The organism is Promicromonospora sp. NPDC090134, from assembly GCF_044746965.1.
Lineage (GTDB): Bacteria > Actinomycetota > Actinomycetes > Actinomycetales > Cellulomonadaceae > Promicromonospora.
Map to the genome: position 1 here is coordinate 1 of NZ_JBIVCZ010000011.1, position 57,671 is coordinate 57,671.

At 73.0% G+C, this 57,671-nt stretch carries 45 protein-coding genes and 1 pseudogene (1 of these 46 running past the window's edge); 23 read left to right on the forward strand and 23 right to left on the reverse strand.

What is annotated here, in order from left to right:
* A pseudogene (gene manB / locus ACIPN7_RS24670) lies at positions 1-155 on the forward strand (phosphomannomutase/phosphoglucomutase); the annotation flags it as partial.
* Entirely contained in the window at positions 152-352 is a 201-nt protein-coding gene (locus ACIPN7_RS24675; RefSeq protein ID WP_377227869.1) for a Trm112 family protein, read from the forward strand. The pseudogene manB and the gene ACIPN7_RS24675, both read left to right, overlap by 4 nt.
* Positions 353-366: 14 nt before the next feature.
* Here the strand turns inward: ACIPN7_RS24675 and ACIPN7_RS24680 are convergent, their stop codons facing one another.
* A complete protein-coding gene (locus ACIPN7_RS24680; protein WP_400548766.1) occupies positions 367-1,743 on the reverse strand; it encodes a SpoIID/LytB domain-containing protein in 1,377 nt (458 codons plus the stop codon).
* A gap of 145 nt (positions 1,744-1,888) precedes the next feature.
* Between ACIPN7_RS24680 and ACIPN7_RS24685 the strand changes: the two genes are divergently transcribed.
* The 5 genes from ACIPN7_RS24685 (at position 1,889) to ACIPN7_RS24705 (ending at position 8,791) form a co-directional block, all read left to right on the forward strand.
* Positions 1,889-3,853, forward strand: a complete 1,965-nt coding sequence (locus ACIPN7_RS24685) for an N-acetylmuramoyl-L-alanine amidase (protein ID WP_400548769.1) — start codon at positions 1,889-1,891, stop codon at positions 3,851-3,853.
* 83 nt (positions 3,854-3,936) lie between these two features.
* Positions 3,937-4,872, forward strand: coding sequence for a hypothetical protein (locus ACIPN7_RS24690; RefSeq protein WP_400548772.1), 936 nt, complete (start codon positions 3,937-3,939; stop codon positions 4,870-4,872).
* A 111-nt stretch (positions 4,873-4,983) separates the two neighbouring features.
* Complete coding sequence (locus tag ACIPN7_RS24695; RefSeq protein ID WP_400548775.1) at positions 4,984-6,321, forward strand: polysaccharide pyruvyl transferase family protein; 1,338 nt, start codon at positions 4,984-4,986, stop codon at positions 6,319-6,321.
* 105 nt (positions 6,322-6,426) lie between these two features.
* Positions 6,427-7,326 (forward strand): hypothetical protein, encoded by a 900-nt coding sequence (locus ACIPN7_RS24700; protein WP_400548778.1) that lies wholly within the window; start codon positions 6,427-6,429, stop codon positions 7,324-7,326.
* Positions 7,327-7,408: 82 nt separating this feature from the next.
* Positions 7,409-8,791, forward strand: a complete 1,383-nt coding sequence (locus ACIPN7_RS24705; protein WP_400548780.1) for a polysaccharide pyruvyl transferase family protein — start codon at positions 7,409-7,411, stop codon at positions 8,789-8,791.
* A gap of 165 nt (positions 8,792-8,956) precedes the next feature.
* Here the strand turns inward: ACIPN7_RS24705 and ACIPN7_RS24710 are convergent, their stop codons facing one another.
* On the reverse strand, positions 8,957-10,867 hold the full coding sequence (locus tag ACIPN7_RS24710; protein WP_400548783.1) for a glycosyltransferase: 1,911 nt from the start codon (positions 10,865-10,867) through the stop codon (positions 8,957-8,959).
* 66 nt (positions 10,868-10,933) lie between these two features.
* Complete coding sequence (locus tag ACIPN7_RS24715) at positions 10,934-12,955, reverse strand: polysaccharide pyruvyl transferase family protein (RefSeq protein ID WP_400548786.1); 2,022 nt, start codon at positions 12,953-12,955, stop codon at positions 10,934-10,936.
* A gap of 324 nt (positions 12,956-13,279) precedes the next feature.
* Between ACIPN7_RS24715 and ACIPN7_RS24720 the strand changes: the two genes are divergently transcribed.
* The 3 genes from ACIPN7_RS24720 (at position 13,280) to ACIPN7_RS24730 (ending at position 16,667) form a co-directional block, all read left to right on the forward strand.
* Complete coding sequence (locus tag ACIPN7_RS24720) at positions 13,280-14,524, forward strand: cytidylyltransferase domain-containing protein (protein ID WP_400548789.1); 1,245 nt, start codon at positions 13,280-13,282, stop codon at positions 14,522-14,524.
* A gap of 57 nt (positions 14,525-14,581) precedes the next feature.
* Positions 14,582-15,475, forward strand: a complete 894-nt coding sequence (locus ACIPN7_RS24725; RefSeq protein ID WP_036959513.1) for an N-acetylneuraminate synthase family protein — start codon at positions 14,582-14,584, stop codon at positions 15,473-15,475.
* Between the two features lie 148 nt (positions 15,476-15,623).
* The gene (locus ACIPN7_RS24730; protein ID WP_400548792.1) at positions 15,624-16,667 is read left to right on the forward strand and encodes a glycosyltransferase family 2 protein; all 1,044 of its coding nucleotides are present in this window, start codon (positions 15,624-15,626) and stop codon (positions 16,665-16,667) included.
* A gap of 102 nt (positions 16,668-16,769) precedes the next feature.
* Here the strand turns inward: ACIPN7_RS24730 and ACIPN7_RS24735 are convergent, their stop codons facing one another.
* Positions 16,770-17,993 carry a DUF6716 putative glycosyltransferase gene (locus ACIPN7_RS24735; protein WP_400548795.1) on the reverse strand — a complete coding sequence of 408 codons (1,224 nt, stop codon included), beginning with the start codon at positions 17,991-17,993 and terminating at the stop codon, positions 16,770-16,772.
* A complete protein-coding gene (locus tag ACIPN7_RS24740) occupies positions 17,990-19,063 on the reverse strand; it encodes a hypothetical protein (RefSeq protein WP_400548798.1) in 1,074 nt (357 codons plus the stop codon). The genes ACIPN7_RS24735 and ACIPN7_RS24740 overlap by 4 nt, the downstream gene beginning before the upstream one ends.
* 164 nt (positions 19,064-19,227) lie before the next feature.
* On the opposite strand from ACIPN7_RS24740, the gene ACIPN7_RS24745 reads away from it, so the two are divergent.
* On the forward strand, positions 19,228-20,223 hold the full coding sequence (locus ACIPN7_RS24745) for an ABC transporter permease (protein ID WP_400548801.1): 996 nt from the start codon (positions 19,228-19,230) through the stop codon (positions 20,221-20,223).
* A complete protein-coding gene (locus tag ACIPN7_RS24750) occupies positions 20,216-21,223 on the forward strand; it encodes an ABC transporter ATP-binding protein (RefSeq protein WP_400548804.1) in 1,008 nt (335 codons plus the stop codon). The genes ACIPN7_RS24745 and ACIPN7_RS24750 overlap by 8 nt, the downstream gene beginning before the upstream one ends.
* Positions 21,224-21,326: 103 nt before the next feature.
* Here the strand turns inward: ACIPN7_RS24750 and cysC are convergent, their stop codons facing one another.
* Both cysC and ACIPN7_RS24760 read right to left on the reverse strand, forming a co-directional pair.
* Positions 21,327-22,664, reverse strand: coding sequence for an adenylyl-sulfate kinase (gene cysC, locus ACIPN7_RS24755; protein ID WP_400548807.1), 1,338 nt, complete (start codon positions 22,662-22,664; stop codon positions 21,327-21,329).
* Entirely contained in the window at positions 22,661-23,710 is a 1,050-nt protein-coding gene (locus ACIPN7_RS24760; protein WP_400548810.1) for a sulfite exporter TauE/SafE family protein, read from the reverse strand. Before ACIPN7_RS24760 ends, cysC begins: the two co-directional genes overlap by 4 nt.
* A 240-nt stretch (positions 23,711-23,950) precedes the next feature.
* Here ACIPN7_RS24760 and ACIPN7_RS24765 point away from each other — a divergent pair, with 240 nt between their 5' ends.
* From ACIPN7_RS24765 to ACIPN7_RS24780, 4 genes are all read left to right on the forward strand, one after another.
* On the forward strand, positions 23,951-24,826 hold the full coding sequence (locus ACIPN7_RS24765; protein WP_400548813.1) for a 3'(2'),5'-bisphosphate nucleotidase CysQ: 876 nt from the start codon (positions 23,951-23,953) through the stop codon (positions 24,824-24,826).
* Positions 24,827-24,829: 3 nt separating this feature from the next.
* Entirely contained in the window at positions 24,830-25,732 is a 903-nt protein-coding gene (gene cysD, locus ACIPN7_RS24770) for a sulfate adenylyltransferase subunit CysD (protein WP_400548815.1), read from the forward strand.
* A complete protein-coding gene (gene cysN / locus ACIPN7_RS24775; RefSeq protein WP_400548818.1) occupies positions 25,732-27,063 on the forward strand; it encodes a sulfate adenylyltransferase subunit CysN in 1,332 nt (443 codons plus the stop codon). Before cysD ends, cysN begins: the two co-directional genes overlap by 1 nt.
* 190 nt (positions 27,064-27,253) lie before the next feature.
* Positions 27,254-29,416: an acyltransferase family protein gene (locus ACIPN7_RS24780; RefSeq protein WP_400548821.1), complete on the forward strand. Its 2,163-nt coding sequence runs from the start codon at positions 27,254-27,256 to the stop codon at positions 29,414-29,416.
* Positions 29,417-29,484: 68 nt separating this feature from the next.
* On the opposite strand, the gene ACIPN7_RS24785 is transcribed toward ACIPN7_RS24780, so the two are convergent.
* Positions 29,485-30,984 carry a S8 family peptidase gene (locus ACIPN7_RS24785; RefSeq protein ID WP_400548824.1) on the reverse strand — a complete coding sequence of 500 codons (1,500 nt, stop codon included), beginning with the start codon at positions 30,982-30,984 and terminating at the stop codon, positions 29,485-29,487.
* A 191-nt stretch (positions 30,985-31,175) separates the two neighbouring features.
* Here ACIPN7_RS24785 and ACIPN7_RS24790 point away from each other — a divergent pair, with 191 nt between their 5' ends.
* Positions 31,176-33,287: an acyltransferase family protein gene (locus tag ACIPN7_RS24790; protein ID WP_400548827.1), complete on the forward strand. Its 2,112-nt coding sequence runs from the start codon at positions 31,176-31,178 to the stop codon at positions 33,285-33,287.
* Positions 33,288-33,357: 70 nt separating this feature from the next.
* Complete coding sequence (locus tag ACIPN7_RS24795) at positions 33,358-34,704, forward strand: hypothetical protein (protein ID WP_400548830.1); 1,347 nt, start codon at positions 33,358-33,360, stop codon at positions 34,702-34,704.
* Here the strand turns inward: ACIPN7_RS24795 and ACIPN7_RS24800 are convergent, their stop codons facing one another.
* The 8 genes from ACIPN7_RS24800 to ACIPN7_RS24835 all read right to left on the reverse strand — a co-directional run bounded on the left by ACIPN7_RS24800 (position 34,705) and on the right by ACIPN7_RS24835 (position 45,232).
* Complete coding sequence (locus ACIPN7_RS24800) at positions 34,705-35,688, reverse strand: acyltransferase family protein (RefSeq protein ID WP_400548833.1); 984 nt, start codon at positions 35,686-35,688, stop codon at positions 34,705-34,707.
* Between the two features lie 11 nt (positions 35,689-35,699).
* Positions 35,700-37,988: an acyltransferase family protein gene (locus tag ACIPN7_RS24805; protein ID WP_400548836.1), complete on the reverse strand. Its 2,289-nt coding sequence runs from the start codon at positions 37,986-37,988 to the stop codon at positions 35,700-35,702.
* A 90-nt stretch (positions 37,989-38,078) separates the two neighbouring features.
* Positions 38,079-39,782: a dipeptide ABC transporter ATP-binding protein gene (locus ACIPN7_RS24810; protein ID WP_400548839.1), complete on the reverse strand. Its 1,704-nt coding sequence runs from the start codon at positions 39,780-39,782 to the stop codon at positions 38,079-38,081.
* A complete protein-coding gene (locus ACIPN7_RS24815) occupies positions 39,779-40,363 on the reverse strand; it encodes a GbsR/MarR family transcriptional regulator (protein ID WP_400548842.1) in 585 nt (194 codons plus the stop codon). The genes ACIPN7_RS24810 and ACIPN7_RS24815 overlap by 4 nt, the downstream gene beginning before the upstream one ends.
* A gap of 22 nt (positions 40,364-40,385) precedes the next feature.
* Positions 40,386-41,309, reverse strand: coding sequence for an ABC transporter permease (locus tag ACIPN7_RS24820; RefSeq protein ID WP_400548845.1), 924 nt, complete (start codon positions 41,307-41,309; stop codon positions 40,386-40,388).
* Entirely contained in the window at positions 41,302-42,228 is a 927-nt protein-coding gene (locus ACIPN7_RS24825; RefSeq protein WP_400548847.1) for an ABC transporter permease, read from the reverse strand. Before ACIPN7_RS24825 ends, ACIPN7_RS24820 begins: the two co-directional genes overlap by 8 nt.
* Positions 42,225-43,613 (reverse strand): M14 family zinc carboxypeptidase, encoded by a 1,389-nt coding sequence (locus ACIPN7_RS24830; RefSeq protein ID WP_400548850.1) that lies wholly within the window; start codon positions 43,611-43,613, stop codon positions 42,225-42,227. Before ACIPN7_RS24830 ends, ACIPN7_RS24825 begins: the two co-directional genes overlap by 4 nt.
* The gene (locus ACIPN7_RS24835) at positions 43,610-45,232 is read right to left on the reverse strand and encodes an ABC transporter substrate-binding protein (protein ID WP_400548853.1); all 1,623 of its coding nucleotides are present in this window, start codon (positions 45,230-45,232) and stop codon (positions 43,610-43,612) included. Before ACIPN7_RS24835 ends, ACIPN7_RS24830 begins: the two co-directional genes overlap by 4 nt.
* 173 nt (positions 45,233-45,405) lie before the next feature.
* Here ACIPN7_RS24835 and ACIPN7_RS24840 point away from each other — a divergent pair, with 173 nt between their 5' ends.
* The 4 genes from ACIPN7_RS24840 (at position 45,406) to ACIPN7_RS24855 (ending at position 48,315) form a co-directional block, all read left to right on the forward strand.
* Entirely contained in the window at positions 45,406-46,050 is a 645-nt protein-coding gene (locus ACIPN7_RS24840) for an FMN-binding negative transcriptional regulator (protein ID WP_400548856.1), read from the forward strand.
* Positions 46,047-47,672 carry an amidohydrolase gene (locus ACIPN7_RS24845; RefSeq protein WP_400548859.1) on the forward strand — a complete coding sequence of 542 codons (1,626 nt, stop codon included), beginning with the start codon at positions 46,047-46,049 and terminating at the stop codon, positions 47,670-47,672. The genes ACIPN7_RS24840 and ACIPN7_RS24845 overlap by 4 nt, the downstream gene beginning before the upstream one ends.
* Positions 47,673-47,800: 128 nt before the next feature.
* Positions 47,801-48,064, forward strand: a complete 264-nt coding sequence (locus tag ACIPN7_RS24850; protein ID WP_400548862.1) for a ribbon-helix-helix domain-containing protein — start codon at positions 47,801-47,803, stop codon at positions 48,062-48,064.
* 56 nt (positions 48,065-48,120) lie between these two features.
* Positions 48,121-48,315, forward strand: coding sequence for a toxin (locus ACIPN7_RS24855; RefSeq protein WP_400548864.1), 195 nt, complete (start codon positions 48,121-48,123; stop codon positions 48,313-48,315).
* A 127-nt stretch (positions 48,316-48,442) separates the two neighbouring features.
* Here the strand turns inward: ACIPN7_RS24855 and ACIPN7_RS24860 are convergent, their stop codons facing one another.
* From ACIPN7_RS24860 to ACIPN7_RS24890, 7 genes are read right to left on the reverse strand one after another with little or no spacing between them, the layout of a single operon-like run.
* Positions 48,443-49,501 (reverse strand): formylglycine-generating enzyme family protein, encoded by a 1,059-nt coding sequence (locus ACIPN7_RS24860; protein ID WP_400548867.1) that lies wholly within the window; start codon positions 49,499-49,501, stop codon positions 48,443-48,445.
* Positions 49,498-50,292 carry a GntR family transcriptional regulator gene (locus ACIPN7_RS24865; protein ID WP_400548869.1) on the reverse strand — a complete coding sequence of 265 codons (795 nt, stop codon included), beginning with the start codon at positions 50,290-50,292 and terminating at the stop codon, positions 49,498-49,500. The genes ACIPN7_RS24860 and ACIPN7_RS24865 overlap by 4 nt, the downstream gene beginning before the upstream one ends.
* On the reverse strand, positions 50,273-51,916 hold the full coding sequence (locus ACIPN7_RS24870; protein WP_400548872.1) for a dipeptide ABC transporter ATP-binding protein: 1,644 nt from the start codon (positions 51,914-51,916) through the stop codon (positions 50,273-50,275). The genes ACIPN7_RS24865 and ACIPN7_RS24870 overlap by 20 nt, the downstream gene beginning before the upstream one ends.
* Positions 51,900-53,828, reverse strand: coding sequence for a gamma-glutamyltransferase family protein (locus ACIPN7_RS24875; protein WP_400548875.1), 1,929 nt, complete (start codon positions 53,826-53,828; stop codon positions 51,900-51,902). The genes ACIPN7_RS24870 and ACIPN7_RS24875 overlap by 17 nt, the downstream gene beginning before the upstream one ends.
* A 5-nt stretch (positions 53,829-53,833) precedes the next feature.
* Positions 53,834-54,721, reverse strand: coding sequence for an ABC transporter permease (locus ACIPN7_RS24880; protein WP_400548878.1), 888 nt, complete (start codon positions 54,719-54,721; stop codon positions 53,834-53,836).
* Positions 54,718-55,671: an ABC transporter permease gene (locus ACIPN7_RS24885; protein ID WP_285108271.1), complete on the reverse strand. Its 954-nt coding sequence runs from the start codon at positions 55,669-55,671 to the stop codon at positions 54,718-54,720. The genes ACIPN7_RS24880 and ACIPN7_RS24885 overlap by 4 nt, the downstream gene beginning before the upstream one ends.
* 11 nt (positions 55,672-55,682) lie before the next feature.
* Entirely contained in the window at positions 55,683-57,335 is a 1,653-nt protein-coding gene (locus tag ACIPN7_RS24890) for an ABC transporter substrate-binding protein (RefSeq protein WP_400548881.1), read from the reverse strand.
* Positions 57,336-57,497: 162 nt separating this feature from the next.
* Here ACIPN7_RS24890 and ACIPN7_RS24895 point away from each other — a divergent pair, with 162 nt between their 5' ends.
* Positions 57,498-57,671: the 5' end (the start) of an Nramp family divalent metal transporter gene (locus tag ACIPN7_RS24895; protein ID WP_400548884.1), read on the forward strand. 1,188 nt of this gene lie beyond the right edge of the window; the window shows 174 of its 1,362 coding nt (coding positions 1-174); it begins with the start codon at positions 57,498-57,500; its stop codon lies beyond the right edge, outside the window.

Sequence of the window (57,671 nt, forward strand, 5' to 3'; positions counted from 1 at the left end):
GGTGGTTCAACCTGCGGGCGTCCAACACCGAGCCGCTGCTGCGGCTGAACGTCGAGGCCGCCGACCAGGACATCATGGAGAAGGTGCGCGACGACGTCCTGTCGCTCGTGCGTGATCCGGCCGACGAGCCGGCCGAGGGAGAAGAGGCACCGTGAGCACTGCCAAGACCGAGGCGCTGGAGCCGTGGGTGCGCGAGATCCTGCGCTGCCCCGTGACCGGGGCGACCCTGACGGACGGCGTCGGGCCCGGCGGCGAGCCGGAGCTGCACTCGACCGATCCCGAGCGGCCGCTGGCCTACCCGGTGCGCGACGGCATCCCGGTGCTGCTGGAGTCGGACGCCCGCCCGCTCTGAGCGGACGGGCGGGCTCAGCCCGGCTGGATGCTCGTGAACCAGGACGACGGGACGTTGCCCGCCGAGGTCTTCGCGCCCACGCGTGACCGGATCTGGTCGGCCTTGCCCGCGATGCTCCGGGTGGCGCCGCTCGGCGACGTGGCCACGAGCCGCTTGACCTGGCCGCTCGAGTACCGGTCCGTCACCTTGATCGACCTGACCCGGTCGAGGCCGAAGAGCTGCTGCGCCCTGGCCTGGCTGAGCGTCCGCTCCCAGCGCACCATGCCGTTGCCGGGCGCGGCCTTCGAGTACGGGTCCGACTCGGACCGCTCGTAGGGCACGGCCGACGACCACACGTCCTCGGACCGAGCGCTCCGCCAGCCGTACCGGGAGCTCCCGCCGCTCGACGAGTAGTAGTGGGCGGCCACGGGCCTGCCGCCGTAGGTCAGCACGCTCGCCCGGCTGAGCGTGCGGGCAGTGGAGCTGACGGCCTTGCGCCAGTACACGCTGCCCTCGCCCGAGGCCTTCTTCCACCCGGAGAACTGCTGGTCCCGGATGTCGTCCACGACGTGGCAGCGGCAGACCGCCTTGCGCTGCGCCGTCTCCAGCACCGCGTACGACCGGGCGACGACGGCCTGCGCGCGCAGCGCCTGCTGACCCCCGGCGGAGCCCCACGAGGAGGGCATCTCGGCCACGCCGTACAGGTAGTCGGTGTTCAGCCGCAGCCGGTTGACGACGTTCGGCACCCCCTGCGAGGCACTGAGCAGGAGCCGCCCGGACCGGTACGAGCCGTGCGCGCCCTTGACGCTCGCCGTCGCGGGGCTCGCGCCGGGCCTGTAGGAGGGCGTCCCGGCCCACTGGAGCGTGAGCTCGTCGTGCCGGTGCAGCCTGCCGTCCGGGGTGCGCACCAGCACGTCGCCCTTGGCCGTCGACACGTTCAGCGTGCCCGCCGGGCCGAAGGCCACGGTCCGCTCGCCCACGCGCAGCCGCCATCCGCCGCCGCGCACCGTGACCTTGGTCGGGCCCGAGTCGCCGTAGCTCGCGTACGAGTACGGGTCTGGCCCGTAGACCTGGACGTCGATCAGGGTCTTGGTGTTGACCCGCTTGGCCGCCGTGCCCTGGTAGTAGTGCGCGAGGATGCCGGCGGCGGAGTGCCCGCGCCGGGACATCTCGTAGGCGCCGTACTGCGCCATCCCCACACCGTGGCCGAAGCCCGAGCCCTCGATGACGAACCGGTCGGGCACCGCCGCGCTCGCGGTGCCCGGGGCCGCGACGAGCGACGCCGCCGCGAGGACGAGGGGGAGCAGGAGGTGGCGCCAGCGGTGCGGGCGGGGCCGCCCGGGCTGGCGTTCGCGTCCGCCGCGCGGGGCGGGGGAGGGGACGGGTCGTTCGGCGCCGGCTCGTGTGCTCATGGTGATCTCTCCTCACTGCACTCTGCATCACGGCCCGCCGCTCGGCACCCGGGGTCACCCGGAGGTCACCCGCTCCCTCACCCGAAACGGGTGATTAATACCAACATGGGTGCGGTGTCGCCCACCGGTGCCTACGGTCGGGGCCATGAAGCCACTCGTGCGGCGAACGACCACGACATCCCTGGTACTCGTGCTCTCCGCCGGTGGCGTGCTGCTGCCGGCCGTCGAGCTGCCCCTCCCGGAGGCCTCGGCCGTGACACCCGAGCTCGACGAGGTCCGCCTGCCCGGCGTCGACCCCGCGGCGCGGCGCGACCCGAGCGCCCTGCGCGCGGCGCAGGGGCACGACGAGGCCCACGCGGACGCCCCCGCGGACACGAAGGCCGACGGCGGGGCGGGCACACCGGACGGTACGCGGTCCGCCGACGCGCAGGCGGCGCCCGGCCGGCTCGCAGCGCTGAGCCCCCGCACCGAGACCCTGGAGTTCCTCGTCGCCGGCGTCACCTGGGACGCCGGCACGGACGAGGAGGTGACCGAGGTCGCCCTGCGCGTCCGGGAGGACGACGCCTGGGGCGCCTGGCAGTCGGTCGGCGTCGAGGAGGTCGGCGCCGACGGCGCGGGGGTCCCCGGCGGCCGGGCCGGGACCGAGCCGTTCCTCTCCGCCGGCGCCGACGCCGTGCAGGCCCGCGTACGGACGGTGAGCGGGCGGACGCCGTCCGGCCTGCGCGTCGACGTCGTGGACCCGGGTGCGACGGCCGCCGACGCGAACGCGGGGGCGACGGCGCAGCCGGCGGGCTCGGCGAACGCTGCGACCGGAGACGAGATCCGGCCGGCGCTGGTGCCGCGCGGCGGCTGGGGCGCCGACGAGTCGCTGGGCGAGGTGTGGCCCGAGGTGTCGGGCCGCCTGGACGCGATGTACGTGCACCACACGGCGGGCACCAACTCCTACAGCCGGAGCCAGTCGGCGGCGATCGTCCGCGGCATCTACGCCTACCACACGCAGTCCCGGGACTGGCCGGACATCGGTTACCAGTTCCTCGTCGACCGGTACGGGACGGTCTTCGTCGGGCGCCGGGAGGCGGCGACGGACAACCCGATCGGCGCGCAGGCCGGGGGCTTCAACACCGGCACCATCGGCATCTCGGCGATGGGCAGCTTCGACTCGGTGTCGCCGACGTCGTCCCTGCTGCGCAGCCTGGAGCGCCTGCTCGCGTGGAAGGCGTACCGCTACCACATGCCCGTGACCGGGACCGTGGGCCTGCCGAACGGCGGGAGCTCGGGGTCCGGCACGCGCAGCGACCCGGGCGACGTGGTGCGGGTGCCCCGCATCCTCGGCCACCGCACCACGAACTGGACCGCGTGCCCCGGTACCCACCTGGCCGAACGGCTCCCGGCGATCCGCCGGGCGGTGAACGCGATGAAGAACGCCGCGCTCGACCGGTACGGCACCGTGCGCTTCACGACCGGCACGATCACGGCCCGGGCCGCGAAGGGGAACCAGTACCCGATCCAGTGGCCGGCCCGCACGCGGTTCCGCTGGGCCGCCGAACCGGGGGCGGTGCGCTACCAGGTGCTGGAGCGGTACGCGAGCTACCGGTCGCCCATGCCGAACGAGCGCTACTGGCGCCGGATCGTCACGGTGTCGGGCACCTCGGCCAACCTGTACGCCGCCGAGGGGCTGTCGGTGCAGTACGCCGTGCGGGCGGTCGACCGCAACGGCCGGCTCGGCCCGATCTCGCACCTCGTGCGGACCACCCGCCCCGTGGCGTTCGCCTCGATGGCCCGCACCACGGGCACCTGGGCCCTGGTGCGCAACGGCGCCTACTTCCGGGACCGGGCCTGGTCCACCGTGCACGCCGACAGCCGGCTCGTGGTGTCCGACGTCGAGCGCGTGACGCAGGTGCGGGTCATGACCGCGACGGCGCCGGGGCGCGGGCGGGTGGCCGTGTACGTGGGGTCGACCCGCGTGGGCGTGCTCGACACCGACCGGCCGAGCGCGGCGCAGCGGGTCCTCACCGTCCGCCTCCCGCGGACGATGTCGGGGCGGGTGACGCTGCGCACGCTCGACGACGCCCGGGTGCGGGTCAGCGGGGTGGCGTTCGTGCGGTGGTGAGCCTCCCCCGAAGCACTTCACGGAGGGGGTAGGGACCGCCTGTATCCTCGTGGGCGTTCATCCGCCCCGAAAGGTTGGTTCCCGTGAAGCACCTCGTCCTGCACGTCGGCGCGCACAAGACCGGCACGACGCTCGTGCAGAAGGCCCTCCGTGCGAACCGTGAGGCCTTCGCGGCGCGTGGTTACGACGTACTCATCCGCAACGAGTACGAGAACCTCACCGAGGGTTACCACTCCCGGTGGCGCCGGCAGGGCGGCAGCCTCCGCAACGTGACCCGGGCCTTCGAGATGGTCCGGAACGCGGCGACGCAGGACAGCCTGATCATCTCGCACGAGGACCTCCTGGCCTCGGTGCACTCGTTCCGGACCGGCCCGCTGTACGCGCCCGCCGGCGACGTGCTGGGGATCGCCCAGGAGGTGCTGCGACCGGAGCGCACCACGGTGCTGCTGTACGTGCGCCGCCAGGACCGGTTCGTCGAGAGCTCCTACCTCCAGACCGTGCGTGTGGGCTCGACCCAGTCGTTCGAGGAGTTCATGAAGCCCGTGACCTCGGACAACCTGCGGTGGGACACCCTGGTCGAGACGATCAAGGGGGCCGTCCCCGCGGACGCCGAGGTGCGGGTCAACTACTTCGAGGGCATCAAGGAGCTGCACTCGCGGCCGTTCGTCCGCGAGTTCTACCAGCAGACCGGTGCGGGGGTGACGCCCTCGTTCTCCTTCAACACGGAGGCCGTCAACCGCGGGTACTCTGACGCGGCACTGAAGCTCGCGCTCGTCGGCAACGGCGAGCTCGACGCGGAGGACCGCCGTAAGCTCCGCCTGTTCCTCGACGCCAACTTCTCCAACGTGACGCACCCGTCGCCGCTGCTCCTGACGCCGGAGCAGCGCGAGCAGATGCTGACCGAGCTCGCGCCGTCCAACAAGGCGCTGCACGAGATGGTGACACCCGGTATCTCACAGGCCGCGGCGGACCTCGCGGTGAACAAGGGCGAGTCGCCGTACCTCCGCGGCGGGAAGTGACCCGAACCGCGACATGACGTTCCGTCGCCCAGGGGGGCGGCGGGCTTGGCAGATCTGACCACAGTGATCAAGGATGGTTCCCGTGCATTCCAAGACCCGGCGCGTGACACGATGAAGCGACTTCGACTGTTCCATTTCGACATCAAGACGTACGGCAACTACGGGGACACCCTGCTGTTCGAGACCGTGCGCGAGCTCTTCGAGGGCTTCGCGGGCGGGGACGCCTTCGAGATCGTCCAGAGCCGACAGCTGCGCGACCCCGTGACCCCGCGTCTGGTCGACTTCATCAACGAGAACGTCGACGCCGTCGTCGTCGGCGGTGGTGGCCTGTTCCTCAGCGACACGAACCCGAACCAGCGCTCCGGCTGGCAGTGGAACATCTCGCTGGACCTGCTGCGCCGCATCGAGAAGCCGCTCATCATCTTCGCGGTGGGCAACAACCGCTTCATCGACCAGCCGGACTTCGAGGACCCGTTCCGCGAGCACGTCAACCTGACGCTCGAGAAGTCGGTGTTCTTCGGTCTGCGCAACCACGGCTCGGTGGAGACCATCAAGCCCTACATCAAGGAGTCGAACCGGGACCGGGTCACGTACCAGCCGTGCCCGACGACGCTCTCGTCGTTCCTGTACCCGGACCTGTTCCGCGACGAGATCCCGCACGAGCGCCGCATCTCGGCCGAGTCGATCGTGGGCAAGCGCCAGGCGCGCGCCGGGTTCGACGCCGACAAGATCTACGCCGACCAGGTGGACGTGCTGGCCAAGCTCTCCGGCGAGGGCTGGCGCATCGAGAGCGTGCCGCACGCTCGTGCCGACATGGGCTTCCACGACCGGCTCACCGAGCGCGGCATCGTGGACAGCGAGCACGTGCTGTGGGGCAACCGGGACGTGCTGTACCAGGGCATCGAGTACTTCGCCGGCCTGCCGATGATCCTGGGTACGCGCGGCCACGCGCAGATGGTGCCGTTCGGCATGGGCGCGATCCCGCTGTCCCTGTACGTGCACCACAAGATCCGCTACTTCGCGACCGACATCGGCCACGCGGACTGGGCGATCGACCCGCGCGCGGACGGCTTCCAGGACACCCTGTACCGCACCATCAACGAGGCCTACGAGCGTCAGCCGGAGCTGCGCAAGGAGCTGGCGGACGTCCGCCAGGGCTTCTTCGACACGTCGATGGACAACCTCTCGACGATCTACAGGAACCTCACGGGCGAGACGGTCACGCCGTCGTTCCGCGCGCTGACGCCGCAGGAGCGCCGCACCGCGGCCCGGGCGTACGACTCGTCCATGCGGTTCGACAAGCTCGAGCAGGACAACGGCCGGCTCAAGCGCGAGCTGAACAAGGCCCGCAAGGACCTCGAGGCCGTGGGCGGTCCCCGCAAGCAGCTCGTCCCGGACGGGCTGCGCCGGCGCCTGCGCCCGCTGCGCAAGCGCCTCATGGGCGGCTGACCGGCCGATCCGACCGGCGACGCCGGGGTGGTCCTGGACCACCCCGGCGTTTTCGCTGTCCGGAGCCGGATGGCGCCGCGGCCGCCCGCGCGTAGTCTCGGTGCGATGAAGCACCTCGTGCTCCACGCGGGCGCCGCCAAGACCGGCAGCACGCTCGTGCAGAAGGCCCTCAACGCCAACCGGGAGAAGCTCGGGGCGAAGGGTTACGCGGTCCTGGTCCGGCACGACTACGAGACCGCCACCGGCGGGGCGCACGCGCGGTGGCGCCGCAGGGGCGCCGGGATCGAGAACGTCGCCCTCGGCTTCGCGCGGCTGCGGGACCAGCTCGAGCACGAGAGCCTCGTGCTCTCGCACGAGGACCTGTTCGCGACGGTGCAGTCCTTCCGCAGGGGGCCGGTCTACCGGTCCGCGGGCGACGTGCTCCGCCTCGCCGTCAAGGAGCTGCGCCCCGAGCGGATCACGGTCCTGTTCTACGTCCGCCGGCAGGACCGGTTCGTGGAGAGCGCCTACCTGCAGACCGTCCGCATGGGCTCCACCCTCACGTTCGAGGAGTTCATGGAGCCGGTCGCCGACGAGTACCTGCGCTGGGACGTGCTCGTCGACCAGATGCGGGCGGCGCTGCCCGACGGCGCGGACCTGCGGGTCAAGTACTTCGAGACCATCAAGACCCTGGGGTCGCGCGGCTTCGTGCGGGACTTCTTCGCGGCGACCGGCGCGGGCGTGCCGCCGACGTTCTCGTTCAACACCGAGAGCGTCAACCGGGGCTACTCGGACGTGGCGCTGCAGATCGCGCTCCTCGGCAACGGCCTGCTGGAGAAGCAGGACACGCAGGAGCTCCGCCACTTCCTGGACGCGCACTTCTCCAACCTCACGCACCCACCGCCCCGGCTCCTGACCCCGGAGCGACGGGCCGGGCTGCTCGCCACGCTCGCGCGGTCGAACGAGGCCCTGCACCGGGGGATCGGCGCGGACGGCACGTCGCCGTACCTGCCCGGCGCCTCGTGACGCCGTCGCGGTCCCCGCGCAGGTCGGGCGGCCCACGGTTATATTCCCCTCAGAGGGGGCAGCCGCGCGATGTGAGGGGACCATGCGACGTCTACGCCTTCTGCACCTCGATCTCAAGACCGTCTACAGCTACGGCGACCAGCTGCTCTTCGAGCTCGTCCGCCAGACCTTCAACTCCTGGGGCGGCGGTGAGCAGTTCGAGCTCACGAGCAGCAGCCCGTTCCGCGAGCGGGCGACCACCGCGTTCGTGGACGACATCAACGAGCACTTCGACGGCGTGGTCATCGGCGGCGGGGGCATCTTCCCGCGGCGCACCAACGCCACACCCGCCTCGGGCTGGCAGTGGGACATCACCACGGAGCTCCTGGCGCGGCTGAGGAAGCCGATCATCGTGTTCGGCGCGGGCAACCCGGCCCCGTTCGACCCGGAGCGGTACAACGAGGTGTTCCGCAGGCACGTCAACCGGACGATGGCGCAGAGCGTCTTCTTCGGGCTGCGCTCGACCGGCGCCGTCGAGGACATGCGCGACTGGCTGGAGGCGCCGGAGGACGCCCCGCAGCTCACCCTGCAGCCGTGCCCGACGACGATCGCGCGCGTGCTGCTGCCGCGCATCGCGAGCGAGCCCCCCGACGACGACGTGCGGCGGATCGGCATCCAGGTGGGCCTCGAGGCGGCGCACGTGAACTCGGGTCTCGAGCCCGACGCGATCTTCCCGCGGCTGCGCGACCTCGTCCTGGCGCTCCAGGAGGACGGCTGGTCCGTCGAGTTCCTGGGCCACAAGCGCGCGGACATGAAGTTCTTCCAGGAGTACGGCGCCGAGCTCGGGCTGGTGGGGCACCGGCTGTTCGGGAGCACCCGCGTGCTGTTCGAGGGCGTTCGCACCTACGCGCACCTGCCGGTGGTGCTCGGGGCGCGCGGTCACTCGCAGATGATCCCGTTCGGCCTGAACAACATCCCGCTCTCGCTGAGCACCAACAACAAGATCAAGTACTTCGCCCACGAGATCGGCCACCCCGAGTTCCTGGTCGACCCGTGGCGGAGCGACTTCGCGACCGACGCGTTCGCGCGCATCGACGAGGCCGACCGGAAGCGCGCGGTGCTGCGCGCGGAGCTCGCGGCCACCCAGCAGCGGTTCGTCGACACGACCCGGCACAACCTGTCGGTCATCTACGAGCGCCTCACCGGGGAGCGGGTCGACGCCGACCTCGTGCCCTATCGCGAGCGGGAGCTCAGCCTCGCGCAGGCCTGCTACGACGCCGACTTCGAGCGGCGTCGGCTGGCGGAGGCCGCCCGCGACGCGCAGGCCGGGGCGCAGGAGCAGGTGGGCGGCGCGGCCGCCGCGCGCACCGCGAAGCCCGCCCGCGCGGCGGCACAGGTGGTCCCGGGCAAGACCGGGTCGCTGGCCACCGTCCGGCGGATCGTGCGGGCCGGACGCCGCAGGGTCCGGCGCGTGCTCAGCCGGTAGCAGGAAACCCGTAGCACGAAGCCCGTGGGGCGGGAACCGTCCGGTTCCCGCCCCACGGGCTGTGTGGTGCTCGGGTCAGGCTCTGTTTGTCGTCGCCTGAGCCTGCGGCTCCGCTCCGGGCGAGTGCCTCGTTCCTCGGCTCTCACCCTGCGCTGCGCCTCCGGCTCAGGCGAGCTTCTTCTTGATGGAGCGCGCCTGCGCCAGCATCATGTCCTTCATCACGCTGCGGCGCGGGTCGAGGGCGTACGCCTGCTTGAGCACGCGCGCGCAGTCGTCGTGCCGGCCCAGCCGGCGGTACGCCTTGGCCAGCTCGCGCAGCTCGCCCGACGTCGGCTGACGCTCCGCGATGACGCCCTCGAGCAGGCGCACCGCCTCGTTCGCCTTGTTGGTCCGGTTGGCGAGCTGGGCCTGCCGGAACGGGCTGCTGCTGCCGGCCTCCGGCGGCTTGCCGCCGGCCGCGGTGTGGCGCAGCTCGCGCACCAGCTCGTTCTTCTCCCAGTCGGAGAGGTAGTCGAGCCAGGCGTAGTCGAGCTGGTCGTACCGCTCGCCCTTCGACGTCGGCTCCCACGGCTTGCGGCCCACGTAGTGGAGAACCTTGACGTCCTCCTCGTTGAACACCTGCGGGTGGTGGGAGTAGATGCGCTTGGTGGTGTTGTACTCCAGCGGCAGCTTGCGCCAGTCCGAGAAGAACTGGTTGAGGAAGCCCTGGTCGCCACCGTCGTACGACGTCGTGTGGCTGAGCTGCGACATCATCTTCTCGAACATGCCGTGCGACGGGTTCACGGCGAAGACGCCCGAGTTGAACACGTTGCCGTCGGGCAGGTCCAGGCCGGCGTCGGGCACGGCGGCGAAGTCGTCGCCCTCGAACAGCTCGTCCAGGCTGCCCTTCACGACGGTGTCGCTGTCGAGGTAGACGACGCGGTCGAAGAAGTCGAGCCGGAACACGTGCAGCTTCGTGTACGTCATCGCGAAGCGCGCCTGGATCTTGTTGCCGCCCGAGTTCATCGGGTTGCGGATGCCCGGGACCTGGATGGTCCGGATGTCGCTCGCGGCCAGCGCGCTGCGGTCGGCGTCGGGCGTGACGAGCGCGATGAGCGGGACGTCCGAGTGCTCGCGCAGCGAGTTCGCGAGGGCCCGCGCGCCGTGGTGGTACGAGCCGGAGACCACGGTGACGTACGCGCACTTGCGACCGTCGATCTCCTTCCACAGCGGACCGCCGACGGCGGGGACGATCACGGAGGTGTCCTCGCCGACCTCGGGGAGCTCGAGGTCCACCGTGTCCTTGGACACGGCGAGCGACGGCACCGCCTCGGGGGTCAGGTGCGGGCGCTCCGTCAGTTCGTCGGCCGGGGGCACGAACAGGTGCAGCGTGTCCGACTGGCTCACCGAACGGATGGTCGCGTCCGGGAACTCGGCGAGGCAGGAGCGCAGGAACGCGAGGTCGGAGTCCAGGCCGTGGGCCGACTCGTAGCCCGGGGTGAGGTCCTTGTCCTTGAGCGCGGACTCCGCCGCCTGCGTGACCGTGTAGCCGTAGCGGCTGTCCTTGGACTCGTAGAGGTCGACGCCCGCGAGGTAGATCTCGCGGAAGCCGACGCCGAGGCCGAACGCCAGGGCCTGCATGCCCGTGGTGGGCAGGCCCGGCCGGCTCATGAAGGCGCGGGCGAGGCGGGGGTGCCGCGCCGGCATGGACCAGGAGTCGAGCTCCTCGACGCCGGCGAGCGGGTCCAGGCCGTACTTGTCTCCGTCGCGGTTCGCGGCGTGGCGCATCGGGCTGAGGATCCGGCGGACGTCGTAGCGTCCCGAGCGGACCTCGTCCTGCAGCAGCTTCTCCAGCTTCTCGTTCGGGATGGCGCTGAAGTACGCGTCGACCCGGTCACCGAAGTGGTAGTTGCTCTCCAGGAAGAACCAGTTCATCCGGAAGACGACCACGTCCGCCGGGATCCGGTGATAGGGAGGCATGGCCGACGACGGCCCGTTGCCGACGATCAGCAGGGGCCTGTCGATCAGGTCGGCGAACGATGCGATCTCCGCGTCGCCCGGTTCACGGCCGAGCGGCACGCTCCGCATGGTGGGCATCGAGATAACTCCCTTTCGGTGTACTGAGACCGGTTGAGTCTAACGGCGATGTGGTGACACGAGAGGTCAAGCCTTGGCGACGTCCGCGGCCGCGGCGCGGACGTGCGGGAGCAGCACCTGCTGGCGGTCGGCGACGTCGGCCCGGTACTCGTCCTCCCGGGCCAGCACGTCGAGGGTCCGCTCCGCGAGCCGGGCACCGAGGTCGGCGTCGGCCACGTCGTAGCCCCAGTCCGGGCGCTCGACGTCTTCCAGGAAGTACCGCATCTTCGGGTGCGACACGATGCTCAGGACGGGGGTGCCCAGGCCGAACGGGATCATCGTCGCGTGGCCGCGCATGCCGATCACGAGCGACGCCTGCCGGTAGACGGCGAGCGCGTCCGCCTGGTCCATGTAGTGCAGCTCGTCCACGGGCAGCACCAGGTCGTGCGCCGCCTCCAGGTCCTTCGCCAGCTTCAGGTCGCCGCGGGTGTGCGCGGCGATCCGGACCTCCGCGCCGCCCTTGCCCGCCTTCTCCGCGAGCTCGACGATCTGCTCGAGGAAGTCCCCGTACCCGGCGCCGAAGCGCCGCTCGCTGCGGTCGAAGGCCGCGTTGACCAAGACCGTGCCGGAGCCGGAGCGCCCGGCGGGCAGGTCGGGGCGGATGTGCTCGAGCACGGTGGTCGGGCAGGGCACGAAGCGCACCTTGTCGTGCAGCTCGGCGGGCAGCAGGTCGCGCACGCGCTCCATCGAGCCGGTGTTGCGCAGGCCCAGGAACTCGGCCTTGCGCGTGAACTCGATCAGGCTGCGGCGGAACAGGTCGCCCTTGAACCGCTGCCCGGTGAAGAGGTTGAAGCCGACGGCGAAGGCGTAGACGGGCACCGTCAGCGCGTCGAGCGAGGCGGGCGGCACGTTCCACTGCCAGCCGCTGTTCGAGTTGGGCGAGGTGTCCGGGAGGAAGAGGCCGCCGCCGCCCACGACGAGCGCGCGCTGGGCGTTCGCGATCCGGACGAACTCGTCGTCGAACACCTGGTGCGCGTGGAACGACGTCCACTCGGTGGGGCCGGCGGGCTCCGTGACCGCGTCCCGGACGGCGTCCGGCAGCACGATGTCGCCGAAGTTCTCCCCGCGGTCCACGTAGAACGCGACGTGGCCCATGCCGCCCGTGGGGGCGTCCGCCTCCGCCGGGGTCACCGGGTTCTCGGACCGGGCGAGCACGGTCCGCACCGACGAGCGCGGCATGTCGTGGCGGATCGCCTTGCGGGCCAGGGTGTGCGCCGACTCGTCGTCGTGCATGATCCAGGCCACCTGCGCCGCGCGGGCCGAGCCGAGGCCGGGGCTGGCGATCCGGAAGGCCCGGCGCGCCGCGTCGTACCGGCTGAGCGCCGACAGCGTGGTGCCCAGGGCGACGAGGTACCGCTCGGTGACCATGCCGTACTGGCGGAACGTGCCCTGCAGCAGGTGCAGCGCGCCGGCGTGGTCGCCGTCGGCCGCGATGTACTCGGCGTTCTCGACGGCGACGTCGAGCAGGTCGGGCCGCGCCTCCAGCACCGTCATGCGGCCGGCGTCGGCGAACGCGTCCAGGAGGTCGCCCAGCGGTCCCTCGACGCCGTGGGTCAGGCACGCGACGAGGTAGCGGCCGAAGGCGGCGTCGGCGGCCCTGCGGTTCGCGAGGGAGACCGACGCCGCGAGCTCGCGCAGGTCGGCGAGGTCCGCCGGGCCGTCGTCGGTGCGCATCCCCGCCCGGAAGTCCACGAACTGCTGCATGTCCTCGACGGCGCGCTTCGCGTTGGCGTGGCGCCGGGCCACCGAGCCGGTGCCCTTGGAGGCGTCGTAGAAGTGCTGCTCCGCGGACTCGGCGTCGCCGCCGAGGAGGGAGACGATGCCCGCGAGGCGGAGGGTCTCGGCGTCGGGCGCACCGGTCCGCAGCAGCCGGGTCAGCGTGGCCGCGGCGGGCAGGTCCCCGCGGTCGATCGCCTTGCTCGCGCCGGCGAGCAGCGCCGCGTGCACCTCGGGGACGTGCTTCCAGGCGATCACGCCCCGCGCGAGCGCGCGCGTGGTGGCCGCGTCGAGCTTCGGCCGGGAGCCCGTGGCCCGCTGCAGAGCGCGCATCACCTCGGCGGTACGCTGCGCGTTCTCACGCCGCTTGGTCCGGGAAACGGCTCGAGGCACGTCGCCGTCGTGCGGGGAGTTCGCCATGCGACCTTCGGTTCCGGGCACTCGAGCTGTCTCCGTTCTCGGCACGGTCGCGCCGGCTTCTGGGGCGCCGCATACCGTTTCGTGGGGATTCTTCTGGGGGACCGGCGGCTGTCGCCGCGCAACGGCAGGATCCCACATCCTGCCCGGCGCCGGGGGCGGGCCCGTGTGCGTCGGACGGCGCGGGTCACGCTACTGTGGACGGCGTACCCGTCCAGTCCCGATCCGAGAGTGCCACGTATGTCAGTACCCGGTGAAACCCCGTCCGCCGTAGTCGTCATCCCGGCCCGGGGAGGTTCGCAGGGTGTACCCCTGAAGAACCTCGCGCGGGTGGACGGGATCACGCTCGTCGGACGTGCCGTCCAGGCGTCCCTCGCCGCCCCCTCGGTGGCCGAGGTCATCGTCTCGACCGACCACGACGAGATCGCCGCCGAGGCACGGCTGCACGGCGCGCGCGTGGTGGTCCGCCCCGCCGAGATCGCCGGCAGCACGGCGTCGTCCGAGTCGGCCCTGCTGCACGTGCTCGACCGCGTCGAGGCCGGGGACGGCGGCCTGCCCGCCCAGGAGATCCCGCCCGTCACCGTCCTGGTGCAGTGCACCTCGCCGTTCATCGACCCCGAGGACCTGGACACTGCCATCCGCCGCGTCACGCGCGGGGAGAAGGACGTCGTGGTCGCGGTCTCCGAGACGCACGACTTCCAGTGGCGCATCGACGACGGCGTCGCGACGCCCGTGGGCCACACCACCGACTTCCGCCCGCGCCGGCAGGACCGCGCCCCGCACTTCCGCGAGACCGGTGCGTTCTACGTGATGCGCACGGACGGGTTCCGTGAAAGCGGCCGCCGCTTCTTCGGCGACGTCGGCATCCAGCCGCTGGCGCCCGAGTGGTCCATCGAGATCGACGAGCCCCGCGACCTCTGGCTCGCTCGCCAGCTCGTCGACCAGGAGAGCGACGCCGCGCCGGTGCCGCTCGACGTCGACGCGCTCGTCACCGACTTCGACGGCGTGCACACCGACGACCACGCCTACGTGGACCAGGACGGCACCGAGCAGGTGCGCGTGAGCCGCGGCGACGGCATGGGCGTGTCCCGCCTCCGCCGGACCGGCCTGCCGTTCCTCATCCTCTCGACCGAGACCAACAAGGTGGTCGCGTCCCGCGCCGACAAGCTGAAGGTGCAGGTCATGCACGGTGTCGAGGACAAGGCCACCGCCCTGCGGGCGTGGATCGCCGAGCAGGACCTCGACCCGGCACGGGTCGCGTACGTCGGGAACGACGTGAACGACCTGGCCGCCATGGCCGTCGTCGGGTGGCCCGTCGCGGTCGCCGACGCGCGTCCCGAGGTCAAGGCGCAGGCCCGGCTGGTGCTGTCCCGCGAGGGCGGGAACGGTGCGATCCGTGAGATCTGTGACCGTATACTCGCTGCGCGTCCGGGTGAAGTCACCGCCGGTTCGGCAGCCACCCAGACCCCCGTCGTCACCGGTTAGTCCCGACGACACGTAACAGCACTACCCTGTGCTCGACCCTTTCGGAAGGACCTTCTTATGAGCGCGACGAACGCGCAGCCCGCGCCGGTCACTATCGGCGACCTGCAGGTCGGCGCCGACCAGCCCGTGTACGTGATCGGTGAGATCGGCATCAACCACAACGGTGACGTCGAGATCGCCAAGAAGCTGATCGATGTCGCGGTCGAGGCCGGATGCCAGGCCGTGAAGTTCCAGAAGCGCACTCCGGAGATCAGCACGCCGAAGGACCAGCGTGACAAGATCCGTCAGACGCCCTGGGGCGAGATGACGTACCTCGAGTACAAGTACAAGGTCGAGTTCGAGGAGCCCGAGTACACGGAGATCGACGCGTACGCCAAGGAGAAGGGCGTCCAGTGGTTCGCCTCTCCGTGGGACGCCCCCTCGGTGGACTTCCTGGAGAAGATGGGCGTGCCGACCCACAAGGTCGCCTCCGCCTCGGTCACCGACCACGAGATGCTTCGCGCGCTCGCCGCGACCGGCAAGCCGATCATCCTGTCGACCGGCATGTCGACGCTGGAGCAGATCGACGCCGCCGTGGAGATCCTGGACACGAGCAAGCTCGTGATCCTGCACGCCACGTCGACCTACCCGCTTCCCCCCGAGGAGGCGAACCTGCGCACCATCACGACGCTGCAGGAGCGCTACGGCGTGCCCGTCGGCTACTCGGGCCACGAGACCGGCCTGCAGATCTCCCTCGCCGCCGTGGCGCTGGGCGCCGTGGCCGTCGAGCGCCACATCACGCTCGACCGCGCCATGTGGGGCTCGGACCACGCCTCCTCGCTCGAGCCCAAGGGCCTCGAGAACCTGGTGCGCGACATCCGCATCCTCGAGAAGGCGCTCGGCGACGGCCAGAAGCGCGTCATGCCCGGCGAGTTCTCGCCGATGTCGCGCCTGCGTCGCGTCGACGCCTGACGTCTGACGCCGCAGACCGCACCACTGCTTGAGTCGTCGGAGGCGGGCACCGCACGCGCGGCGCCCGCCTCCGATGTTTCCGATTACTGACAGAACACGAGATCGTGGACCCATGGGTCCCGCCAGCGCGTCAACGAGAGGAGGCCTCGTGCCCGAGCGGGTAGAGGCGGCGAGCATGCCGTTGGTGACGGTGGTCGCCGTCGTACGTGACGAGGAGCCCTACCTCGAGGCGATGGTGCGCTCGATCCTGGGCCAGGACTACCCGCACCCGCTGCACATGGTGCTCGCGGTGGGGCCGTCCAAGGACCGGACCCGCGAGATCGCGGACAAGCTCGCCGTCGAGACCGGACGCGTCACCGTGGTGGACAACCCGACGGGCTCCAAGCCGCTCGGCCTGAACGCAGGCCTGGAGCGCATGCCCGAGGGACACTCGATCTTCGTGCGGGTGGACGGCCACACGGTGGCCGAGCCCACGTACGTGCGCCGCGCCGTGGAGGCCCTCCAGGCCGCCGGTGCGGACGGCGTCGGCGGGCGGATGCTTCCCGTCGGCGACACCCCGGTGCAGAAGGCCGTCGCACGCGCGATGAGCCACCCGGCGGGCCTGGGCGCCGCGTCCTTCCACACGGGCGGCGTCGCCGGCCCGGCCGAGACGGTCTACCTGGGCACGTTCCGGCGCGAGGCGCTGGAGCGCGTGGGCGGGTACTCGCCCGTGTACGTGCGGGCCCAGGACTGGGAGCTGTGCCTGCGCCTGCGGACCAGCGGCAGCCTGCTGTGGTTCGACCCGTCGCTCGTGGTCGAGTACAAGCCGCGCCGCAGCCTGGGCGCCGTCGCCACGCAGTTCTGGCGCACCGGCATGTGGCGCCGCGAGGTGGTGCGCCGCAACCCCGGCACCGCGAACCTGCGCTACCTCGCCCCGCCGACCGCCCTCGTCGTGATGGGCGTGTCCCTGCTGGTGGCGATCGGTGGCGCCGTCGCGGGCTCGCTGCCCGTGACGCTGGTGGGCCTCGTGCCGCCGGCCGCCTACCTCCTGGGCGTGCTGGGGGCTTCCGTGCACGCGGCGACGCGCCGCCCGCGGCTGGACCTGCGCTCGGCGCTGGCCCTGCCGGCGACCCTCGTGACCATGCACATGGCGTGGGGCGCCGGGTTCCTGCGCGGGCTCACGGAGCGCGTGCGGGTCGACGACGGCGTCTGACGCCGCGAGGTAGAACCCGGGCGAAGTGGAACCAGGGCGAAGTAGAACCGCAGGTGTGCTGCAGTTCTACCTCGCCCCGGTTCTACCTCGGCGAAGTGGGGGTCAGGCCTTCTTGTCCAGGAACAGCAGCCGCACCGGACGGGTCGTCAGCCGGATCGTGTCGTAGACGAACTTGGGCAGGTACATCTGCAGGGCCATCCGCAGGTAGCGGGCGCGCAGCCACGGCTTGACCTCGGCCAGCTCGGTGAGCGTCCCGGCCTCGCGGCGCGCGGCCAGCTCCCGGACCGTCGCCGGCAGCTCCGAGTCGGTGGCGTGCAGGTAGTTGTCCTCGAGCCACGCGGTGTCGGGCTGCGGCCCGCCGGCGCGGAACGCCTCGGCGGCGTCGGCCACCGGCATGACGCAGCCGCTGCCGGCGAACGGCGCGTTGAGCAGCTCGGGGGTCACGCCGAAGTCGTCGATGATGACGGTCGACAGGCCGAGGGCCAGCGACTCCATCGCGGCGGTCGAGCTGACGGTCATCAGCGCGGAGCCGGCCTGCAGCCACTCCGCCATCGGGCCGTCGACGAACCGCAGCGCGTCGCTGCGGTGCCCGAGGCGCTCGTGCTCGGTGTCCCACAGCTCGTCGTAGGGGAACGCCTCGTTGTGCGTCTGCCGCTCGCCCTTGCGGGCGCGCAGCTTCACGATGACCTCGAAGTCGTCCTCGGCGAGCTTCGCCAGGCGGTCCAGGAGGGTGACGCGGTCGGGCCGGTTGTCCGGCACCTTGGCCTGCGCGGCGAACACGACGCGCTTGACCGGCTCGGCACCCAGGCCCGTGGTCATGTGCTCGAGGAACGGCAGGTGGGCCAGCGGCACCTCGGGCGTGACCCCGTGCGCGGCGAAGGCCTCGTGGTAGGCGTCGACCTCGAGGCGGCTGTGCACCACGAACGCGTCGCACCAGCGACGCCAGCCCGTGCCCTCGGGCGTGGCGGGCAGCGCCATGCCGGGCAGGCCGGTGATCAGGGCGGGGCGGCGCTTGCCCGCCGCGGCGACGACGGCGCGCGCCACGACCTCGGCGACGGGTCCGGTGGCGGCGATGAGCACGACGTCGGGGGTGTTGTCCCGGATCTGCGCGGCGAGGTCCCGGACGGGCAGGACGGCGGGCCGGACCACCGAGGACCCGGCGACGGCGGCGGCGATCTGACTGGTGGTCGGTGCGATCGGCGTCTTGACGATCACGGCCGAGCGGTCGAGCCCGCTCTCGTCGGCCGGGCCGAGCCTGTCGAGCGTCGCGCATGCCCACTTCAGATACGAGTCGCTGTCCGCGACCGCGAGCACGCGGATGGTCATTCGTTCGCCTCCGGGGAGTCGGTTTCCGAAGCGTCGTCGGCTGCGGCCCGGGCTTGCCGGGCGAGCTCGACGACGCTGGTCAGGTGTGCTCGTTGTTCGGCCGTGGCGCGCGCGGTCCACCAGTCGGCGGGCACGTCGAGCGCGGTGACGGGTACACCGAGCGGTGAAATGATAGTGGTCAACAGGATGGTCGATGTCGACGGCAGGCTCAGCACGCGCTGGCCCGCCCGCAGGCCCCGCAGCCGGATCTCGACGGGGGCCCCGGGCACGTCGACGGTCACGCCGTCGATCTCGGCCAGGGTGGCGAGCAGCTCCGGCGTCTGGCGGCGGTGCGGCACGTAGCGCAGCGCGCTCTCCTTGGCCAGCGACCGGATCCAGTCGACGTACCGGTGCGGGTCGATCAGCTTGTCCGCGGCCATCGCCGACCCGACGACGATCGTGGGCTCCGGCATGGCGTCGTCGGCGGGCTGCGCGGTGAGCCAGCCGAACTGGTTGTGCCGCACGTCGAAGCCCTGGGCCCGCAGGCCCGCGGACAGCTCGGGGGTGAGCGGCATGGCGGTGAAGATCGTGACGCGTCCGTCGGCGGCGAGCGACCGCAGGCGGCCGGCGGCGACAGCGCCGAGCCGGCGTCGAGGGGCCCGCGCGGGCCGGCCGATCCGGACCAGCGGGTCGCGGCGCACCAGGAGGCGGCACAGCTCGAGGGTCGCCAGGCCGTCGTCGACCAGGACCATCCGCTCCGGGCGCCGCAGCGGCGCGGTGGCCTGGAACAGGCCGGAGAAGGCGTCGCCCACGAGCCAGACGGGCTCCCGCGCGGTCAGGGCGCTGCGGCGGCCCGCCAGGTCGAAGGTCAGTCCGCCGGGGAGGCTGAGCTCGCGCACCGCGGACAGGGCGTCGCCGAGGGCGGGGACGTCGTCGCGCACGTGCACGTGCGTCTCGGTACCGCCGTACCCGGCGGCGTGCGCTTCGACCGTGCAGAGCAGCTGCAGCGGCGACTCGACCAGGGCGCCGGCGACACGCGGGAACGCGGTGCCCGGGTCGGTCGTTCGAGGAGCGGGACGGGGGTGCTGCACGCGTGGCAGTCTCTCACGGGACGCGTCCGCCGAGGTCCGGCGGGCGTGGTTCCGTGCGGTCCTCCGTTAATCCCGACCACACTGCTAGGGTTCGTGACCCGCTAGGATCGAACGGCCGGATCGTCACCGGCAGTGCCCCCGACCAGACAGGTATTTCCCAGACCGTGAGCACACCTACTACCGACGCGGCAGCGCCAGCAAAGCCTGCCGCCAGCGGTGATGCTAAGAAGCCACCGCCGCCGCTCGTCCCCGGCACGACGTCTGCCGAGCGGCTCGCTCTCGCGAAGAAGTACGGGCTGCGCCCCCTGAACGTCCGCCCGCCGCTGGGCGAGTACATCCGCGACCTGACCGGACGCTGGGCCTTCATCCGCGTCCTGGCCACGTCGACGGCGTACGCCAAGAACCAGAACAACTACCTGGGCCAGCTCTGGGCAGTGCTCAACCCCATCCTCAACGCGACCGTGTACGTGCTGATCTTCGGCATCCTGCTCGGGCTCAACCGCGGGGTGGACAACTCGATCGCCTTCATCGTGATCGGCGTCTTCATGTACCGCTTCATCGAGTCGTCGGTGACCGGTGGGGCCAAGTCGATCAGCGGCAAGACCCAGCTGTTGCGCTCCCTGCACTTCCCGCGGGCGGTGCTGCCGATGTCGACGGTGCTGTCGCTGCTCACCACCCTGCTGCCGGCGATCGTGGTCATGTGCATCGTGACGCTGCTCAGCGGGCTGCTGCCCGGCTACGAGATGATCTACGTGACCTGGTGGTGGCTCCTGCTGCCCGCCGCCATCGCGCTGATGTGGATCTTCAACACCGGGCTGGCGTTCTTCATGGCCCGCTATGTGGCCACGACGCCGGACATCGAGAACGTCCTGCCGTTCGTCATGCGCGTGGTGATGTACGCCTCCGGCGTCATCTTCCCGCTCGCCGACTACGTCGCGCGGATGGAGATCCCCGAGACGTCCAAGGCGATCGTCGGCGGCATCCTGGAGTACCAGCCGGTCGCGGTGTACCTGTACCTGGTGCGCTCCGTGCTGATGCAGGAGGAGCAGTTCCCGCCCAGCGGCCTCATGTGGGCGCTCGGCGGCGTGTGGGCCGTCGTGTTCTTCGTGGCCGGTTTCATCGTGTTCTGGCGCGGCGAGGAGAGGTACGGACGTGACTGAGGCCGACGAGCACATGGACTTCGACCTCGAGGTCGAGCCCGAGGACGCCGGGCAGGAGGCGCTGGAGACCGACCTGGGCGACCCGTGCCTCGTGGTGGACGACCTGCACGTCGTGTACCGCGTCATCGGCGGCCGGGCCCGCAAGGAGGCCGAGAAGGGCGGGGCCGAGATCCGCGAGATCAAGGTCAAGGTGCCCTTCCACAAGCGGCTGCTCCAGGCCGGACGCCGGCACGTCGGCGCGGTGAGCGAGGTGCACGCCGTGCGCGGGGTCTCCTTCACGGTGCGGCACGGCGAGTCCGTCGGGATCGTCGGCGTCAACGGCTCGGGCAAGAGCACGATGCTCCGGGCGATCGCCGGCCTCATGCCTCCCAAGAAGGGCAGCGTGCACGTCTCCGGCGAGCCGTCGCTGCTCGGCGTGAACGCGGCGCTCATGCCGCAGCTCTCGGGCGAGCGGAACATCATGATCGGCGGCCTCGCGCTCGGGCTCACGCCCAAGCAGGTCGACGAGAAGTTCGACGAGGTGGTGGAGTTCGCCGGCATCGGCGACTTCGTCTACCTGCCGATGCGGACCTACTCGTCCGGCATGGGCGCGCGCCTGCGGTTCGCGATCTCGTCGGCCGCGTCGCCGGACATCCTGATGATCGACGAGGCCCTCGCCACCGGCGACGCGGCCTTCAAGGAGCGCAGCAAGTCGCGCATCGAGGAGGTCCGCGCCAACGCGGGCACCGTCTTCCTGGTGAGCCACTCGATCTCGACGATCGAGGCCATGTGCACGCGCGTGCTGTGGATGCACCAGGGGCAGCTCGTCATGGACGGTCCCGTGCACGAGGTTGCCGAGGCGTACAAGAACTTCGTGCGCGCGCAGCGTCCCGGCATGGGTCCGGCGCGCCGGCGGGCGCTGCAGCGCAAGCGCGCGGCGGAAGAGGCCGCGCGGAAGAAGGCGGAAGAGGCCGAGCTGAAGAAGGTCGAGGCCAAGAAGGCCGCGGAGGCCACGGCCTGACGCGTCGGCCGGGCCCGGTGGGCCCTGGCGCGTGATCGGTAGAAGGTCAGGTGATCGGCAGCTCGGGCTGCCGATCACCTGACCTTTTGCCGACCACCCCGGGTCAGCGGGGGGTCTCCAGCACCGCCAGCAGGTGGCGGCGGACCTGCTCCACAGCCTCCGGGACCGGGACGTCGGTCGTGTCGACGACGAGGTCGGCGTCGCCGGGCTCCTCGTAGGGCGACGAGATGCCCGTGAACTCGGCGATCTCGCCGGCGCGGGCCCGGGCGTAGAAGCCCTTGCGGTCGCGGGCCTCGCACACCTCCAGCGGCGTGCTCACGTGCACCAGGACGAAGTGCGCCCCGGCCTCCTCGGCCATGGCCCGCACCCGCGCCCGTCCGGCGGCGAAGGGCGCGATCGGCGCGGCGACGGCGATGCCGCCGTGCCGGGCCACGAGCGCCGCCACGTACCCGATGCGCTCCACGTTGGTCTCGCGGGACGCGCGGTCGAACCCGAGCCCCTTCGACAGGTGCTGGCGCACCTCGTCGCCGTCGAGCAGCGTGGTGCCCAGGCCGTCGTCCTCCAGCTCGGCCGCCAGGGCGCGCGCCACCGTCGACTTGCCCGAACCCGACAGGCCCGTGAAGAACACGACGGCGCCGCGGCGGTGGGCCCCGCTCGCGGCGCGGGTCAGCTCGGCCGCCGAGGCCGGCGGGTACAGCACGCGGACCGCCTCGTCCCGGACGCCGGGCAGGGCCGCCACGCGCTCGGCCGTGGCCGGCGAGCGGTGCGCGGCCAGCCGCTCGACGCGGGCCGCGCCGTAGGCGGCGGCGACGTCGTCCAGCGACGCGTCGCCCCGCCCGGACCACGGCACGACGACGGTGGCCACCCGCGCGCCGGTGCGCTCGGCCAGGGTGCCGGCCAGGCCCTGGGCCGCCCGCACGAGTCCCGGGGCGCCGACGACGCCGGGCCCGGGGGAGCGCCGCGCGACCGGCACGAGCAGCAGCACGGAGCCGGAGGGGGTGCCGGTGCCGCCGCCGGAGGCGAGCGCCACCGCGGCGTCGGACTCCTCGCGGGTCGGCACCTCGGTGATGAGCAGGCCGAGGGCGGCGCCCGGGCCGTCGCCGAGTCCCGCCCGCACCTCGCGGGCCGGACGGCGCACGGCGGCGTCCCACTGCGGCCCGATCGCCGCGGCGAGGGGCTTGAGCGGCTCGACCGCCGGCCCCTCGCCGGGCCGGGCCGTGAGGCGGGCCAGCGGCGTGTTCTCGGCGTCGGTCAGCAGGGTGTCGGCCGGCAGGGTGCCCGCCGGCAGGGTGCCCGCCGGGACGTCGCCGTCCGGCGCGTCGTCCGCCGGGTCGGGCCGCAAGGCCGCCACGAGGGCCGACGGCGGGAGCGCGCCGCCGAGGGTGAGCTCGAGGACGTCCAGCTCGTCGTCGGACAGGACGCGGGCGGGGGAGTCGGTCATCGGTGCGGGCTCGTCTCTGCCGGGTCTTCGGCGGTCTCGGGTTCGGGTTCGGGGCCGGCCGGGGACCCGGCGGCAGGTTCGGCTGCTTCCGCCGGCGGACCGACCGGGTCCTGGTCCCGGGCCTCGTCCGTCGAGTCTGCTACGGACGCGGGCTGGGTGGCGCCGAACCGGCGCCTGACCCAGAACCACACCAGGTTGCCGACCACGAGCGCCGCCCCGGCCGCGCCCAGCACCACCGGCAGGCTCGCGCCGAGCAGCTTGAGCGCGGACGCGAGCAGCAGGATCGCCAGGGCGCGGCGGATGATGCCGCCGGGTGCGCGGGACGACACGTGGGCGCCGAACCAGGCCCCGGGGATCGCCCCGATGAGCAGGGACGTGGTCAGCCCGAGCGAGAAGTCGCCGTACAGGACGTGGCCCAGCGACGCCGCGGCCACGAGCGGCACGGCCTGGACCAGGTCGGTGCCCACGAGCTGGGACGCCTTGAGTGCCGGGTAGAGCAGCAGGAGCACCACGATGACCACGGAGCCGGCGCCGACCGACGTCATGCCCACGAGGAGCCCGGCGACGGCGCCGAGGATCACGGTGGGCACGGGCCGGACCACGAGCTCGCGCGGCGCGGACGCCGGCGTCGGACCCTCGCCGAGCGCCGAGCGGCTGCGCACCATCTGCAGCACGGCGCGCACCACGAGACCGCCGGACGCGATGAGCAGGGCGACCCCGAGCACGGTCTGGAGCGCGGTGTCGAGGGAGTCGCCGAACGGGATCGCCTTGATGAGCAGGGCGCCGGAGAACGCGGCCGGCACCGAGCCGACGCACAGCCACAGCACGAGCCGCAGGTGCACCGTCCGGCGCCGCAGGTGCACGATCGCGCCCGCGGGCTTCATGAAGAGGCTGGCGACCACGTCGCTGGAGACCGCCACGAGCGGGTCGACGCGGAAGACGAAGATCAGCATCGGCGTCATGAGGGCGCCGCCGCCCATCCCGGTCAGGCCGACGACGAAGCCGACGGCGAGGCCGCCCAGGACCAGGGGAAGGTCGACGCTCATCCGGCGCGGACCTCGGGCTGGGCGACGATCGTCAGTTTCCCGATCAAACTCATCGGAATAGTAGTCATTAGCGCTCCCTGCTGCCGGTAGTGATGCTTACTGGTCCACTGGCACTGGATCGCATGCCGGAATGGTAGCCTCGGCGCGTCCGCCGGACTGCACCTGTGGCACCTTGGCCCCCCTGTCGAGCGTCGCGTCAGGACGGCCGGATCTGCCGGAAGCCGTCCACCCTGGAGACCGATGAACGCGCCGTCCCCCACGCTCCCTCCGGCGTCGCTCGACGACGACGCCCTCGCCCGCGCACTTGCCTCGGGAGCGGCGGAGGTGCTGCTCGCGCTCCGCGCCGAGGTCGACGCCGCCGGCGGCTCCTTCGTCGCCAAGGAGCTGAAGGACGCGGGTGACGCCGCGGCCCAGGCCTGGCTCGCGGCCGCATTGTCCGAGGCCCGGCCCGCCGACGCCGTCCTCTCGGAGGAGGCCAAGGACGACGCCGTTCGCACCGGCGCCGACCGGGTGTGGATCATCGACCCGCTCGACGGCACCCGCGAGTTCGCCGAGCGGCACGCCGACGGCCCCCTGGCCGGGCAGTGGCGGGACGACTTCGCCGTCCACGTCGCGCTCTGGGAGCGGGGCCCGGGCCTCACCTCCGGCGCCGTCGCCCTGCCCGCCCGCGGGCAGGTCCTGACCACCGCGGACGGCGCCGTGCGCGACGACGACTCGGCCGCGGTGCTGGCCGGGGACCGGCCGCTGCGGATCGCCGCGAGCCGGAGCCGCCCGCCCGCCTTCGTGGCGGCGCTGGCCGAGCGCGCCGACGTCGAGCTGGTGCCCATGGGCTCCGCCGGGGTCAAGGTACTGGCGGTCGCCGACGCTACAGTTGACGCTTATGTCCACGGCGGTGGGCAGTACGAGTGGGACTCCGCGGCGCCGGTCGCCGTGGCCGGGTCCCGCGGTCTCGTCTGCACCCGCCTCGACGGATCCGAGCTCCAGTACAACCGGGAGAACCCCTGGCTCCCCGACCTGTTCGTATGCCCCCCGGCCCTGGCTCCGCGCCTGCGTGAGCTGCTCGACTCCGTAGGTGTCGAGTCCGTGGTCGGGGCAGATAGCAAAGAAGGTGCTTGAGGAGTGAAGAGCCACGTCCTGAGCCAGCTGCGCAGCCTGGAGGCCGAGAGCGTCCACATCATGCGCGAGGTGGTCGCCGAGATGCAGCGGCCCTGTCTGCTGTTCTCCGGCGGCAAGGACTCCATCGTCATGCTGCACCTCGCGGTCAAGGCGTTCGCCCCGGCGCGCGTCCCGTTCCCGATCATGCACGTCGACACGGGCCTGAACTTCCAGACCGTGCTCGACTGCCGGGACCGCTGGGTGGAGCGCACGGGCGTGCAGCTCGTCGTCGCCTCCGTCCAGGAGGGGATCGACCGCGGCCTCGTGCAGGAGGAGCCGAACGGCTCGCGCAACCGGATCCAGACGCCGGTGCTGCTGGAGGCGGCCGAGAAGCACGGCTTCGACGCCCTGTTCGGCGGCGGCCGCCGCGACGAGGAGAAGGCCCGCGCCAAGGAGCGCGTGTTCTCCTTCCGTGACGACTTCGGCCAGTGGGACCCGAAGAACCAGCGTCCCGAGATCTGGAACCTCTACAACGGCCGCGTGCACCAGGGTGAGTCGATCCGGGTGTTCCCCCTGTCCAACTGGACCGAGCTGGACATCTGGTCCTACATCGAGGCCGAGGACATCGACCTGCCCGACCTCTACCTCGCCAAGGAGCGCGAGGTCGTGGAGCGCAGCGGCATGTTCTACGAGGTCAACGACTTCACCCCGCTCAAGGACGGCGAGAGCGCCCAGGTCCTGTCCACGCGGTACCGCACGGTCGGCGACGCGAACCTCACCGCCTGCGTCGAGTCCACCGCGGCCACGCTGCGCGACGTCGTCGAGGAGGTGGCCGCCGTCCGGCTCACCGAGCGCGGCGCCACGCGTGGCGACGACAAGGTGAGCGAGGCCGCCATGGAGGACCGCAAGAAGGAAGGCTACTTCTGATGACGATTGCTCTTTCACAGGGCGAGTCCGACGCCGGTGAGGCCGAGGCGCACCACGAGGTCGCCAGCGGCGACCTCCTGCGGTTCGCCACGGCCGGCTCGGTCGACGACGGCAAGTCCACCCTGATCGGCCGGCTGCTGTTCGACAGCAAGTCGATCTTCGCCGACCAGCTCGAGTCGGTGGAGCAGGTCAGCCGGGACCGCGGCAACGACTACGCGGACCTGTCGCTCCTGACGGACGGGCTGCGCGCCGAGCGCGAGCAGGGCATCACCATCGACGTGGCGTACCGCTACTTCGCGACGCCCAAGCGCAAGTTCATCATCGCGGACACCCCCGGCCACATCCAGTACACGCGGAACATGGTCACGGGCGCCTCGACGGCGGACGTGGCCCTCATCCTCGTGGACGCGCGCAAGGGCGTGGTGGAGCAGTCGCGCCGCCACACGTTCCTGGCCACGCTCCTGGGCGTGCCGCACGTGGTGGTCTGCGTGAACAAGATGGACCTCGTGGACTACGACGAGCAGGTCTTCGAGCGGATCCGCGCGGAGTTCACCGAGTTCGCCTCCCGCCTGCGCGTGCCCGACCTGACGTTCATCCCGGTGTCCGCCCTGGCGGGCGACAACGTGGTGACGCGGTCCGAGAACATGCCGTGGTTCGACGGCTCGCCGCTGCTCAGCCACCTCGAGCGGCTGCACGTGGCCTCCGACCGCAACCTGGTCGACGTCCGGTTCCCGGTGCAGTACGTGATCCGGCCCCAGCAGAACGACACGCGCGACTACCGCGGGTACGCGGGCACGGTCGCGTCCGGCGTCATGAAGCCGGGCGACCGGGTGCTGGCCCTGCCCGCGGGGCTGGAGACCACCATCGCGTCCATCGACACGGCCGACGGGCCCGTCGAGGAGGCGTACCCGCCCATGTCGGTGACGGTGCGCCTGGCCGACGAGATCGACATCTCGCGCGGCGACATGATCTGCCGCCCGAACAACGCCCCGACGGTGACTCAGGACGTCGACGCGCAGATCTGCTGGATGGACGAGTCGGCCGCCCTGGTGCAGGGCAAGAAGTACGCGATCAAGCACACCACCCGGTGGGCGCGCGCGATGGTGAAGAACATCAACTACCGCGTCGACGTGAACACCCTGCACCGCGACGAGGAGGCCACGGAGATCAAGCTGAACGAGATCGCGCGCATCCGCCTGCGCGTGACCCAGCCGCTGTTCGTGGACTCCTACCAGGCCAACCGCCAGACGGGTGCGTTCATCCTCGTCGACGAGGCGACCAACAAGACCGTCGCCGCGGGCATGATCGGCGGGGCCGCGCACCAGTACTGAGTCACCTCCGGGTCACCGCTCGGGCGGGGTCCGGCCAGCGCTGGGTGAGTCCACCCGGTCCTGATACGCTCCGCAGCGCCAGAGGGCCGCCGACCTCGGTCGGCGGCCCTCCGACGCTGCCGAAGTGGTCCCTGGCCAGGGCGCTCGTCCCCGCCGGACCACACGCTCCGTGCACCGACCCGGAGGATCAGTGACCGTTGTCTCCGACCCGCTGCCGCCCTCGGGCGTGACGGCGGGCCCGGCCGGTGCGCCCGACGACCGGCCGCTGCCGCTCGCCGTCGTCCGGCCCCGCGCGAGCGCGCACATCCCCGAGCTGCACGGCCTGCGCGGCCTGGCCCTGGCCCTCGTGGTGGCGTTCCACCTCTTCGGCAACGGACGGGTCTCCGGCGGCGTCGACGTGTTCCTGGTGCTCTCGGGGTTCCTGGCGACCGGCTCGCTGCTGCGCCGCGCCGACACCCGGAGCCTGCGCCTCGGCGAGCACTACGGGCGCACGTTCGCCCGGCTGGTGCCCCCGGCCCTGCTCGTCCTCGCCGCGACGGCGGCCCTCACCTGGTGGGTCCTGCCGCGGGGCACCTGGGTGCAGACCGGCCGCGAGCTCCTCGCCTCCGCGCTGTACTACGTGAACTGGGAGATGATCGCCGGCCAGCTCTCCTACGGCGCGGCCGGCCCGCAGACCAGCCCGCTGCAGCACTTCTGGTCGATGTCCGTCCAGGGGCAGTTCTTCCTGGCCTGGCCCCTCGTGGTGCTGCTCGTGGTCGGGGTCGCGCGCCGGCTGTGGATCAGCTCGCGCGACCTGCTGCTCGTGGTGGTCGGCGCGCTGACGGTGGCCTCGTTCGTCTTCGCGCTGAACCTGCACGGCGTGGAGCAGCCGGTCGCCTACTTCCACTCCTGGGCGCGGTTCTGGGAGCTGGGCCTGGGCGGCTTCCTCGCCCTGCTGCTGCCGTGGCTGCGGGTGCCCCACGGCCTGCGGCCGCTGCTCGGCTGGGCGGGCCTCGGCCTCGTGGTCTCCAGCGGCTTCGTGCTCGACGGCGGTGCGCTGTTCCCGGGGCCCTGGGCCCTGTGGCCGGTCACGGGCGCGCTGCTCGTGCTGCTGGGCTCCGGCGGGGGCGCCGCCTGGGGGCCGCGCCGGCTGCTGCAGGTGGCGCCCCTGCGCTTCGTGGCCGACATCTCCTACGCGCTGTACCTGTGGCACTGGCCGCTGCTCATCGCCTACCTGCACCACGCCGGGCTGGACCGGGTGGACCCGCTCGGCGCCGCGGCGATCATGGCGGTCTCGGTGGCGTTGTCCTGGCTCACCACCAAGCTGGTGGCCGACCCCGCGCAGCGGTTCCGGGAAGCGGTGGGCGGCGCGCGTGCGCTCGTGGCGACCGCGGTCTGCGTGTCGCTGGTGGCGGGCGGCGCCGTCGTCGGCATCCGGCTGCTGGAGCGGCAGGACGCCGCGCTGCTCGCCGCCGCCGAGGCGGCGGCGCAGGACGCGCAGGCCTCGTACCCCGGGGCGCTCGCCCTGAGCCCGGCGCACCGTTCCGACGTGCCGGACGACGTCGACGTGCTGCCGGCGCCCGCCGTCGCCGCGCTGGACCTGCCCGCCGTCGACGACGACGGCTGCATCCAGGAGAACGTGGTGAACCCGGGTACCGACGTGCCGATGACGTGCACGGTCACCGACGCGCCGGACGCGGACCACGTGGTGGTCATGGTCGGGGACTCCCACATGATCCAGTGGGCGCCGGCCATGGCGGAGGTGGGCAGCAGGGAGAACTGGGAGGTGCTGCTGCTGGCCCGGCGCGGCTGCCGCCTCGCGGCCCCCGTGGGTGCCGTGGACCCGGCGGACATGTGCTGGTCGTGGCGGATCAACGCGCTGGAGCGGCTCGAGGAGCTGCAGCCTGACGCCGTCGTCGTGATCGGCAGCCGCACGTCGACCTCCGAGCCGGGCGACACGGTGATCCCGGCGGAGGCCCGGGCCTGGCGGCAGCTCGCGAACGCGGGCATCCGGGTGGTCACGCTGCGCGACAACCCGCGGTTCGGGTTCCAGGTGCCCGCGTGCGTGGAGCAGCACGCCGACAGCGTGAGCTGCGCGCGGGCCCGCGCGGACGTGTACTCGCCGGTCAACCCCGTCGAGGAGGCCGAGGGCGTGCCGGACTCGGCGGTGCACCTGGACCTGACCCGGTACATCTGCGGGGACCAGCTCTGCCAGGGCGTGGTCGGCAACGTGCTGATCTACCGCGACGACAACCACATGACCGCCACGTACGCGGGGACCCTCGCCCGCCCGCTGCACAACGCGCTGCGGGTCAAGGCGCCGTGGCTGTTCGTGGACCCGATGAAGCCCCCGGCGGTGCGCACCCGCTTCTGACCCCTGAACGGGTCAGACCCTCAGGTCCCCGGAGGGACCTGAGGGTCTGACACGTTCAGGGTGCGGGGTCAGCGGTCGACGGCGTCCAGGGCGTCGGCGATGCCGTCACCGTAGAAGCTGTTCTCCGCCGGCGTGCCCACGCAGGCCGGGCCGGCCGTCGTGGTGGTGCACTCGTGGTCGTCGGCCTGGGCCCGGACGGCCGCCTCCAGCCGCGCGGGCGACCAGCGCGGGTGCGCGGACTTCAGGAGCGCCAGCACGCCCGCGACGTGCGGCGACGCCATCGACGTGCCGCTCTTGAGGCCCCACGTGCCGTCGAGCTCGGTGGACAGGATCGAGCTGCCCGGCGCGGAGACGTCGATCTTGCCGAGGCCGCGGTTCGAGAACGAGCTCAGGTTGCCCGCCTGGGTCAGCGACGAGACGGACACGACGCCGTCCAGCTCGGTCGGGATGTCCTCGCAGCCCGAGTTGATGACGCGCTGCACCGCCGTCGAGTCGTTCGGGCTGGAGCTGTCCGTGGTGTTGTTCGCCAGGTCGGTGGCCGCGTTGCCCGCGGCCGCGGCGTGCACCACGCCCCGCTCGGTCGAGAACTCCACCGCGCGGCGCACGGCCTCCTTGGCGGCGGCCTGGTCGGGCTGGTCCTCGCACCAGTACATGAACGGGTCCACGTAGTACGAGTTGTTCGTGACGTCCATGCGCTCCAGGCCCGCCCAGACGAAGCCGCAGACCGCGTACTCGGGGTAGATGTAGCCGTCGTCGTTCACGACCTTGACCGAGGCCAGCTTGACGCCCGGGGCCACGCCCACGATGCCGGTGCCGTTCTGCGCCGCGGCGATCGTGCCGGCCACGTGCGTGCCGTGGTCGGACGTGGTGGGCAGCCAGCCGGTCGCCGTCAGGTCGGGCCTGCCGCCGTCGGTGCAGTTCACGGACTGGTCGGCGTCGACCTGGGAGGCGAGGTCAGGGTGCGCCGCGTCGATGCCGGAGTCGAGCACGCCCACCGTGACGCGCGGCGACCCGGGGTTGATCTCGACGGCCTGGTCGGCCTTGATCATCTCCATGTCCCACTGCGTCACCTCGCCCGGGTCGGGGTCGGCCGCGGTGGAGCGGGACGGCCCGTCGACGGTGCCGCCCACGGAGCCCTTCTGCCCCTTGCCCACCACGGACCGGCTCTCCTTCGCGCCGGCCGGGGCGTCCGCGCCGGGCGTGCCCTCCGTGGGGGAGACGGTGCGCGTCGCGCCGACCGACTCGATGACGCCGAGGCGGTCGAGCGCCACCACGTCCTCGCGGAACGAGCCGTTCGCGGAGTGCACCACGACGACGCCGATCTGCGGCCAGCTCTGCACGACGACGCCGTCCGCGCGCTTGATCGCCTTCGTGGCGAGCGCCGCCTGGGCGGCGCCGGGCCGCTCCGTGTTCACGACGTACGAGAACAGGGCCCCGTCCGGCGTGACGATCGGGACGGGGGTCGACTCGGGCTCGTCCGCCGCGCCGGCGACGCCGCCGAGCGCGGTGAGCGCGAGCGTCGTCGCCGTGGCGACGGCGAGCGCTCGACGGGAGTGGGACATGCGCATGCTTCACTCTCCTGTGGCTGAAAGTGCGAGTCCCCTTGCGGGACCCCGTAGGGCAACCTACGCGTCCTGACCAGGATCGCCATCGCATCCGCACATCTGAAACGGACGCGAAACACGAAATTCTTCACCCCACCGTTTTTGTGGGACAGTGGGGCCCGTCCTTGCCCCCGAAGCAAAGAGCCTGACACTCCATGACGGCAACGACGACGGCTCCTGCCGCCACTGAGGACCGCGCCTCCACGACTTCCGAGGCCCCCGTCCGCACCCGCAAGTTCCGTCCCGAGGTCCAGGCACTGCGAGCCCTCGCGGTGCTGCTCGTGGTCGTCTACCACATCGATCCCGCGGTCCTGCCGGGCGGCTACATCGGTGTCGACGTCTTCTTCGTGATCTCCGGGTTCCTCATCACGGGCCACCTGTGGCGCGAGGTCTCGACCACCGGCTCGGTGAGCCTCAAGAAGTTCTGGGCCGCCCGCGCCCGGCGCATCCTGCCCGCCTCGGTGGTCACCACCGTGGGCGTGATCGTGCTCTCGCTCGTGCTGCTGCCGCCCTCCCTCGTGGAGTCGTGGTGGCGGCAGGCGCTCGCCTCCGTGCTCTACGTCGAGAACTGGGCGCTCGCGGCCGAGGCCGTGGACTACCAGGCGGCCAGCAACGACCCCACGGCCTTCCAGCACTTCTGGTCCCTGGGCGTCGAGGAGCAGTTCTACCTGGTCTGGCCGCTGCTCGTGCTGCTGGCCGTCGGGATCTGGGGCGGCGCGCGCCGCGGCGTCGTGGTCAAGGATCCCGAGTCGCTCCGCCGCGTCCTGCTGGTGATCTTCGGCGTGGTGGGCGCCGCCTCGCTGGTCTGGGGCATCCGGCAGTCGCTCGCCGACGACCCGGTGGCCTACTACTCGACGCTGACCCGCGTGTGGGAGCTCGCCGCGGGCGGCATCCTGGCCCTGCTGATCCGGGACACGCAGCGCTTCGCGCCGCTGCGCAGCACCATGGCCGTGTTCGGCGCCGCGACCATCGTCGCGGCGGCCTGCCTGTTCGACGACGGCACGCCGTTCCCCGGCTTCGCCGCCCTCGCGCCCGTGCTGGGCGCGTGCGCCGTGATCCTGGCGGGCCGCACCACGGGCCCGGGCTCGCTGCGCACCGTCACCGAGTCGTGGGGCGTGCAGCGCATCGGCGACATCTCCTACTCGCTGTACCTGTGGCACTTCCCGGTGATCGTGTTCTTCGGCGTCTACACCGGCCGCGACCCCCGGTTCACCGACATCATGGTGATCCTCCTGGCCTCGTTCTCCATGGCGATCGCCAGCTACGCCCTCGTGGAGCAGCCGGTGCGCGCCTCGCGCTGGTTCCGGGCCGACGGGCGCATGCTCGTGACCGCGCTCGTCGCGATGGTGCTCGTGGCCGGGCTCACCCTGACCCTGCCGTGGCGGGTGCAGGGCATCATCGAGCGCTGGGACCACAACGCCCAGGAGGCCGCGGACGAGGCGGACCAGACCATCCCCGAGGGGATCCAGCGGGACTTCGCGCCGTTCGTCGACGGCAGCACCGCGATCTCGCCCAACCCGATCAAGGCGGCGCAGGACAAGAGCCCCGAGGTCGACGCCTGCCAGGCGGGCCAGCGGGACTCCGTCACCACGCCGTGCGAGTTCGGCGCGACCGAGGACCCGGCGGCGACCGTGGCCGTGGTGGGCGACTCGCACGCCGCGATGTTCACCGAGCCGATCCTCCAGGTCGCCACGGAGCGCAACTGGCGCGTGGTCACGTACCTGCACTCCGCCTGCCCGTACAGCGCCGACTCGCGCAACGGCGCGAGCCCGGAGATCGACGCCTGCAACGCGGCCAACGCGCAGACCCGCGCCGAGCTGCGCGAGCTGGCGCCCGACCTGGTGGTCACGACCTTCCAGGAGTCGTACTCGCTCGCCGCGCGCGACGGGGAGGAGCACTCCGGCGCCGCGGGCCTCGCCGAGGTCTGGAACGAGCTGACCGACCGGGGCTCGCAGGTCGTGGTGCTGCGGGACACCCCACACGCGCGGGAGGACGTCATCGAGTGCGTCACCGAGAACTACTCGGATCCGACGCAGTGCGACCAGCCGAGGAGCGACGCCCTGGGTGGCCGCGACACCGTACCGGGCGCGCTCGAGGAGGCACCGGGGGTCAAGTCCGTGGACGTCCTCGACTACTTCTGCGACGAGGAGACCTGCCCCGCCGTGATCGGGAACGTGCTGGTCTACCGCGACCCGAACCACGTGACGCGTACCTACATGACCGAGCTGACCGACCGGCTGCGCGAGGCGCTGCCCGCGCGGTTCTGACCGGCCGCGCACGGGACGCCGACGGGCGTTCGTCCTGCGCGTTCCGCGGGGCGGACGTAGCCTGCCGGACATGCGGCGACACATCGCGCAGCAGCCCGGCCCGGGAACGGCCCGGGTCGCAACGGGCGCGCGGACGGCGCCGCGGCACGACGGACGGTCCGGGCCGCGCCCGCCCCGCCGCTGGGTCTGCACGGCGCTGGCGGTCGCTCTGCTCGTGCCCACCACGGGCGCCGCGGCGAGCGCGGCCGGGCCGGGCGCGACGGCCGGCACCGCGCCCCGTGAGGCCTCGGGCACCACGGCCGGCGCCGTCGCCACCGCCGCCCGGCCGAGCGCCCTGACCGGCGCCGTCACCGAGCGGCGGCTGCGCAAGGGCGAGACGTTCTGGATGTTCGGCCGCCTCACGGTGGGTGGCTCGCCGGCGCGGGGCCGCGCCGTTGTCGTGCAGAAGAAGCGGATGGACGAGTCCGGCTGGCGCACGGTGGGCACCGACACCACGAACCGCTCCGGGCGGTACGGCGTGCCGGTCCGGGCGGGCGCCGTCTACGAGTACCGGGCGATCTACCGGGGCTCGGCGAGCGCGCGGTCGTCGTGGACCGGGCGGATCGGTGTCGGGTTCACCACGGCGGACCGGACCATGACGTCCCGCGAGCGGCAGATGGGCGCGGCGATCGGGCGGCCGACGTCGGGCCACCGGCAGGTGACGCGCACCGTGGTGTCCCGCTCCTACCAGAAGGGGATCCTCGTCAAGGTGACCCGCTCGGGCCGCGACCGCACGTGGTGGGTGCACGGCGGGATCCTCGGCGAGTACCGGCACCTGGGCGGCGCGAAGGGCCGCATGGGCGCCCCGGTGATGGACCCGCTGTGCGACCTCGTGCGGGGCGGCTGCGTGCAGCGGTTCGAGGGCGGCGTCCTCTACGCGAACAGCGACGGCGCCGCGGCGGCGACCGGCCTGAAGGGTGCGCTGGGCGAGGTGGTGGCGGCGGCCCGGTCCCAGGTGGGCTACCGGGTGCGGTACGACGGCGACAACGGCTCGCGCTACGACTGGTACAGCAAGTACAACGTGTGGGCGCGCACGAACGCGCCCTGGTGCGGCCTGTTCCAGTCCTGGATCTTCAAGGCCTCCGGCCACGCGGGGCTCGTGCCGCAGTCCACCACCTGGGGCGCCTACAAGGACTCCGTCCGGCGCAAGCTGCCCACCGGGTCGACACCGCGGGTCGGGGCCCTGGCCTTCGTCTCCTACATCGCCTCCGGTGCGGCGTCGCACACGATGTTCGTGGTGCAGGTGGACGGCTCGCGGATCAAGGTGATCGACGGCAACACGGGGGGCGGCGGCGCGCTCCCGTCGGGCGTCCGCGGCGTCGTCGAGCACTGGGTGCCCGAGTCCCAGGTGCTCTACTACGCGTACCCGCGGTACTGACTAGCCGAGTCTGCGTGGCCGACGGCGCCACACGCCGAACCGCTCCAGGACGCCCGCCACGATGCAGCTCGCCACCAGGATCGCGACGGTCACGGCGGTGCCGAGCGCCATCGAGCGCGCCCAGCCGATCTCGGGGGTCTGCAGCGCGTCCGTGACGAACGGGTGCAGCAGGTACACGTACAGCGAGTACTGGCCGACCGTGCGCAGGCCCTCGCCGACGATCGGCAGGGGCGTGCGCAGTGCGTCCCGGAGCGCCGGCACGGACAGGGACGCGCCCAGCGAGAGCACGGTGAACGCGGCGACGCTCCACCAGGGCCCGGCGGCGTCCGAGGTGTAGACCCAGCTCCGGGCGACGAGGCCCACGGCCACCACCGGGAGCACCCACGCCAGGGCGAGGCGCGGGAACCACCCGTTGCGCACCGCCACCCCGAGCAGGATCCAGACGAAGTACCCGGCGTACCGGGCGTCCACGTTGTCCAGGACGACCTGCGGGACCAGCTCCTTGCACGGCGTCTGGAACAGCAGCGCGCCGGCGACGGCGGCCACGCCGAGCGCCGCCCGGGCCACGACGGAGCGGCCGAGCGGCCGGCCGAGCAGGCGCAGCAGCAGCACGCTCAGGAACAGCATGGGCACGTACCAGAGGTGGAACGAGGGGCGCAGCACCAGCACCTCGACGAACGACCGCACCGAGTCGAAGGCGTCGGGCTCCTGCACCGCCAGCCACAGCACGCTGACCACGAGCCAGGCCGCGATCATGCGCTTCCAGTAGTGGCGCAGCAGCTCGCCCCACGGCCGGGTGCCGAACCGTGCCATCGAGATCATGTACCCGGACAGGAACAGGAACATCGGCATGTGGAAGCCGTAGATCATCCACTTGGTCCACGAGTCGCCGACGCCCTGCCAGAAGGTGTGCCCGAAGATCACGAGCACCATGAGGATGCCCTTGAGCTGGTCCGGTCCCGGGTCGTGCTGCGTGCTGCTCATCGCCGCAGAGGTTACCCCGGTCCGGCGCCCCGCCCGTCCTCGAACAGCCACGGAGCGCCCGCCCGGAGCTGCCGCCCCACGACGGGCGTGAGGGTGCGCACGTACGTGTTGGTCAGGTGGTCGTCGTCGCGGTAGACGAGCACGTTGCCCACCACGGCGGCGCACACCTCGGGCCCGCAGATCGAGTCGGTGAGGTCCAGGTGCACCGCGGCCGCGGGCACGCCCGGCGCTGTCGGCACGGGCGAGACGGCGGCGAGCTGCTCGGCGCGGGGACGCCCGCAGGCCTCGGGGAAGCCCGCGGCGTCGACGCACTCGGGCACGAACCACTCGAAGCGGGGGTTGTCACGGACGGTCACGACGCGGATCCCGGCGTCGTCCAGCGTGCGCCACGCGCTCACCTGGCCGGGCAGCACCTGCTCGGGCGAGCCGTCCTCGTACGTGCGCGAACCGATCACCACGACGGCGTCCGGGCGGGCCGCCACCAGCGCGGCCAGCGCCCGCTCGTTCCACGTGGCGCACGACGGCGGGGGCACGGGACCGGCGGACTCCGTGCCCGTGGACTCCGCGCCCGTGGACTCCGCGCCGGCCGCACCCTCGCCGCCGCCCGACGTCGCGAGGCGGCAGCCGTGCTTGAGCATCTCGCGCAGCTCCCAGCCGTGCGCCCGGGCCAGCGCGGCGAACGCCTCCTCGTACTGCTGCTCGTGCGACGCCCCCGCGAGATAGACGACGGCCACCGGGTCGTCCTGCGCCACGATCGTGCACTCCAGCAGCTCGGAGCGGTCGCCGCCCTGCGCGCAGTCGGGCCGGTCGGGATGGTCGTCGTAGGCCACCCAGGTGGCGGGCCGGAACAGGACCGCGTCCGGGTCGCGGCCGGGGTCCGCGGGGGGCGAGCCCGGGGCGAGGGCCGCGGCGCCCGGATGGTCCGGCGAGGGCGTGAGCAGCCCGTCGACGCTGTGGCGCACCGTCTGGTCGTGCGCGGTGGCCGCGGCCTGGGCGCCGCCCAGCATCAGCACGGCGGCGCCCGCCAGCACGGCGAGCGTCCGCCGGCCCGACGGCGTCACCGCGGCCCGGGCGGTCACGTCGCCCACCAGGTCGGCGGCGCTCGCGGGCCGGCGCGCGGCCAGACGGGCCGTGACGTGGGCGAGCAGCGGCTCGGCCACGTACCGCGTGGTGAGCCAGGCGAGCGCGGCCGAGACCACGAGGACCCCGGCGGCGGTCAGCGGGCTCGCGCGGTGCGCCCCCGTCGTCAGGAGCCAGAACACCAGGACGGGCCAGTGCCACAGGTACAGCGCGTACGAGACGCGCGCGCCGAGACGCAGCGGGGCGCTGTCCAGGAGCCGCTCGACGCCGCGGGACGGATACCCGGCGGGACGCGCCCCCGCCGTCGGCCCCGGGACGGTCGCGAACAGCACCAGCGCCGCGCCGCCCACGGGCACCAGGGCCCAGGCGCCGGGGAACACGTCGGCGCCGTCGACCACGAAGCCCGACCCCACGACCAGGGCGAGGCCCGCCCACCCGAGCCGGCGCCGCGCGCGGCCGGCCGGGGCGCTGCCGGCCGGGGCGCGGCCGGACTGAGGGGCGCTCCGGGCGACGGCGCGGCCGGCGTGCGGGAGGAGAAGGGCGAGGAGCGCCCCCACGCCGATCTCCCAGAACCGCGTGCAGGTGCTGAAGTAGGCGACCCGCTGGTCCGCGTGGACGAGCCACAGCGCGTAGCCGAACGACGCGGCGGTGGCCGCGGCCGTCACCGTTGTGACCAGGCGCCGCGGCGGCAGCGGGGTGCGCCCGGCCCGCGCGCGGCGTCGGGCGACGGCGACCAGGCCCAGCACCACCAGCGGCCAGACGGCGAAGAACTGGCCCTGCACCGAGAGCGACCAGAAGTGCTGCAGCGGGCTCGCGTCGGGTCCGGCCGCGCCGTACGCGAGCGCGGAGTGCACCAGCTCCCAGTTCTCCCAGAAGGTCGCCGACGCGCCGACCTCGCGCAGCCCCGCCGACCAGCGCAGCCGGGGCGCGAGCGTGAGCAGGGCGACCGTGACGGCGGCCAGCACCACGAGCGCCGCGGGCAGCAGCCGCGCGAGGGTGCGGGCGTAGTGCGCCGCGAGCCGGAGGGTGCCGCCCTCGGCGCGGCGCAGCAGCGCACCGGTCGCGAAGTACCCGGACAGCACCAGGAAGACGTCGACGCCGCCCGAGACCCGGCCCTGGCCGAAGAGGTGGAACGCGACCACGAGGAGCAGCGCGAGACCCCGCAGCCCGTCGACGGCGCCGACCCGTTCGGCGGGGGCGGCGGGGTGAGGTGAGGACACGTCGGCACGCTAGGGCCCGCGCCTTACGGCCGGGTTGACCGCAGATCACGGCACGATCTCGGCTGCGGGTACTGGCCTGCTGAACCCCGGTCAGCTCGCGACCGCAGCCCGGCGGGCCGCCTGTTCCGTCGGGTCCGGGACCGGGGCCGCCGCCAGGAGGCGTCGGGTGTACTCCTGCTCCGGGCGGCCGAGCACCTGGGCGCGCGTGCCCGTCTCGACCAGCCGGCCGCGGTGCATGACGGCGACGCGGTCCGCCAGCTCGTCGACCACCGCGAGGTCGTGGCTGATGAACAGGCACGCGAAGCCGAGGGACTGCTGCACCTGGCGGAACAGGTCGAGCACGGTGGCCTGCACCGACACGTCCAGGGCCGACGTCGGCTCGTCGGCGATGAGCAGGTCCGGGCCCAGCGAGATGGCGCGGGCGATCGAGACGCGCTGGAGCTGGCCGCCCGACAGCTCGTGCGGGTACCGGGAGACCCACGCCGCCGGCAGCTCCACGCTCTCCAGCAGCTCGGTGGTGCGCCGTTCGAGCTCGGGCCCGCGCAGTCCGGCGTGGACGCGCAGCGGCTCGGCCACGGACTCACCGATCGAGTAGCGCGGGTTCAGCGACGCGGCGGGGTTCTGGAACACCACCCCGATCCGGGCGCGGGCGGCGCGTACCGTCCGCGGGGTGTCGTGACCGGGGCGGGTCCCCACCACCTCGACCGAGCCGGACGTGACGGGCGCGAGCCCGAGCGCGCAGCGGCCCATCGACGACTTCCCGGAGCCGGACTCGCCCACCAGCGCGACGATCTCGCCGGGCTGCACGCTGAGGGTCACGCCGTCCACGGCGCGCACGGCGCGGCCCCGCCGGTCGCGGTACTCCACCACCAGGTCGTCGAACGCGAGGGCCGGCCGGCCGGCGTCGTCCGCCCCGCTCGGGCGGTCCGGTGTGCCCACGCGGGGCACGGCCGCGAGCAGCTCCCGGGTGTACACCGCGCGCGGCGCCTCGAAGAGCTGCCGCACCGGCGCGGTCTCGACCACCTCGCCGCCCCGCATCACGACCACGCGGTCCGCGAGGTCGGCGACCACGCCCATGTCGTGCGTGATCAGCACGATCGACGTGGCGACCCGCTCGCGCAGCCGCCGCAGCACGTCCAGCACCTCGCGCTGCACGGTGACGTCGAGGGCCGTGGTCGGCTCGTCCGCGAGCAGCACCTCGGGGTCGCAGGCCAGCGCCATCGCGATCATCACGCGCTGGGCCTGGCCCCCGGAGAACTGGTGCGGGTAGAACGTGAGGCGCTCGGCGGGGTCGGGCAGCTCGACCAGGCGCAGCAGCTCCACGGACCGCTCCCGGCGCTGGGCGCGCGTGAGGTCGGGCGCGTGCCGCCGCAGCATCTCGTCGAGCTGGTAGCCCACGGTGAACACGGGGTCCAGCGCGCCCGAGGAGTCCTGGAAGACCATCGCGACGCGGCGCCCGCGCACGTCCTGCAGGGCGCGCCGGTCGAGGCCGATCAGCTCGACCCGCTCCTGCCCGGGCCCGCCGAGGCGGGCGCTGCCGCCCACCTCCGTGTGCCGGCCGAGCAGCCCGAGCAGGGCGAGCGACGTGACGCTCTTGCCCGAGCCGGACTCGCCGACGACGGCGAGCACCTCGCCCGGCAGCACGTCGAACGACACGCCGCGCACGGCGTGCACGTCGGGGGCGTGGCCGTCGTCGACGCGGAACGTGACGGTCAGGTCGCGCACCTCCAGCACGGGGGCGAGGTCGGGTGCGGGGCGGGACGTGGGGCCGGAAGCGGTGGCGACGTCGGTCACGGTTCTCCTGTTCCGTCCGCCGGCTGGGCGTCGCGGTACGCCTCCCAGTCGGCGAGCATCTTGCGGTGGTAGCCGGCAAGCCATTCCATGTAGTTGCGCGCGTTGACGAGGCGCTTGTGCGGGCCGTCGGCGTCGCCCGCGATCGCGAGGCCGTCGTCGATCACGTTCCGCAGGTGGCCCAGGTAGTTGCGTTCGCCCGCGAGGAAGCTGCCCCAGATGTCGTCCTCGACGCGGAAGTAGTGCTGGCGGTCGCCGAGCACCGCGTGCCGCTTGACGAAGCCGGTCTCGACCAGGCGCCGGGTGCCCGTGGACACCGCCCCGGCGCTGGCCTTGAGCATCCGGGCGATCTGCTGCGAGGACAGGTAAGGCCGGTCCACGATCATGAGCAGGCCGATGATCCGGCCTTCCATGCGCGGGCTGTGCGACGCCGTCCAGGTCAGGGCGAACTGCTCCACGAAGTGCTCGGCCGCGGCGTCGAGCACGGGGTCGTCGGCGCCGTCGGCGGTGAGGTCGGCGGTCAGGTCGTCGGCGTGGTCGGCGCCGCGGTCGCCGGGCTGGTCAGCGGGGGTGTGGCTGCTCATGCGCCCACCCTAGGAGCCGGGCTCACGAGCGACCCCTCGGGTCGAGCACGTCGCGCAGCACGTCACCCAGGGTGATCATGGCCAGCACCGTGATCGTGAGCACCACGGCGGGCGCCACCAGCATGTGCGGCGACGTCTGGAAGAACGACTGCGCGCTGGAGAGCTGCAGCCCCCACGAGATCGACGGCGCGTTCAGGCCCAGCCCGAGGAACGTGAGCGTGGACTCCGCCACGATCACGCTGCCCACCATGATCGTCGCGACGGCCAGCACCGGGCCGAGCGCGTTGGGCAGCACGTAGCGGGCGATGATCCGCCGGTCGGGCAGGCCCATGGCACGCGCCGCCTCCACGTAGGGCGCGTCGCGCACCGTGCGCACCGAGCCACGCACGAGCCGGGCCATCGTGGGCCACGAGAACAGGGCCAGCACCAGGGCCACGGACACGGCGGACCGCGAGCCCACCGACGTCAGCACCACCACGGCGCCCAGCAGGAACGGGAACCCGAGGAACACGTCGGTCAGCCGGGCCACGACACGGTCGAGCCAGCCGCCGTAGTAGCCGGCCAGCGTGCCGACCACCAGCGCGACGGCCAGCGCCACGGCGGTGCACAGCAGCCCCACGGTCAGCGACGCGCGCGTGCCGAACACGACGTTGGCCCACACGTCGCAGCCCTGCACGTCGGTGCCCAGCACGTGCCCGCCGCCCGGCGGCAGGGCGCTGGAGGCCAGGTCGCAGGCCCGCGGGTCGGGGTGACCGAACCAGCCGGCGAACGCTGACGGGACCAGCGCGACCAGGCCGAGCACGGTGAGCACGGCCGCGGACACCCAGAACAGCGGACGACGGCGCAGGGTGCGCCAGACGCCGCGCCGGGCGACGGCGGGCGCGGTGGCGGGGGCCGCGGTGGTGGCGCTCGCGGCGACGGGGGCGGCGGGCAGGGGTTCACTCATGGCGGATCCTCGGGTCGAGGACGGAGGCGAGCAGGTCGACCAGCAGGTTGGTCAGCAGGAACACGAGGATCAGGGCGGTGGACACGCCCACGATCGTGGGTCCCTCGTGGGCGCGGATCGCCTGGAACAGGAGCTGCCCGACGCCGGGCAGGTTGAACACGCCCTCGACCACGACGGTCCCGCCGAGCAGGTACCCGAGGTCGATCGCGAGGTAGGTGAGCACCGGGATCGCGGAGCTGCGCAGGACGTGCACCCCGACCACCTGGCGCTCCCGCAGGCCCTTGGCCCGCAGGGTCCGCACGAAGTCGGTGCGCAGCGTGTCCACGACGGATCCGCGCATCAGCCGGGCCACCGAGGCGAGCCCGAACACGGCGATGACCGCGGCGGGCAGCAGGTACGCCGTCGGCCACCCGGCGCCGGTGCCCGCCACGGGGAACCAAGCGAGCTCCACGCCCAGCCAGAGCTGGGCGGAGACCGCGAGCACGAACACCGGGATCGAGGTGGCCACGACGGTGCCGGCCAGGACCAGGCGGTCGCTGACGGCGCCGGCGCGCAGCCCGGCGACCAGGCCGAGCAGCACGCCGAGCACCACCTCGATGCCCCAGGCGGTCAGCGCCAGGGTGATGGTCACGGGCCAGCGCAGGGCCATCCGGTCGGCCACGGACTGCCCCTGGAACGTGGTGCCCAGGTCGCCCTGGAGCAGCCCGCCGAGGTAGCGCAGGTACTGCTGGAGCACGGGCTCGTCCAGGTGGTAGCGCTCGCGCAGCTCGGCCACCACGTTGGGGGCCAGGGGCCGGTCGCCGCCGAGGGCGGCGATCGGGTCGCCGGGCAGCGCGAAGACCATGAGGTAGATGATCAGCGTGACGCCGAGGAAGACCACGAGCAGGTCGACCAGGCGCCGGGTGACGCGCCGGGTCATCGCGCCGCCAGCACGTGCGACACGGCCAGCGTGGCGCCGTACTGCACGCCCACGAGCCGCTCGACCGGCAGCACCTGAAGGCCGGCCACGGACTGGGCGTCGGCCAGCCACCCGTCGTACAGGTCCCGGGCCCGCGCGTGCACGCGGTGCAGCCGGGCCGTGGCCAGCCCGGCCGTGGCCTCCGCCTCCAGGGCGCGGACCAGCATGCCGCCGAACCGCAGCCGGAACATCCGCACGACCTCCTCGTTGCTGAACACCTCGGCGCCCGTCGCGGGCCGCGACGGCAGCCGACCGGCCCGCACGAGCTCGCTGGTGCCCGCCTCCGTCATCATCGGCACGAAGGACTCGCTGGCCCGCAGGAACGGGCTGCGCAGCGTGAGGTCGCCGCGGGCCTCCTCCAGCAGGCCGGTCAGGGTGCCGCCGAGCTCCACGAGCGCCTCGGCCTTGGTGCGGACGACGTCCACGTAGTCGGCGTCGGAGTCGGCCGTGTCGTCCGCGGCCGGGTGCGACCAGTACGGCAGCTCGGCGATCAGGCTGACCGTCCCGTGCCGCCGGGCGTAGGCCGCCGACCCCTCGCCGCCCACCAGCGACGGGGCGTCGAGCCCGAGGGACTCCAGGTAGTCGTACTCGTCGCGGGTCGAGCCGGCCCGGTAGATCGCGGGGGCCAGCCGCTGCAGGGCGGGGGACTCCGGCTCGCCCGTGTCGAGCGGCAGGCCCAGCGCCGCGGGCACGGCGTGCAGCGGCCCGACGGCGTCCGGCAGGTCCTCGCTGAGGTAGTAGTAGACGCCGCCGAGCTCGGCGTTGTGCAGGCTGACCATCAGCTCGGGGCGCAGCTCGTCGATCAGGCGCATGAGCGCCTGGGTCTCCGGGATCACGTCGTCGAAGTACGCGCCCTTGTAGGCGAACGGGAACGTCCACTCCACCTGCTCCGACGGCGCCGGGCGGTAGAACCCGCGGGCGTAGGCGGCGCGGTCGGCGGGGTCGCCGAACCAGGACTCGTTGAGCCGGGTGCCGTCCGGGTCGATGCACGGCACGAGGTGCCAGGTGGCGCCGGTCGAGGCGCGCAGCCCGGGGTCGGCCACCAGCTCGGCGGCCAGGTGCTGCAGCGTGCGGAACCCGATGGGCTCGTTGGGGTGCACACCCGCGAAGAGCAGGTGCGGCCGCGGCCCGTCGCCCACCGAGAACATCTCGATCGGCTCCCCGAGCCGCGACGTCCCCACCCGCCGCCGGCGCACGAGCGACGGGTGGTCGTCGGCCAGGGCCGAGAACCAGTCCAGGAGCGCGTCGACGGTGGGGAAGTCGCTGATCGGGGGGACGGCGCGGGCCCGGTCGAGCACGTCGTCGAGCAGGCCCGCGTCGAGCCCCCCGGTGGTCACGCCGCTCATGCGCCCTCGGCGAGCACGACGGCGGAGAACGTCGGGTTGCCGACCGCGGACGTCGGCAGCTCCGCGACGCGCTCCGACGTGACGTAGGAGTACGTCTCGAAGAACAGCGGCGGGGCCGGGAAGTCCTCCAGGATCCGCTGCTGCACCGCGGCGTAGGCCTCGCCGGCCGCGGCGGGGTCGGCCTCGGCGTCGGCCGCCGCGATCAGGTCGGCGACGTCGTCCTCGTAGTAGGGGATGCAGTTGGGGCAGCCGCCGTTCTCCACGAAGAACGAGCGCAGCGTGTTCTGCTGGCTGGGGTACAGGGCGCCCCAGCGGGAGAAGAACGGCCCGTCGATGTCACCGTTCGTGCGGTTCTCGGAGAACTCGGCCCAGTCCGCGCTCGGCGTGGCCACGGCCTCGACGCCCAGGTTCTGGCGGAGCTGGTTGGCGATCGCCTTGTACAGCTCGTCGAGCCCGATGCCGCCCGGGAAGTAGATGTCGATGGTGCCGTCGAACCCGCCGGCCTCGTCCAGGAGGGCCTTGGCCGCCTCCGGGTCGTACGTGCAGAAGTCGCCGCAGATGCCCTCGGGCGTGCCCGCCTCGACGGCCGGGGTGAACGCGGTGGCCGGCGTGTAGAGGCCGCCGTAGACGACGTCGGAGATGGTCTCGCGGTCGATCGCCATCGAGATGGCCTGGCGCACCCGCACGTCCTCGTACCGCTCGTCCCACAGCGGGAGCCCGAGGAACGAGATGCCGGGCGCCTCGAAGGTGTACAGGCGCTCCCCGAAGTCGCCGGAGGCCTGCGGCAGCCGGGCCGCCGGCACGCTCGCGACGTCGATGTTGCCCGCCTGGACGTCGGTGTAGGCGGTGGTGGCGTCGGCGTACGGCACGAACGAGATGGCGTCGACCGTGGGGGCGGTGCCCTGGTAGTCGGCGTACGCCTCGGTCTCGATCGGCTCGTTCTCCACGTAGTCGCCCACGACGGCGAACGGGCCGTTGCCTACGGGGTGCGCGTTGTAGGCGTCCATGTCCTCCAGCGCGGAGGCGGGCATCGGGTACATGGCGGTCTGGGCCTGGCTGACCTGCATCGGGAACTGCCCGTCGGGGCCGTCCAGCGTCACGGTGAACGTCAGGTCGTCCGTGACGGCCAGGCCCGACATCTCGGTGGTCTTCGGCTCGCCCTCCGCAGGGTTCAGGTCGTCGTACCCGGCGATGCCGGCGAGCTGCCCGGAGTTCTCGAAGGCGTCGGGCCCGTAGGCGACGGCGTTCCAGGAGTCGACGTACGACTGGGCGGTCACGGGCGTGCCGTCGTGGAACGTCCAGCCGTCGCGCAGCGTGACGGTCCAGGTGGTGGCGTCGTTCGACTCGATCGACTCGGCGGCCACGTAGGTGAGCTCGCCGTCGGCGTCGACCCAGGTCAGCGGCGACCAGACGGCCATGTTCAGGTCGTAGGCGACGGTCTGGCGGCCGGGGATCGTCTGGATCGGGTCGGTGACGGCCACGCTGATCGAGCCGCCGCCGGCGTCACCGGCGGCGTCGTCGGCGCCGGCCGAACCGCAGGCGGACAGGGCGAGGGTCAGCGCGAGGGCGGTCGCCGCCGTACCTGCGCGGTAGGGGAGCGACCGGAGTCTCGGGTTCATGGTTCCTCCACGGGTAGCGCGCTCTCGCGCACCGGGGTCCTGCTCGGGTGGCGAACAGTTGAGCGCACACCGATGATCAAGGTCAATGAAGTTTCAGAAGGAAATGAAAGTTTTACGCGGCGGTCACACGGGACGGGTCCCGGACGGGCCCTCCGTGATGGTTCGATGACCCTGTGATCCACACGAGCGACTACGAGATCCAGGACGAGGCCCGCGTGCGCGACCTGGTCCGCACCCACGGCTGGGCCACCTTGGTCTCCGTGGCCGACGACGGCGCCCCGGTCGCCTCCCACCTGCCGGTCCTGCTGGAGGACACGCCCCCGGGCGAACCGATGAGCCTGCTCAGCCACGTCGGCCGGCCGGACGAGGTGCTGCACGCCCTGGACAGCGGCCGCGAGTCGCTGCTGATCGTGCAGGGCCCGCACGGTTACGTCTCGCCCGGCTGGTACGACATGACACCCGCCGTGCCGACGTGGAACTACCTCGCCGTCCACCTCTGGTGCACGGTCGAGCTGCTCGGGCCGGAGGAGTCGTACGCGGTCCTGTCCGACACCGTCGACCGGTACGAGTCGGTCATGCCCGAGCCCGTCCGGCTGCCGGGCGTCGAGGAGTACGCCCACCGCATCGCCAAGGGCGCCGCCGGGTTCCGCCTGCGTGTGACCCGGTGGCAGGGCAAGGCGAAGCTCAGCCAGGACAAGCCGCGCGCCGTCGTGGAACGCGTCGTGACGGCGCTCGGGTCCGACCCGCACTATGCGCAGCCGGCGCTCGCGGCCGAGGTGCGCGCCGAGCTCGACCGCCGTCCGGACGGCGCGGCATGACGGCCGCCGTAGCTCCGCCCCTGCTCCTGACGAACGCCCGCTTGGTCGGCGCGTCGGCGCCGAACGTAGGGTCCGTCGGCGCATCCGCGGGTGTTGCGCCGAGCAGTCCTACGTTCGGCGGGGTCGACGGCGGCGCGGGCGGGCTTGTCGATGTGCTGGTGCGGGACGGGCTCGTCGCCGCCGTCGGGCCGGCCGGGCGGGTCGGCGACGGCGGCGTCGAGCGGGTCGACCTGGGTGGGCGCACCCTCATGCCCGGGCTCTGGGACGCGCACGTGCACGTCACGCAGTGGGCGCTCGTGCGGCGCCGGCTCGACCTGTCGGGCGCGCGCTCGGCCGCCGAGGCCGTCGCCCTGGTGCGCGACCGTCTTGCCGAGGGGCTGCCCGAGCCCGGCACGGCACTGGTCGGCTACGGGTTCCGGGACGGGCTGTGGCCTGACGTCCCCACGGCGGACCTGCTCGACGCCGTCGCGGGCGAGGTGCCCGTGGTGCTCGTGTCCGGCGACCTGCACTGCGCCTGGCTCAGCACCGCCGGCCTGCGCTTCGTCGGCGTCGGAGCACACCCCACGGGGGTGCTGCGGGAGGCCGAGTGGCTGCCGCTGGCCGCCGCCGTCGACCGCGCGCCGGACCATCTGGCCGACGCGTGGGTGGCCGACGCCGCAGCGGCCGCCGCGGCTCGGGGCGTGGTCGGCGTCGTCGACCTGGAGATCACGGACAACCTCACGGCCTGGCGCCGCCGTTTCGCCGGCGGGTTCGACGCGCTGCGGGTCCGCGCCGGCGTCTGGACCCCGTGGCTGGACGACGTCCTGGCCGAGGGCCTGCGCAGCGGCGACGTGCTGCCCGGCACGGCCGGCCTGCTGGAGCAGGGGCCGTTCAAGGTGGTCACCGACGGCTCGCTCAACACACGCACCGCCTACTGCCACGATGCGTACCCGGGCCTGACCGGGCCCGAGGCGCACGGGATCCTGTCGGTGCCGCCGGCCGAGCTGGTCCCGCTCATGGCACGCGCGCACGCCGGCGGGCTGCGGTGCGCGATCCACGCGATCGGCGACCACGCCAACACGCTCGCGCTGGACGCGTTCGCCGCGACCGGCGCGCTCGGCTCGGTCGAGCACGCGCAGCTCCTCGACCCGGCCGACCTCTCCCGCTTCGCCGAGCTCGGCGTGGTCGCCTCCGTCCAGCCCGAGCACGCCATGGACGACCGCGACATCGCCGACCGGCACTGGTCCGGCCGCACCGGCCGGGCCTTCGCGTTCGGCGCGCTGGACGACGCCGGGGCCGTGCTCGCCCTGGGCTCGGACGCGCCGGTCGCGCCGCTCGACCCCTGGTTCGCGGTCGCGGCGGCGGTCAGCCGGTCGCGGGACGGCCGCGCTCCCTGGCACCCGGAGCAGCGGATCGGCCTGCGCACCGCGCTGGAGGCCTCGACGGACGGCCGCGGCCTGGTCCCGACGGCGGGCGCACCGGCCGACCTGGTGGTCCTGGACGCCGACCCGCTGGCGCCCGGGGCGGACGCCGGCGACGCGGGCGCCGATGCCGCGGACGTGGACGCCGCCGCGGCAGCCCTCCGCGAGATGCCGGTGGCAGCCACCCTGCTGGCGGGCCGCTGGACCCACCGCACGTTCTGACCCCGCCCCGGGCAGATGAGTGCGGAAGGAGTGGCGGAAAGGGGGCCCGTTCCGCCACTACTTCCGCACTCACCTGGTCAGCGGCGCATGGCCGTTGACTGTCATCGCTTTACGTATACGATATTCATATGAGCGACAGGAAGATCCGCGGGCAGGCGGTGAGCGACGAACAGATCCAGGCCTTGGCCGATGAGGCCGAGGCGGGCTACGACGTGACCAAGCTGCGTCGTCGCGGCCGTCCACCGGCCGGTGACGGGCCGGGCGAGGTGGTGCCGGCCCGGCTGGACGCCGCGACGCTTGCCGCGCTGGACCGGCAGGCCAAGGCCGAGGGGCTGGCGAACAGGTCCGAGGCGATCCGGGCGGCAGTGCGCGCCTGGGCGCACGTCGCGTGAGGCTGCACGACTCAGCCCGTAAGCACTTTCGGCGAGACCGGCTGACCGAGACTGGTGTGCTGCGCGCCGTCGAGGAGCCGGCCTACCGCGCGCCCCTGGACGACGAGGATGACCCACGCCGCTGGCTCCTGCTCGGGTTCGACGACGCTGGGCGACTCCTCGAACTCGTGACCCTTGATTTTGACTCCGGCGAGAGCTTGGTCATCCACGCGATGAAGGCTCGCACCCAGTACCGCGACCTGCTGACCTGACCCACCACGCGCGCGTCCCACTATGTGCGTGTCCGAGCGCCGAACGTAGGCTCCGTCGCTGGATGAGTCGCCATGTGCCGACGGAGCCTACGTTCGGCGGCTCCGAGCTGCGGGAATCGCCTGGCGGTCAGAGGGCGACCGTGCGGAAGCCCGCGTTGCCCATCGACGAGTCCGGCGTGTTCGACGAGCGTGCGGAGTTGCGGTAGCGGTTGCAGTACGAGAGGTGGCACAGGTAGCTGCCGCCGCGCAGGATCCGCTGGGCGCCCCGGTCGGGGCCGGCCGGGTTCGTCGCGGGGGAGCGCGCGTAGTAGCCCGGGTCGAACCAGTCCTGGCACCACTCCCAGACGTTGCCCACCGGCTGCCACAGGCCGTACCCGTTGGGTTCGAACGTCCGCACCGGCGCGGTGGTGAGCCAGCCGTCGTCCAGCGTGTTCGTCCGCGGGAACGCGCCCTGCCAGATGTTGGCACGCCACCCGCCGTCGTCCACCTCGGCGTCGCCCCAGGGGTACTTCGTGCCCTCGACGCCGCCGCGCGCGGCGTACTCCCACTCGGCCTCCGTGGGCAGGCGCCGGCCCGCCCAGGCGCAGTACGCGACGGCGTCGTTCCAGCTCACGTGGGTCGCGGGGTGGTCGTCGAGGCCGTCGACGTCGGAGCGCGGCCCACCCGGGTGCGCCCAGTCCGCGCCGCGGACGCCGAACCACCACGGGGTGCCGTCGGCCTGGCCCATGATGTCGCCGGGGTCGGCCGCGACGGCGAGGTGGAACACCGCCGAGAAGCCGAACGTCTCCGCCTCGGTGCGGTAGCCGGTGTCGTCGACGAACCGCGCGAAGTCGGCGTTGGTGACCGTGGTCGCGTCGATCTCGAACGCGTCGAGGGTCACCTCGTGGCGTGGGGTCTCGCCGTCGCCGGGGTTCCGGTCGCCCGACGCGTCGCCCATGGTGAACGGGCCGGCGGGCACGGGGGCCTGCTCGACGTCGTGCCGGCCCCGGGCGGGCGTCGTGGCGGCGTCAGCCGGGCGGGAACCGAGCTGGACGAACGCGTCCCGCCCCGGTGCGCCGCACCCGCACCCGCACCCCTCGTGCCCTGCTCCGGCCTGTTCTGCCCCGGCCTGTTCTGCCCCGGCCTGTCCTGCCCCGGTCGGCTCGCCCCCGGCCCGCGCGTCCCCGGCCCGCTCGTCGCTCGTCACGCCCCCACGGTATCGGCGCCGGGCACGGTGCTGCCCGGTGCGGCGGCCGACCGCGCGGCGACGGCCGCGGCGACCTCGGGATCCGAGCTGGGCCTCGTGACGCCGTAGCGCGACAGGTAGCCGATCCGCGACTCCCGGACGTGGGCCGCCATCAGGGCGGCGGCCCGCTCGCCGTCGCCGGCGTCGATCGTCCCGACGATCACCCGGTGGTCGGGCCAGAGCCGCTTGCCGCGCGACTGCATGTCGGCGGCGTAGAGCCACTCGATCTTCCAGGAGAGCTGGCGCAGCAGCCGGGTCAGGGTCGCGCTGCCGCTGAGCTCGGCGATCGCGATGTGGATCTGGTCGTTGATGCCGACCAGGGGGTCCAGGTCGCCGGCGGCGACGTGCGCGTCCCCGGCGTCGAGCAGGGCGGCGATCTGGCGGCGGATGCGCCACCAGTCCTCGGGGCTCTCGTCGCCCGAGTAGAGCGCCGCCGCCCGCCGGGCGGCGCTGCGCGCCGTGGACACCTCCAGCGCCTCCCGCACCGCGAACAGGTCGTCGGCGTCGTGCACCGGGATCACGGCGACCCGCGAGCCCACGTGCGGCCGGGAGTCGATGAACCCCTCGCTCTCCAGCCCCCGCAGCGCCTCCCGGACCGGCACCCGCGAGACGTCGTACCGCTGGGCCAGCGAGGCCTCGGTCACGCGGGCGCCGGGCGTCAGGACGCCGGCGATGATGTCGCGCCGGATCGCATCCTGCACGGTGGGCCGTACCAGAGCGGGGAGCGCGGGCTCATCGGGCGAAAGCGGCACCGGGGATGGCTCCTAGCAGGTCTCGGGTGTAGTCGGCCCGCGGGGAGTGGAACACGTCGTCGACGGACCCCTGCTCCTCGACGCGGCCTTGCCGCAGCACCACCACATTATCCGCTATGCCGCGGACCACCGCGAGGTCATGGCTGATGAAGAGGTACGACACACCGAGCCGTTCCTGCAGGTCAGCGAGCAGGTCCAGGATCTGCTCCTGGACCAGCACGTCGAGCGCCGAGACCGCCTCGTCGAGCACCAGCAGCTCCGGCTCGGGGGCCAGCGCCCGCGCGATCGCGACCCGTTGCCGCTGCCCGCCGGACAGTGCGCCCGGGTGCCGCTGCGCGACGTCCCGGGGGAGCGCCACCTGCTCCAGCAGCTCCGCGACCCGCGCCCGGCGCGACTCCCGGTCGCCGATGCCGAAGATGCGCAGCGGCTCGTCGATCACCCGCTCCACGGTGTGGGTCGGGTCGAGCGACGCGTACGGGTCCTGGAACACCGGCTGCACGCGGCGGCGCAGGGCGCGCCGCTCGGCCCGGCCCGCCCCGGCGATGGCCTTGCCGTCCACCAGCGCCTCGCCGGAGGTGGGCGTCTCCAGGCCGAGCAGGATGCGCGAGACCGTGGTCTTGCCGGAGCCGGACTCGCCCACCAGTGCGGTGGTGCCGCCGCGCGGCACCGCGAACGACACGTCGTCCACGGCGCGCAGCAGCCCGCCGCGCCCGCGCACCCGGTACTCCTTGACGAGGTTCCGGACGGTGACGACGTCGCCGCCGGCCGGGCTGTCGCCGGCCGCGCTGTCGGCCCGGGCCGACAGCGCCCCCGCCTCGCCCTGCGCGACGACGGCCGCGGGCGCCGCCGCGACGAGCCGCCGCGTGTACTCGTGCTGCGGGGACCGCAGCACCTGCTCGGGCGTGCCCTGCTCCACGATCCGCCCGTCGAGCATCACGATCACCCGGTCCGCGCGGTCGGCCGCCAGCCCCAGGTCGTGCGTGACCAGGATCATCGCGGTCCCGTGCGCCTCGGCCAGCGCCACGAGGTGGTCCAGGATGCGCCGCTGCACGGTCACGTCCAGGGCCGACGTCGGCTCGTCGGCGAGCAGCAGCTCCGGCTCGCGGGCCAGCGCCATGGCGATGAGCACGCGCTGGCGCATGCCGCCGGAGAACTCGTGCGGGAACTGCCGGGCGCGGCGCTCCGGCTCGGGCACGCCGGCCTCGGCCAGCAGCTCCAGCACCCGCCGCCGCACCGCCGGACCCGGCATCCCGTCCGCGCGCAGCGCGTCGGCCACCTGGTCGCCCAGCCGCATGGCCGGGTTGAGGTTGGTGCCCGGGTCCTGCGGCACCAGCCCGATGCGGCCGCCACGGACGGCACGCATCCGGGACTCGCCCGCCGTGGCGAGGTCCTCGCCGTCGAGCTCGACCGTCCCGCCGGTGATCCGCCCCGCGCCGGGCAGCAGGCGCAGGAGCGCGGCGATCACCGTCGACTTGCCCGAGCCGGACTGGCCCACGATCGCCACCCGTTCCCCGCGCGCGACGTCGAGGTCGACGCCGCGCACGACGGGGGTGTCGCCGTACGCGACGTCCAGGCCACGCACGCGCAGCAGCGGCGCGGCGGTGTGGTCAGCGTCCTGCGGCATATCCCTGCGCTCCTCTCGGGTTGGCGGCCGCGCCCAGCAGGCCCGTTCCGGGGTCGCGGGTCACGGTGGACAGGCGCCCCAGCGCCCAGTCGCCGGCCCGGGTCACGACGTGGCCGCGGCCCTCCAGCGCGGCGATGACGTCGTCGCCGAGCCGGTCCTCCACGACCGCCCCGCCCGGCGTCCAGGTGCGCGGCCAGAACGAGCCGGGGAACGACGTCGTGTGCAGGGCGGGCGCGTCGATCGCCTGCTGCGGTGTGTACCCGCCCACCAGCACCCGCAGCAGGAACAGGAGCTGCCACTGGTCCTGCTGGTCGCCGCCCGGCGAGCCGAGCGCGATCACCGGCTCGCCGTCCTTCAGCACGAGCGTGGGCGTCAGCGTGGTGCGCGGCCGCCGCCCGGGCGTCAGGGCCGACGGCGACGCCTCGTCCAGCCACGTCATCTGCAGGCGCGTGCCGAGGCAGAAGCCCAGGCCGGGCACCGTGGGCGAGGACTGCAGCCAGCCGCCGGACGGCGTGGCCGAGACCATGTTGCCCCAGCGGTCCACGACGTCGATGTGGCACGTGTCGCCGCGGGTGGCGCCGGTGTGCTCGGGGGAGTCGGGCTCGGTGGTGGGCGCCGGCACGGTCGGCTCGCCCACGCCGGGCGCGGGCACGGTCGGCTCGCCCACCCCCGCCGCCGCGCCGCTCCCGGGTGCGCCCGGCAGCGACCCCGCGGGCGCGCTCGTGGCGTACTCGGTACGCAGCGCCGGCAGCGCCGGCGTCGTCCGGCCCGGCACGTCGCCCGGGCGCAGCTCGTGGCTCGCGGCGTCCGTGATCAGCGCCCGGCGCGCGGCCGCGTACTCCTCGCTCAGCAGGTACGTCAGCGGCACGTCGCCGGCCTCCGGGTCGCCGTACCAGACGTCGCGGTCGGCCAGCGCCAGCTTCTGCGCCTCGATGACCGTGTGCGCGCCGAGCTCCGTGGACGGGTCCAGCGCGGCGTCGTCGAACCCCTCCAGGATCTTGAGGGTGGCCAGCAGCGCCGGGCCCTGGCCCCACGCGCCGGTCTTCGCGATCGTGTACCCGCGGAAGGTCACGGTCGTCGCGTCCTCGTAGGACGCCTCGAAGGCCCCGATGTCGGCGGCGGTGATGACGCCGGCGTGGTCGCCGCCGTCGGAGTGCCGGTGGGGCGTGGCCACGAACTCCTCGACGGCCGCGCCCACCCGCTCGCGCCACGCGGCGCGGGCCAGGTCGATCGCCGTCTCCCGGTTCGGGGCGGCACCGCCCGCGGCGACCACGGCGTCCAGCAGGTCGGCGTACTCCGGGTTGGTGACGATGGTGCCCGGGGCGGGCACCTCGCCGTCGGGCAGCCAGCGGGCCGCCGACGTGGGCCAGTGGTCCCGGAACAGGCCGGCGACGGTGCGCAGGGTGCCCGTGACCCGCTCCAGCACGGGGTGCCCGTCGCGGGCGTACCCGATCGCGTAGGCCAGCACGTCACCCAGGTCCCAGGTGCCGTGGTCGCGCAGGAGCAGCAGCCAGGCGTCGACGCTGCCCGGCACCGCCGCCGCCAGCGCGCCCGAGCCGGGCACCAGGTCGAGACCCTCGGACCGGTAGTGCTCGATCGTCGCACCCGCGGGCGCGGGACCCTGGCCCACCAGCACGCGCGGGTGCGCCGGCTCGTCCGCCGTCACGAAGACGCCGGTCATGTCACCGCCCGGCCCGTTGAGGTGCGGCTCCACGACGTGCAGCACGAACGCGCCGGCGACCGCCGCGTCGAACGCGTTGCCGCCGCGCTCGAGCACGGCCTGGGCGCTCGCGGTGGCGATCCAGTGGGTGGAGCCCACCATCCCGAACGTGCCCCGCAGGTCCGGCCGCGTGGCCGGGGTGGTGGGGCGGACGAACGGCGAGGTGGGCCGGGCGGACGGAGCGGAGGTCATGACACTCACTTACGGTCGGTGGACGGGTCGAGGGCGTCGCGCAGGGCGTCCCCGAGGAGGTTGAAGCCGAGGCAGATGGCCACGATGGCCAGCCCGGGGAACAGCGCGGCGGTGGGCGCGCGGCCCAGGTACTGCTGCGCGTCCGAGAGCATGATGCCCAGAGACGGGGTGGGCGGCTGGATGCCGAGCCCCAGGAACGAGAGCACGGCCTCGCCCAGGACCGCCGCCGGCATGATCACCGTGGCCTGCACGATGATCGCGGACAGGCAGTTGGGCAGCACGTGCTGCGCGAGGATGCGGGGCCCGGACGCGTCCATCGCGGTCGCGGCCAGCACGAACGGGCTCTCCTTGAGGCGCATCGTCTCGGCGCGCACCACGCGCACCATGGTCGGCACCTGCGCGATGCCGAGCGAGATCGCGGCCCCGGCCAGGCTGGGCCCGTTGATGGCGGCCAGGCCCACGGCGAGGATGAGGAACGGGAACGCGAGCGTCACGTCGGTCAGGCGCGAGACGGGCGCGTCGAGCAGGCGCCAGTAGCCGGCGGCGAGCCCGAGCGGCGTGCCGACGACGACGGCGAGGCCCACCGCCACGATCCCCACCATGAGCGAGGCCCGGATGCCGTACATCATCCGGGACAGCACGTCGCGGCCCAGGTCGTCCGTGCCGAGCGCGAAGCCGACGGTGCCGGGCAGCTGGAACGGGGCGTCGAAGTGCACCTCCGCGGGCCCGTGCGGGGCCAGCAGGGGCGCGAGGAGTCCGGCCAGCACGACCACCGCGAGCATCGCGGCGCCCGTGATCGCCTGCGGGGTGCGCAGCCGGGACAGCAGCCGGCGGGGCCCGACGACGGCGGGTGCGGCCTCCGGCGCGAGACCGCTGTGCTCGATGACGGTCATGAGCGACCTCCCACTCGGATACGCGGGTCGATGACGGAGTACAGGACGTCCACGGCGAGGTTGACCAGCACGTACCCCACGGTGGTGAGCACCACGACGGCCTGGATCACCGGGTAGTCGCGCTGGAAGACGGCGTCGAGCGTGAGCTTGCCGAACCCCGGCAGGGCGAAGATCTGCTCCGTCACGACGGCGCCCGAGATGAGGCCGCCGAGCTGGAGCCCGGCGATCGTGACCACGACGATCAGGGAGTTGCGCAGCCCGTACCGCAGCAGCACCCGGGTGCGGCCCAGGCCCTTGGCCCGGGCCGTGCGCACGTAGTCGGTGCGCATGGCCTCGATCATGGAGGCGCGGGTCTGCCGCATGATGACGGCGGCCAGGCCCGTGCCGAGGATCAGCGCCGGCAGGGTCAGGTGCACCAGCCAGCCCACCGGGTCGTCCGTGAGCGGCACGTAGCCCGACGCCGGGAACAGGCCCAGGCCGATGCACAGGTAGAGGATCGCGAGCATGCCGAGCCAGAAGTTCGGCACCGACAGGCTGGTCAGCGCCGCCGCGTTCGCGACCCACTCGGGCCAGCGGCCGCGGTAGCGCTCGGCGAGCAGGCCGAGCGCCACCCCGGTCACGACGGCCACGACGATCGCGTAGAGCGACAGCCAGAGCGTCACGGGCAGCGTGGCGCCGATCATGCTCGCGACGGACGCCCCGGTGCGGGTGGACTCGCCGAGATCGCCCGAGGCGACCTCGGCGAGGAACCGGCCGTACTGCACCCAGACCGGCTGGTCCAGGCCGAGGTCGGCGCGGATCATGGCGAGCCGCTCCGGCGTGGCCTCCTCGCCCGCCATCGCGAGCGCGGGGTCGCCGGGCAGCATGCGCACACCCAGGAAGATCACCATCGACGCCAGCAGCAGCGTGATCGCCGACTGCCCGAGGCGGACGAGGAGGTAACGACGCATCGGAGGTGCTCTCAGCCTTCGTTCGGGTCGACGAACGCGGCGTGGCTCAGCCGGACCACGCCGTCGGCGTACGTGGAGATGCCCGCCACCTCGTCGGCGTAGCCGGTCAGGCTGCGCGTCCGGTAGAGGTAGATGATCGGGTTGTCCTCCTGGACCTTGGCGACGACCTGGCCGTACAGGTCGGCCCGCTCGGCCGGGTCGATCACCGTGGCGGCCTGCGTGAGCAGGTCGTCCACCTCGGGGTCGCTGTACCCGGAGTAGTTGTTGCCGGCGCCCGTGGACAGGAAGTTGAACATGTTGCCGTGCGGGTCCACGCGGCCCGACCAGCCGAGCTGCAGCAGGTCGAAGTCGCCCTGCTCCTGGACCTCCAGCAGCGAGGAGTACTCGACGGGCACGATCGTCAGCTCGAACCCGCCCTCGGCCACCGAGGCCTGCACGGCCTGCGCCAGGCGCAGGGTGTCGGGCGTGTTGGTCACCTTGATCTCGATCTTGTACGGCACGTCCGCGCCGGCCTCCTCCAGGAGCGCCTTGGCGCCCTCGGGGTCGTACTCCGGGCACGCCTCGCTCGCCGCGGTGCTGAACGTGGACGCGGGGGAGATGGGCGAGCAGGCCGGGTCGAACCGGTCGTTGAAGACCGACTTCACGAGCTGCTCGCGGTCCACGGCCATCGACAGGGCCTCGCGCACCCGCGGGTCCGTGGCGATGGGGGTGTCGATCTTCCCGGGCGGAGCGCCGACGCCGTCGGTGTTGCCCACGTTGACCGTCATGGCCTGGTAGCCCAGGGAGCCGACCTCCAGGAGGCCCACACCCTCGGCGTCCTCCAGCTCGGCGAGGTCCTGGGTCGAGAGGGTGTCGGCGACCTGGACGTCGCCGGAGCGCAGGTTGGCGGAGCGGATGCTGGCGTCCGTGATGATGCGGTACGTGATCGAGTCCAGGTGCACGTTCTCGGCGTCGTAGTACAGCGGGTCGCGCTCGACCGTGATGGACGTCTGCGGCACGCGCTCGGCGAACTTGAAGGCGCCCACGCAGACGGGGTGCTCGCCGAAGTCGTCACCGGCCTTCTCGAGCTCGGTCGGCGACATGATCATGCCCGCGCGGTCGGCCAGCACGGCGGTGAGCGGCGCGAACGGCGTCTCGTAGGTGATCTCGACGGTGTGCTCGTCGACAGCGGTGACCTCCTCGATCGGGCCCAGCTCGCTGCGGCGGGACGAGTCCTCCTTGGTGAGGTGGCGCTCGATCGACGTCTTCACGGCCTCGGCGTCGAACGGCGTGCCGTCGGCGAACTGCACGCCCTCCTTGATCGGGAAGGTGACGGTGAGGCCGTCGTCAGACACCTCGGGCAGCTCGGTGGCGAGCATCGGGACGATCTCGCCCGCCTCGTCGATGTCGTAGAGCTTCTCGCACATCGTCTGCATGACGTAGCGCGTGTAGAGCGACGACGAGGTCGTGGGGTCGAGCACGTCGGGCTCGGCCGACAGGGCCATGACGAGGTCGCCGCCCTCGGAGATCGTCCGGCCGTCCAGGGTGACGCCGGTGACGTCCGCCGTCTCCTGGACGGGGGCGGCGGTCTGCACCTCCTGACAGCCGGACAGGACGAGCGCCGCGGCGAGAAGGCCGGCGGCGGGGGCGAGTGGGCCGCGCAGCCGCGGCAGTGGTGTGCGCACTGGAGAATCCAATCCGGGTCTGACAAGGACGATTGCATACAATCACTGCTACAGGGTCGGCGGTGTATGCAATGCATAACGGTCCTGTTAAACCTCTGTGACACGGGCCGGTGTGGGGCGCGTCCCTTTTGGGTGGGTGAAACGCCTGGGTACAGTCACGCCATGGAAAAGGACAATGAGGTCACTTCGCAGGGGGCTCCAGGGGACCGGCTGACGGCCGGGCCGCAGACGGCGGCCGCGGCCGGCGGCCCGGGGGACGCCGGTCCCGGGGGCGGTGAGTCCCTGGAGAAACCGCGCTGGCGGATCATCGGCCCTGGTCTGGTCGTCGCGGCCACC

What these genes read in the sequence shown, in the direction of transcription:
- ACIPN7_RS24845 (WP_400548859.1), top strand. Translation starts at nt 46,047, where the DNA reads ATGACGGCCGCCGTAGCTCCGCCCCTGCTCCTGACGAACGCCCGCTTG.
- ACIPN7_RS24795 (WP_400548830.1), top strand. Translation starts at nt 33,358, where the DNA reads ATGCGGCGACACATCGCGCAGCAGCCCGGCCCGGGAACGGCCCGGGTC.
- ACIPN7_RS24765 (WP_400548813.1), top strand. Translation starts at nt 23,951, where the DNA reads ATGAACGCGCCGTCCCCCACGCTCCCTCCGGCGTCGCTCGACGACGAC.
- cysN (WP_400548818.1), top strand. Translation starts at nt 25,732, where the DNA reads ATGACGATTGCTCTTTCACAGGGCGAGTCCGACGCCGGTGAGGCCGAG.
- ACIPN7_RS24820 (WP_400548845.1), bottom strand. Translation starts at nt 41,309, where the DNA reads ATGAGTGAACCCCTGCCCGCCGCCCCCGTCGCCGCGAGCGCCACCACC.
- ACIPN7_RS24830 (WP_400548850.1), bottom strand. Translation starts at nt 43,613, where the DNA reads ATGAGCGGCGTGACCACCGGGGGGCTCGACGCGGGCCTGCTCGACGAC.
- ACIPN7_RS24705 (WP_400548780.1), top strand. Translation starts at nt 7,409, where the DNA reads ATGCGACGTCTACGCCTTCTGCACCTCGATCTCAAGACCGTCTACAGC.
- ACIPN7_RS24735 (WP_400548795.1), bottom strand. Translation starts at nt 17,993, where the DNA reads ATGACCATCCGCGTGCTCGCGGTCGCGGACAGCGACTCGTATCTGAAG.
- ACIPN7_RS24800 (WP_400548833.1), bottom strand. Translation starts at nt 35,688, where the DNA reads ATGAGCAGCACGCAGCACGACCCGGGACCGGACCAGCTCAAGGGCATC.
- ACIPN7_RS24785 (WP_400548824.1), bottom strand. Translation starts at nt 30,984, where the DNA reads ATGCGCATGTCCCACTCCCGTCGAGCGCTCGCCGTCGCCACGGCGACG.
- ACIPN7_RS24825 (WP_400548847.1), bottom strand. Translation starts at nt 42,228, where the DNA reads ATGACCCGGCGCGTCACCCGGCGCCTGGTCGACCTGCTCGTGGTCTTC.
- ACIPN7_RS24875 (WP_400548875.1), bottom strand. Translation starts at nt 53,828, where the DNA reads ATGACCTCCGCTCCGTCCGCCCGGCCCACCTCGCCGTTCGTCCGCCCC.
- ACIPN7_RS24880 (WP_400548878.1), bottom strand. Translation starts at nt 54,721, where the DNA reads ATGACCGTCATCGAGCACAGCGGTCTCGCGCCGGAGGCCGCACCCGCC.
- ACIPN7_RS24790 (WP_400548827.1), top strand. Translation starts at nt 31,176, where the DNA reads ATGACGGCAACGACGACGGCTCCTGCCGCCACTGAGGACCGCGCCTCC.
- ACIPN7_RS24760 (WP_400548810.1), bottom strand. Translation starts at nt 23,710, where the DNA reads ATGAGCGTCGACCTTCCCCTGGTCCTGGGCGGCCTCGCCGTCGGCTTC.
- ACIPN7_RS24680 (WP_400548766.1), bottom strand. Translation starts at nt 1,743, where the DNA reads ATGAGCACACGAGCCGGCGCCGAACGACCCGTCCCCTCCCCCGCCCCG.
- ACIPN7_RS24685 (WP_400548769.1), top strand. Translation starts at nt 1,889, where the DNA reads ATGAAGCCACTCGTGCGGCGAACGACCACGACATCCCTGGTACTCGTG.
- ACIPN7_RS24870 (WP_400548872.1), bottom strand. Translation starts at nt 51,916, where the DNA reads ATGCCGCAGGACGCTGACCACACCGCCGCGCCGCTGCTGCGCGTGCGT.
- ACIPN7_RS24695 (WP_400548775.1), top strand. Translation starts at nt 4,984, where the DNA reads ATGAAGCGACTTCGACTGTTCCATTTCGACATCAAGACGTACGGCAAC.
- ACIPN7_RS24710 (WP_400548783.1), bottom strand. Translation starts at nt 10,867, where the DNA reads ATGCCCACCATGCGGAGCGTGCCGCTCGGCCGTGAACCGGGCGACGCG.
- ACIPN7_RS24700 (WP_400548778.1), top strand. Translation starts at nt 6,427, where the DNA reads ATGAAGCACCTCGTGCTCCACGCGGGCGCCGCCAAGACCGGCAGCACG.
- ACIPN7_RS24850 (WP_400548862.1), top strand. Translation starts at nt 47,801, where the DNA reads ATGAGCGACAGGAAGATCCGCGGGCAGGCGGTGAGCGACGAACAGATC.
- ACIPN7_RS24815 (WP_400548842.1), bottom strand. Translation starts at nt 40,363, where the DNA reads ATGAGCAGCCACACCCCCGCTGACCAGCCCGGCGACCGCGGCGCCGAC.
- ACIPN7_RS24725 (WP_036959513.1), top strand. Translation starts at nt 14,582, where the DNA reads ATGAGCGCGACGAACGCGCAGCCCGCGCCGGTCACTATCGGCGACCTG.
- ACIPN7_RS24885 (WP_285108271.1), bottom strand. Translation starts at nt 55,671, where the DNA reads ATGCGTCGTTACCTCCTCGTCCGCCTCGGGCAGTCGGCGATCACGCTG.
- ACIPN7_RS24720 (WP_400548789.1), top strand. Translation starts at nt 13,280, where the DNA reads ATGTCAGTACCCGGTGAAACCCCGTCCGCCGTAGTCGTCATCCCGGCC.
- ACIPN7_RS24715 (WP_400548786.1), bottom strand. Translation starts at nt 12,955, where the DNA reads ATGCGCGCTCTGCAGCGGGCCACGGGCTCCCGGCCGAAGCTCGACGCG.
- ACIPN7_RS24835 (WP_400548853.1), bottom strand. Translation starts at nt 45,232, where the DNA reads ATGAACCCGAGACTCCGGTCGCTCCCCTACCGCGCAGGTACGGCGGCG.
- cysC (WP_400548807.1), bottom strand. Translation starts at nt 22,664, where the DNA reads ATGACCGACTCCCCCGCCCGCGTCCTGTCCGACGACGAGCTGGACGTC.